Source organism: Collinsella sp. CLA-ER-H5 (assembly GCF_040092375.1).
In the GTDB taxonomy this organism is placed as follows: domain Bacteria; phylum Actinomycetota; class Coriobacteriia; order Coriobacteriales; family Coriobacteriaceae; genus Collinsella.
Genome location: NZ_JBBNLR010000019.1, coordinates 1 through 50318 on the forward strand (window position 1 = coordinate 1; position 50318 = coordinate 50318).

General features: G+C 58.4%; 44 protein-coding genes, 1 tRNA gene, 1 rRNA gene and 1 other RNA gene. 13 read left to right on the plus strand and 34 right to left on the minus strand.

Going from position 1 to position 50318, the window contains the following annotated elements; translation table 11 throughout:
- Window positions 1–242: 242 nt before the first annotated feature.
- Window positions 243–1256 (plus strand): hypothetical protein, encoded by a 1014-nt coding sequence (locus AAAX31_RS07535; protein ID WP_117877192.1) that lies wholly within the window; start codon window positions 243–245, stop codon window positions 1254–1256.
- 350 nt (window positions 1257–1606) lie between these two features.
- Here AAAX31_RS07535 and ffs read toward each other — a convergent pair.
- Window positions 1607–1702: signal recognition particle sRNA small type (gene ffs / locus AAAX31_RS07540), an RNA gene on the minus strand.
- 453 nt (window positions 1703–2155) lie between these two features.
- Window positions 2156–3937, minus strand: coding sequence for a tRNA adenosine(34) deaminase TadA (tadA, locus tag AAAX31_RS07545; protein ID WP_117848561.1), 1782 nt, complete (start codon window positions 3935–3937; stop codon window positions 2156–2158).
- Between the two features lie 51 nt (window positions 3938–3988).
- Between tadA and AAAX31_RS07550 the strand changes: the two genes are divergently transcribed.
- Window positions 3989–4078: transfer RNA gene (locus AAAX31_RS07550), tRNA-Ser, on the plus strand.
- A 3-nt stretch (window positions 4079–4081) separates the two neighbouring features.
- Here the strand turns inward: AAAX31_RS07550 and AAAX31_RS07555 are convergent.
- Entirely contained in the window at window positions 4082–4666 is a 585-nt protein-coding gene (locus AAAX31_RS07555; RefSeq protein ID WP_158557017.1) for a TetR/AcrR family transcriptional regulator, read from the minus strand.
- A 211-nt stretch (window positions 4667–4877) separates the two neighbouring features.
- Here AAAX31_RS07555 and AAAX31_RS07560 point away from each other — a divergent pair, with 211 nt between their 5' ends.
- Window positions 4878–5429 carry a LemA family protein gene (locus tag AAAX31_RS07560; protein ID WP_082421874.1) on the plus strand — a complete coding sequence of 184 codons (552 nt, stop codon included), beginning with the start codon at window positions 4878–4880 and terminating at the stop codon, window positions 5427–5429.
- Window positions 5430–5730: 301 nt separating this feature from the next.
- Here AAAX31_RS07560 and AAAX31_RS07565 read toward each other — a convergent pair whose 3' ends face one another.
- Together AAAX31_RS07565 and AAAX31_RS07570 are read right to left on the minus strand one after the other, a co-directional pair.
- Window positions 5731–6783: a branched-chain amino acid aminotransferase gene (locus tag AAAX31_RS07565; protein WP_035138743.1), complete on the minus strand. Its 1053-nt coding sequence runs from the start codon at window positions 6781–6783 to the stop codon at window positions 5731–5733.
- Between the two features lie 289 nt (window positions 6784–7072).
- Window positions 7073–7720 (minus strand): VTT domain-containing protein, encoded by a 648-nt coding sequence (locus AAAX31_RS07570; RefSeq protein ID WP_117848562.1) that lies wholly within the window; start codon window positions 7718–7720, stop codon window positions 7073–7075.
- Window positions 7721–7943: 223 nt separating this feature from the next.
- On the opposite strand from AAAX31_RS07570, the gene cysE reads away from it, so the two are divergent.
- Window positions 7944–8648 (plus strand): serine O-acetyltransferase, encoded by a 705-nt coding sequence (gene cysE / locus AAAX31_RS07575; RefSeq protein WP_349076750.1) that lies wholly within the window; start codon window positions 7944–7946, stop codon window positions 8646–8648.
- A 110-nt stretch (window positions 8649–8758) separates the two neighbouring features.
- Here the strand turns inward: cysE and AAAX31_RS07580 are convergent, their stop codons facing one another.
- The 4 genes from AAAX31_RS07580 to AAAX31_RS07595 all read right to left on the minus strand — a co-directional run bounded on the left by AAAX31_RS07580 (window position 8759) and on the right by AAAX31_RS07595 (window position 13471).
- Window positions 8759–10774, minus strand: coding sequence for an ABC transporter ATP-binding protein (locus tag AAAX31_RS07580; protein ID WP_117848563.1), 2016 nt, complete (start codon window positions 10772–10774; stop codon window positions 8759–8761).
- A gap of 1 nt (window position 10775) precedes the next feature.
- Window positions 10776–12500 (minus strand): ABC transporter ATP-binding protein, encoded by a 1725-nt coding sequence (locus tag AAAX31_RS07585; protein WP_117848564.1) that lies wholly within the window; start codon window positions 12498–12500, stop codon window positions 10776–10778.
- Window positions 12500–13000 (minus strand): MarR family winged helix-turn-helix transcriptional regulator, encoded by a 501-nt coding sequence (locus tag AAAX31_RS07590; RefSeq protein WP_117848565.1) that lies wholly within the window; start codon window positions 12998–13000, stop codon window positions 12500–12502. The genes AAAX31_RS07585 and AAAX31_RS07590 overlap by 1 nt, the downstream gene beginning before the upstream one ends.
- Before the next feature lie 180 nt (window positions 13001–13180).
- Complete coding sequence (locus AAAX31_RS07595; protein ID WP_006235631.1) at window positions 13181–13471, minus strand: hypothetical protein; 291 nt, start codon at window positions 13469–13471, stop codon at window positions 13181–13183.
- A 294-nt stretch (window positions 13472–13765) separates the two neighbouring features.
- Here AAAX31_RS07595 and AAAX31_RS07600 point away from each other — a divergent pair, with 294 nt between their 5' ends.
- Window positions 13766–14287 carry a nitroreductase family protein gene (locus AAAX31_RS07600; RefSeq protein WP_117848566.1) on the plus strand — a complete coding sequence of 174 codons (522 nt, stop codon included), beginning with the start codon at window positions 13766–13768 and terminating at the stop codon, window positions 14285–14287.
- Between the two features lie 64 nt (window positions 14288–14351).
- Here AAAX31_RS07600 and AAAX31_RS07605 read toward each other — a convergent pair whose 3' ends face one another.
- The 3 genes from AAAX31_RS07605 to AAAX31_RS07615 form a co-directional block, all read right to left on the minus strand.
- Window positions 14352–14927, minus strand: coding sequence for a hypothetical protein (locus tag AAAX31_RS07605; protein ID WP_147332641.1), 576 nt, complete (start codon window positions 14925–14927; stop codon window positions 14352–14354).
- Window positions 14928–15011: 84 nt separating this feature from the next.
- Window positions 15012–16229: a helix-turn-helix domain-containing protein gene (locus tag AAAX31_RS07610; RefSeq protein WP_117848568.1), complete on the minus strand. Its 1218-nt coding sequence runs from the start codon at window positions 16227–16229 to the stop codon at window positions 15012–15014.
- A 266-nt stretch (window positions 16230–16495) separates the two neighbouring features.
- Window positions 16496–17530, minus strand: coding sequence for a YeiH family protein (locus AAAX31_RS07615; protein WP_271738283.1), 1035 nt, complete (start codon window positions 17528–17530; stop codon window positions 16496–16498).
- 193 nt (window positions 17531–17723) lie between these two features.
- On the opposite strand from AAAX31_RS07615, the gene AAAX31_RS07620 reads away from it, so the two are divergent.
- Window positions 17724–18425: a GntR family transcriptional regulator gene (locus AAAX31_RS07620; RefSeq protein WP_050766156.1), complete on the plus strand. Its 702-nt coding sequence runs from the start codon at window positions 17724–17726 to the stop codon at window positions 18423–18425.
- A gap of 111 nt (window positions 18426–18536) precedes the next feature.
- Here the strand turns inward: AAAX31_RS07620 and glmS are convergent, their stop codons facing one another.
- Window positions 18537–20384: a glutamine--fructose-6-phosphate transaminase (isomerizing) gene (gene glmS, locus AAAX31_RS07625; protein WP_271738284.1), complete on the minus strand. Its 1848-nt coding sequence runs from the start codon at window positions 20382–20384 to the stop codon at window positions 18537–18539.
- A 312-nt stretch (window positions 20385–20696) separates the two neighbouring features.
- Between glmS and AAAX31_RS07630 the strand changes: the two genes are divergently transcribed.
- Window positions 20697–21809, plus strand: a complete 1113-nt coding sequence (locus tag AAAX31_RS07630) for a LacI family DNA-binding transcriptional regulator (RefSeq protein WP_349076753.1) — start codon at window positions 20697–20699, stop codon at window positions 21807–21809.
- Between the two features lie 113 nt (window positions 21810–21922).
- Here the strand turns inward: AAAX31_RS07630 and AAAX31_RS07635 are convergent, their stop codons facing one another.
- Entirely contained in the window at window positions 21923–22573 is a 651-nt protein-coding gene (locus AAAX31_RS07635) for an HAD family phosphatase (RefSeq protein ID WP_349076755.1), read from the minus strand.
- Between the two features lie 167 nt (window positions 22574–22740).
- On the opposite strand from AAAX31_RS07635, the gene AAAX31_RS07640 reads away from it, so the two are divergent.
- Window positions 22741–23619, plus strand: a complete 879-nt coding sequence (locus tag AAAX31_RS07640; RefSeq protein ID WP_271738287.1) for an ATP-dependent sacrificial sulfur transferase LarE — start codon at window positions 22741–22743, stop codon at window positions 23617–23619.
- Between the two features lie 119 nt (window positions 23620–23738).
- Here the strand turns inward: AAAX31_RS07640 and AAAX31_RS07645 are convergent, their stop codons facing one another.
- The gene (locus AAAX31_RS07645) at window positions 23739–25439 is read right to left on the minus strand and encodes an ATP-binding protein (RefSeq protein ID WP_117848574.1); all 1701 of its coding nucleotides are present in this window, start codon (window positions 25437–25439) and stop codon (window positions 23739–23741) included.
- A 470-nt stretch (window positions 25440–25909) separates the two neighbouring features.
- On the opposite strand from AAAX31_RS07645, the gene AAAX31_RS07650 reads away from it, so the two are divergent.
- Window positions 25910–26878 carry a DNA/RNA non-specific endonuclease gene (locus tag AAAX31_RS07650; protein WP_117848575.1) on the plus strand — a complete coding sequence of 323 codons (969 nt, stop codon included), beginning with the start codon at window positions 25910–25912 and terminating at the stop codon, window positions 26876–26878.
- 276 nt (window positions 26879–27154) lie between these two features.
- A complete protein-coding gene (locus tag AAAX31_RS07655) occupies window positions 27155–27913 on the plus strand; it encodes a GntR family transcriptional regulator (protein ID WP_199409608.1) in 759 nt (252 codons plus the stop codon).
- Between the two features lie 86 nt (window positions 27914–27999).
- Here AAAX31_RS07655 and AAAX31_RS07660 read toward each other — a convergent pair whose 3' ends face one another.
- From AAAX31_RS07660 to AAAX31_RS07715, 12 genes are all read right to left on the minus strand, one after another.
- A complete protein-coding gene (locus AAAX31_RS07660; RefSeq protein WP_349076758.1) occupies window positions 28000–28674 on the minus strand; it encodes a triose-phosphate isomerase in 675 nt (224 codons plus the stop codon).
- A gap of 48 nt (window positions 28675–28722) precedes the next feature.
- Window positions 28723–29076: a PTS glucitol/sorbitol transporter subunit IIA gene (locus AAAX31_RS07665; protein WP_117640461.1), complete on the minus strand. Its 354-nt coding sequence runs from the start codon at window positions 29074–29076 to the stop codon at window positions 28723–28725.
- 19 nt (window positions 29077–29095) lie between these two features.
- On the minus strand, window positions 29096–29479 hold the full coding sequence (locus AAAX31_RS07670; protein WP_117640462.1) for a transcriptional regulator GutM: 384 nt from the start codon (window positions 29477–29479) through the stop codon (window positions 29096–29098).
- A 29-nt stretch (window positions 29480–29508) separates the two neighbouring features.
- Window positions 29509–30528, minus strand: coding sequence for a PTS glucitol/sorbitol transporter subunit IIB (locus AAAX31_RS07675; RefSeq protein WP_117640463.1), 1020 nt, complete (start codon window positions 30526–30528; stop codon window positions 29509–29511).
- A 29-nt stretch (window positions 30529–30557) separates the two neighbouring features.
- Window positions 30558–31103, minus strand: a complete 546-nt coding sequence (locus tag AAAX31_RS07680; protein WP_117640464.1) for a PTS glucitol/sorbitol transporter subunit IIC — start codon at window positions 31101–31103, stop codon at window positions 30558–30560.
- 183 nt (window positions 31104–31286) lie between these two features.
- Window positions 31287–32777, minus strand: a complete 1491-nt coding sequence (locus AAAX31_RS07685; protein ID WP_117848576.1) for an FGGY family carbohydrate kinase — start codon at window positions 32775–32777, stop codon at window positions 31287–31289.
- Window positions 32778–32792: 15 nt separating this feature from the next.
- Entirely contained in the window at window positions 32793–33635 is an 843-nt protein-coding gene (locus tag AAAX31_RS07690) for a class II aldolase (RefSeq protein WP_117848577.1), read from the minus strand.
- A 184-nt stretch (window positions 33636–33819) separates the two neighbouring features.
- The gene (locus AAAX31_RS07695; protein WP_349076762.1) at window positions 33820–34476 is read right to left on the minus strand and encodes an HAD family phosphatase; all 657 of its coding nucleotides are present in this window, start codon (window positions 34474–34476) and stop codon (window positions 33820–33822) included.
- Between the two features lie 269 nt (window positions 34477–34745).
- Complete coding sequence (locus AAAX31_RS07700; protein ID WP_349076765.1) at window positions 34746–36821, minus strand: elongation factor G; 2076 nt, start codon at window positions 36819–36821, stop codon at window positions 34746–34748.
- 310 nt (window positions 36822–37131) lie between these two features.
- A complete protein-coding gene (locus tag AAAX31_RS07705; protein ID WP_117848579.1) occupies window positions 37132–37896 on the minus strand; it encodes an amino acid ABC transporter ATP-binding protein in 765 nt (254 codons plus the stop codon).
- Window positions 37889–38542, minus strand: a complete 654-nt coding sequence (locus AAAX31_RS07710; RefSeq protein WP_117848580.1) for an amino acid ABC transporter permease — start codon at window positions 38540–38542, stop codon at window positions 37889–37891. The genes AAAX31_RS07705 and AAAX31_RS07710 overlap by 8 nt, the downstream gene beginning before the upstream one ends.
- Window positions 38542–39390, minus strand: a complete 849-nt coding sequence (locus AAAX31_RS07715; RefSeq protein ID WP_349076768.1) for a transporter substrate-binding domain-containing protein — start codon at window positions 39388–39390, stop codon at window positions 38542–38544. Before AAAX31_RS07715 ends, AAAX31_RS07710 begins: the two co-directional genes overlap by 1 nt.
- A 338-nt stretch (window positions 39391–39728) precedes the next feature.
- Between AAAX31_RS07715 and rlmD the strand changes: the two genes are divergently transcribed.
- A complete protein-coding gene (rlmD, locus tag AAAX31_RS07720; protein ID WP_117848581.1) occupies window positions 39729–41177 on the plus strand; it encodes a 23S rRNA (uracil(1939)-C(5))-methyltransferase RlmD in 1449 nt (482 codons plus the stop codon).
- A 78-nt stretch (window positions 41178–41255) separates the two neighbouring features.
- Here the strand turns inward: rlmD and AAAX31_RS07725 are convergent, their stop codons facing one another.
- The 5 genes from AAAX31_RS07725 to tilS form a co-directional block, all read right to left on the minus strand.
- Window positions 41256–42077, minus strand: coding sequence for a phosphatase (locus AAAX31_RS07725; protein WP_117848582.1), 822 nt, complete (start codon window positions 42075–42077; stop codon window positions 41256–41258).
- Window positions 42078–42242: 165 nt separating this feature from the next.
- Window positions 42243–43427: a pyridoxal phosphate-dependent aminotransferase gene (locus AAAX31_RS07730; protein WP_117848583.1), complete on the minus strand. Its 1185-nt coding sequence runs from the start codon at window positions 43425–43427 to the stop codon at window positions 42243–42245.
- Window positions 43428–43616: 189 nt separating this feature from the next.
- Entirely contained in the window at window positions 43617–45689 is a 2073-nt protein-coding gene (ftsH, locus tag AAAX31_RS07735) for an ATP-dependent zinc metalloprotease FtsH (protein WP_349076771.1), read from the minus strand.
- A gap of 61 nt (window positions 45690–45750) precedes the next feature.
- The gene (gene hpt / locus AAAX31_RS07740) at window positions 45751–46299 is read right to left on the minus strand and encodes a hypoxanthine phosphoribosyltransferase (protein WP_022093938.1); all 549 of its coding nucleotides are present in this window, start codon (window positions 46297–46299) and stop codon (window positions 45751–45753) included.
- A 147-nt stretch (window positions 46300–46446) separates the two neighbouring features.
- On the minus strand, window positions 46447–47985 hold the full coding sequence (tilS, locus tag AAAX31_RS07745; protein ID WP_349076773.1) for a tRNA lysidine(34) synthetase TilS: 1539 nt from the start codon (window positions 47983–47985) through the stop codon (window positions 46447–46449).
- A gap of 48 nt (window positions 47986–48033) precedes the next feature.
- Here tilS and AAAX31_RS07750 point away from each other — a divergent pair, with 48 nt between their 5' ends.
- A complete protein-coding gene (locus tag AAAX31_RS07750) occupies window positions 48034–48843 on the plus strand; it encodes an MBL fold metallo-hydrolase (protein WP_118934493.1) in 810 nt (269 codons plus the stop codon).
- 82 nt (window positions 48844–48925) lie between these two features.
- Here AAAX31_RS07750 and AAAX31_RS07755 read toward each other — a convergent pair whose 3' ends face one another.
- Window positions 48926–49357 (minus strand): Hsp20 family protein, encoded by a 432-nt coding sequence (locus AAAX31_RS07755; protein ID WP_040359532.1) that lies wholly within the window; start codon window positions 49355–49357, stop codon window positions 48926–48928.
- A 276-nt stretch (window positions 49358–49633) separates the two neighbouring features.
- Here AAAX31_RS07755 and AAAX31_RS07760 point away from each other — a divergent pair, with 276 nt between their 5' ends.
- A complete protein-coding gene (locus AAAX31_RS07760; protein WP_147356410.1) occupies window positions 49634–50101 on the plus strand; it encodes a hypothetical protein in 468 nt (155 codons plus the stop codon).
- A 132-nt stretch (window positions 50102–50233) separates the two neighbouring features.
- On the opposite strand, the gene rrf is transcribed toward AAAX31_RS07760, so the two are convergent.
- A 5S ribosomal RNA gene (gene rrf, locus AAAX31_RS07765) occupies window positions 50234–50318 on the minus strand; the annotation flags it as partial.

Sequence of the window (50318 nt, forward strand, 5' to 3'; positions counted from 1 at the left end):
CTCCCTCCATCGCGGGCCGGGGGATTCCGGCCCCTCTGGGGTTGCCTACCCGGATTCGCGCCTCAGGACTCAGCGCAACGCGTTGCGCTGAGTCCTGAGGCTGTTGCAATGAAAATGAGAATCAAGGATGGCTGTTAATCAAGGGGTATACGCGCACGCCCGATCAATGGCGGGCAAACCGCCTGATATACTTACAGTAGTGCTACCAAGTTAGTCGCCGACCCTTGAAATGAGGTGCCGAGATGAACGACATTCTCGCAAGAAGAGCAAGACGAGCAACCGTGGGCATCGCCCTTTCCGCGGCACTTGTCGCGGGAATCGCCCCCGTAACGGCAATTGCGGCAGAAACCAGTTCCCCCACCGGTGCAGTTGCCTTGCAGACGGAAGATGCGGCCGCCGCAAAAGAAAAAGCGTATGCAGCCATGCAGGAAGCGCTCAAAACCCTCGAGGCCGCAAAAGTTGCCGCAAGTCCCGAGAAACTTGCGGCAATCGATGATGACATTGCCGCTTTTCAAGAGATCTACGACATGGTGGTGACGGAAGCCGCCAAACGGAGGGAACGCCTTCCCGCCATGCAAGCGAACGTCGATGCAGCCCAAGCCAAATACGATGAGGCCCACAGCCGGACAAGCGGCCTTCAGGCAGAATTAGATAAGGCACTTGAAGCACTCGGCGACGAGGAGCCCAGCACAGCTACTAAAGAGCATATTAAGCAGTTGCGACGTGAGATCATGTCGGCAGAAAGGCGAGAGAAATCTTGTGAAGATGATCTTCACTCCTACCGACGCCGGCTCGAAAGCCAGGAAAGACAGGTTCAGGATTCCGAAAGTGAGGCGGAGGAAGCTAAAGCCCACATCGATGAGGACATAGCCAAGCGAGATGCGCTCCTCGACGATTTGAAAAAGGCGCAAACGGCCTATGACGATGCCTGCAAGGCATACGAAGAGGCAAAAGCCGCAGCAGATAAGGCCGCCTCACCCGAGATAACAAAACCCACCGAGACAACACCTCCCTCCGGCTCAGCGCAACCGACCGAGACGACACAGCCCACCGGCTCGTCCGCGACCGGCAAAAATACCCCGCCAAGCTCCACCAAGCAGGCGAACTCGAGCAGCGGCAAGCAAGCAGATACGACCGCCGGCAAGCTCGCGAACACGGGCGATGCAGCGCCGAGCGCAATCGCACTCGCAGCAGTCGCCGCCGCAGGCCTCGGAATAACCGCCACAGCCACACGCCGCCTCAAGAACTCAAAATAGCCGCCAAAGCATACTACCTTCGCCAATCCACAAACCCAGAGACAAAAAGAGGCCCGTTTCCCCAACCCAGGGAAACGGGCCTCTTTAACTGTAAAAATTCAAGCAACAGCACCGCCGCCTCTTGAACCACATAGCCTTCAATGCCCAGACAACACCAGCAAGCCGCATTCCGCAAGGGATAGATTTAATTAGATAAACGCGCCTTTACGGGTGATTTTTGAACGACGGGGCCCGACCGGCGGCGAGGTGTTTGGTAGTCGAGCGATCCCGCAGGCGAAGCCGAGGACCAGCGAGACACCAAATACCTCGCCGCCGGCCGGGCCATGTCGCGGCACCAAAAAACGCCCGTGCGCTCGATGGATTCGGATGCCCGACAGAGGCTCCTTATGGCTGCTTCCTTCCGGACCTGACCAGATTCGGAACATGTCGTCATCCGAACCCATCGAACGCGCTAGGCGCTCGGTATATCTTACCTGCTCCCGCCCGCCAGAGCAAGGTAGCTAATTTGGGACGGAGCTTTTTTGACTACTTTTGCAGCCCGATTGCCAGAGCAGCCAATGAGTAGTCAAAATAGTCCCATCCCAAAATGACCGGCTTGGTGCCGCACCACAGAAAGGGCCCATCTACTACGTTTAGGCCACAGAGGTCAACCATAGCCGACTTTTTCGAAAATCGGCAAGCTTTCTACCTGCGGTTTTGTTTTGCAAATTCCGGAATGGTCGAGGGTGGCCGGTTTAACGTAGTAGATGGCCACGTTTCGTGGCAGGCGGTCCGACCCAAGGCACAAGGCAGCCAACCTCGAATGGACATTCTCGAAGTTGCGGTGGAATACGGACTGAATTGGCACCTTAAAGGCAAAAACACTCCGTATTTCACCGCAACTTATAGGGAGATAGGCCTTAGAGGCGAGCGAGGTCGTAGGATTGGGCGGCTGCCTCGCCGGCACAGATGAGGTTGGTTGTGGCTTCTTGCGAATCGAGTGCCCGTTCCAGGTCCATGGGCTTGCGGCAAATCGGCAAAACCAAGTCAATACCCTGCCCATATACCGCGTCCAGGTTGACGGCGCGACCGCCCACGACGGCGACCACCGGCTTGCCATATCGCTTCGCACGACGAGCCACACCCACCGGTGCCTTACCGGCGGCGGATTGCTCGTCCATATTGCCCTCGCCCGTTATGACCAGGTCGACATCGCGCACGCGCTCGTCAAACCCCACGAGGTCGAGCACCGTCTCCACACCCGAGCGTAGCTCCGCGCCGAGCGCCAGCAACGCCGCGCCCAAGCCACCGGCAGCGCCCGCGCCGGGTACACCGAGCACCGAGCCAAATGTCCGTGCGCCCTCGGGTGTGCGCAACAACCCCTGGGCTCGAGCTCTGGCAATCGCCGCATCGAGCAAGCGACCGTAGCCGACCATCCAGCCGTCGTATCTGCGCAGCACCTCGACATCATCCGCCGGCAGGCCCTTCTGCCCGCCAAACACCGCCAGTGCGCCTCGACGCCCCACGAGCGGATTCTCGACATCCGAAAGCACAACGATGCGAGCATCATCCAAAGCCTGCAGCGCGGGCGCCAAATCAACGCTCGCCACCTGCTCAAGGCCGGCAAGACCGGGGGCGACATCGCAGTCCTGATCATCGACCACACGCGCGCCCAGCGCCTGCAGCATGCCGGCGCCACCGTCGTTGGTGGCGCTGCCGCCCAGACCAATATAGAGTGTCTTTGCGCCCATGCGAACCGCGCGAAGCATGAGCTCGCCCACGCCATAGGTTGTGGCCGCCAACACCGCCGACTCCGTACAAGGCGAATACCCAATGCCGGCCGCCTCGGCCATCTCGATGACCGCGGACTTGTGCTCGACATCAACCAGCATCCGGGCAGACACGCGGTCGCCCAAGGGCCCTGCGACCTCGCAGGTTGAGAGCTCGCCACCGCAGGCGGCAACGGCATCGAGCGTTCCCTCGCCACCATCTGCCAGCGGCAATGCGCGCACCTCGGCATCGGGCCAAACGCGGCGCACGCCTTCGGCAACCGCCGCCTCCGCCTGCGCGCTCGAAACGCTGCCCTTAAAGGAGTCGATCGCCAACAGCACACGGCGGGGTCGGCGGCACGCAGGACCAAAGTCAACCGCCGTGCCAGCATCCTCACCGGCACCTGCAAGCGCTGCGGCGTGAGCGGCGTGTGCTTCAAGATCGGCCCCACAACCGCAATCAGCGCCGCCCGCTCCGCGCAGACCGCCAAAATAGCTACTCAGCAGCTCGCGGCATTCATCCGCCAGGACCCCAGCCGTCACGTTAAACCGATGATTCAGGCGCGAGTCGGCATTCAGGTCATACAGCGAACCCAGCGCGCCCGCCTTGGCATCACTCGCGCCATACACGCAGCGCCCCACGCGCGCGTTGACCATAAGGCCCGCGCACATGCAGCAGGGTTCCAACGTCACATAAACCGTACAGTCGAAAAGGCGCCAGCGGCCAAGCGCCTGGGCAGCGGCGCACACGGCCGCAAACTCGGCATGAGCCGAAGGGTCCTGGTCGAGTTCGCGCCGATTGTGCGCCCTCGCGACGATCTCACCGTCGCGCACCACTACGGCTCCGATGGGCACCTCGCCCACCGCAGCAGCGGCGCGCGCCTCCGCCAACGCCTCGCGCATGAACTTCTCGTCGATTTCGGTGATCGTCATCGTTCGCCTTCCCTGTTGCAAATTCAAAACGATGCTATCATTACGACTCACGGAGAGATGGCAGAGCGGTTGAATGCGGCGGTCTTGAAAACCGTTGAGCGCGAGAGCGTTCCGGGGGTTCGAATCCCCCTCTCTCCGCCACTCCTAGTGATGCACCGGTGTCATGGTCCGCTCAAACAACGCATCGACCACGTCGGCTATCTCAGGTCGACGCTCAAGATCGTGGCCCGATTCCCACCATATCGTGAAAAGTCGAATAATACCGCCGGCGACAAACTCAGACGTCGTCTCGAGTGACACGGGGGCCAGGGCATCCTCGGCAAGCACGTTCATCACACGCTCGCGGATGGAGCGGGCAATGCGGTCGCAAATAACGTTGGTCAACATGCCCGACATGCTGCTTGCCAAAATGTTATCCATGAGCCGCTCGTGCGTCAGAATCAAATCCATGGCATCGTCCAAAATCGCGTGCCGAAGCGCGCGCACGTCCTCGGCAGACACTGCGCCGGCCTCATCGGGCTGTTTTTGCGGCAAGCCCGACATGAGCTCATCGATATAAAAGGCAAAGTAATCGTTCTTGTCGCGAAAGTGCTTGTAGAACGTCGTGCGGCGAATCATGGCCCGGTCGCACAGCATGGCAACCGTCAGGTCCTCAAAACGATGCTCCTCGAGAAGCTCGGTGAAGGCATCGAAAAGGGCGCGGTAGGTTTTCTTAATGCGAAGGTCCACTGGTATCGCCATCCTCAGGGCAAAGACAACACTCGTCAATCTGTCGCATATCTTACACCTGTACCTCGCGCGCTTTGCCCCGGTGCCGGCCCCGCCGAAAACACAGCGCTTACCGGAAAGTTCGGCACGGCAAAACGTTGCGGGTATACTAGTAGCGTTATACCAACGGCAGCTGGCGCATGCCGCCGCGGCCATTCGAAACGGAGACATCATGATTACCGTCATCATCGGCATCGTTGTTGTCATTGTGATTGTCTGCGCCATCGCCGGCATCTACAACAACATGGTCACCAAGCGTAACCGCATCGATAACGCCTGGCAGAACATCGATACGCAGCTGCAGCGCCGCAACGACCTGATCCCCAACCTGGTCGAGACCGTCAAGGGCTACGCCAAGCACGAGCAGGAGACGCTCTCCGCCGTGATCAGCGCGCGTAACACCGCCGTCAAGGCCACCACGCCCGAGGCCAAGATGGAAGCCGACAACGTGCTGACCGGTGCGCTGCGCCAGCTCTTCGCCGTAGCCGAGGCCTATCCCGATCTTAAGGCAAACACCAACTTTACGCAGCTGCAGGCATCGCTCGAGGATACCGAGAACAAGATTAGCTATGCACGCCAGAGCTACAACGACTGCGTGCTCAGCTACAACAACGCCATTCAGACGTTCCCGGCTGTCATCTTTGCCGGCATCTTCCAGTTTAAGGAGCGCCAGGGCTTCGAGGCCGCCGAAGCAGCCCGCCAGGCCCCGACCGTCAAGTTCTAACAATCACGGCCGAGTCTTAAGCCAGTTCATCAACCCTTTAGGGTCCAAGGCACAAACCTTGGGCCCTTTTCTTATCCACGCACAACGCGCGGCCAATAGACCGCGCATCATCTTTTTTCAGATTAATCATTGCCCGTTGTGACATCGCCGAACCCGCAGGGCAGAGAGCAAGTCCCCCCCCCCGGCGCACTCCGCAGGACGCAAGAAGCCCTCGCCGCACGAAGTGCGCAGCGAGGGCTTCTTGCATGTCCGAGGACGCGCCGGGGGGGAACTTGCTCTCTGCCCGGATAGGTAAGACAGCTTACGCGACGGTGTAAACCCAGTTGTGCTTATCCTCGACAGCACCAGACTGGATACCAGTCAGGGTCTCGCGGAGCTTCTTCATCACAGGGCCAATCTCGGTGTAGCCAGCCGGGAAGGTCACAGTCTCGTCGGCGCCGTAAACCTTGTTGTCGATCTCGCCAACCGGGGAGATGACGGCAGCGGTGCCGCACAGGCCGCACTCCACAAAGGTGCCGGCCTTGACCTCGGCCCACTCGACGGGACGCTGGTCAACGGTCATGCCCAGGTCCTGAGCAACCTGAACGAGCGAACGACGGGTGATAGAGGGCAGGATGGAGTCAGTGTGCGACTGCGGAACGACGAGCGTGCCGTCCTCCTTCACGAACAGGACGTTGGCACCGCCGGTCTCCTCGACATAGGTGCGGGACTCGGAGTCGAGATACAGGTTCTCGGCATAGCCCTCGCGGTGAGCCTCCATCGTGGGCTTGAGGGACATGGCGTAGTTCAGGCCGGCCTTGATGTTGCCGGTGCCGTGCGGCGCGGCGCGGTCGTACTCGGAAACGCGCAGTTTAACGGGCTTGAGGCCACCCTTAAAGTACGGACCGACCGGGGTCACGAGAATGCGGAACGTGTACTCAGGAGCGGGAGCCACGCCGATCACGTCACCGGAGCCGATCATAAACGGACGCACGTACAGGGTCGCGCCGGAACCGAAGGGCGGAACCCAGGCGGCGTTGGCAGAAACGACCTGCTTGACGGCCTCAACGAACTTGTCCTTGGGGAACGGGGGCATCTCGAGGCGCTGCGCAGAGTTGTACATACGCTCGGCGTTCATATCGGGGCGGAAGCAGACGATGCTGCCGTCCTCGGCGGTGTAGGCCTTCAGGCCCTCAAAGACCTCCTGGCAGTAATGGAAGATGCCGCCGCACTCGGAGACATGCAGGGTGTGGTCGGTGGTCAGGCCGCCTTCGTCCCACTCGCCGTCCTTCCAATGGGCCTCGTAGCTGTAATCGGTCTTCATGTAGCCAAAGCCGAGGCTACCCCAATCGATATCCTTCTTCTCGACAGTCATATGTCGCTCCTTACATACACAGTTGCAAACTCGCGAACCCGCACGCAAGGACCGAGGCCGGCCGCGTCGCAACGTCGCACGCCCGGAGCGTAGAGCCGGACGGGACACGCGAACAGCGCCAAAGCCGATGGCACGTCGATTCGCATGCACGAGATTGTACTCCCCGTACGCGTCTGATAAAACGCTTTTCTTTAACTAAGTAAAGTATTTTCATTTGACCGAAGCTGAAGAGGCCCGCCACCGTAAACGGGGACGGGCCTCAACTGCACGGTTTGCGCGTTGGCTCGAGCTATGCGTTCTTTTTGCCCAGCTTAGCCTTGACCAGACCGACCACGGTCGGGATGATCGACACGGCAACGATGCCAACGATTAGCAGCTCAAAGTGCTCCTGTACAAAGGGAATGCCACCAAAGAAGTAGCCCAGCAGTGTAAAGAGCGTTGACCAGGTAATGCCACCCAGCACGTTAAAGATGACAAAGTTGCGCCAGTGCATGCCGCCCATACCGGCAATAAAGGGCACAAAGGTGCGGATAAACGGGAAGAAGCGACCCAGGAAGATGGCCAGGTGGCCCCACTTGTCCAAGAAATCCTCGGACTTTTTGATGCGCTCGGGCGTCATAGCCTTGACCTTGCCCGAAGCGATGATCTTTTTGCCAAAGAAGTGACCGATCATAAAGTTGCACTGATCGCCCAAAATGGCAGCGGCCCATGCGGTGGCCAGAAGCGCCACAATGTTAAAGCCGCCATTGTGGGCAAAGAAACCCGAGGCGAACAGCAGCGAATCACCGGGAAGGAACGGGAAGAACACCACGCCCGTCTCGATAAAGATGATCAGGAACACGCAGCCGTAGGCCATAAGCGGGCCGGCGGCGATCCAGCTGGCGATCGCGGTGCGCGGGTCCTTAAGCAGCTCGGCAATAAAATTGATGAAACCCATGAAGTAAAACCTCTCAGTTGTGGGCGCGGATACGTCCAAGTTGACCAGTATACGGTTGCGGTGCCCCCTCGTGCGCAACCCCACAAAAGCATGACTCCATTACCAGCAAGTTTGCATAACTGACACCTGTCGCGCAATGCCGCCAAGATTGTCCTTCCTAATCCCTAGCGAATCGCTATACTTTATTGAATCGCATTGCCATGGCGCTAAGGGAGGGCGGCCGGTGAGCTTTATCAATACCATTCGCGAGGACATCAAGACCGTCCAAGCGCAGGACCCCGCCGCGCAAAACGGTCTGGTCATCTTCCTTTCCTATCCTGGCCTGCACGCCAAGTGGAACCACGTGCCCGAGCACTGGCTGTGGGAGCATGGACATCGCTCGCTCGCCCGCGTGCTCTCGCAAATCACCCGCCACATCACCGGCGTCGAGATTCACCCCGCGGCACAGATCGGCAGGCATTTCTTTATCGACCACGCCATGGGCGTCGTCATCGGCGAGACCACCATTGTGGGCGACAACTGTGTGCTCTACCAGGGCGTCACGCTCGGCGGCACCGGCAACGAGACCGGCAAGCGTCACCCCACCCTGGGCAACAATGTCACGGTGGGCACGGGCGCCAAGGTGCTCGGCAACATCCGCATCGGCAACAACGTCAAGATCGGCGGCAACTCGGTCGTCGTTAAGGACGTCCCCGACAACTGCACCGTCGTGGGCGTGCCGGGACGCATCATCAAGCGCAACGGCTGCCGTGTGTTCGAGGAGAGTTTCGACGCCAAGCAGCATCGCGAGTACATGCCCGATGACGCCGCCGAGCAGTCCGCCCTCAACCGCCAGGGCATCACCGAGAATGCCCGCCGCGTCAAGGAACTCGAGCGAGAGGTGGCCGAGCTCAAGGCCCTCGTCGCCAAGCTCGTGGACGAACGCTAGGAACGCAAGCGGCACAAAACGACATCGGCATCAACGCAAAGGCGCGCCAGGGAATTCACCCCCGGCGCGCCTTATTTGTGATGTGGCAAAGAGACTGTCCCTTTGTCACATTATGCGAACTGGCTCAGATAGAGGTCGGCGTAGGCACCCTCGGCTGCGAGCAGCTCCTTATGCGTGCCCTGCTCGATGATGTTGCCGTGGTCCATGACCAAGATCAGGTCGGCGTCCACGATCGTCGACAGGCGATGCGCGATCACAAAGCTGGTGCGCCCGCGCATGAGCGCGTCCATGGCGCGGCCGATGGCAAGCTCGGTGCGCGTGTCCACGCTTGAGGTCGCCTCGTCCAGGATGAGAATCGCCGGGTTATTGAGCAGCACGCGTGCGATGGTCAGCAGCTGACGCTGGCCCTGGCTGATGCTCTCGGCATCGTTGGCCACGCGCGTGTCGTAGCCCTGCGGCATGGTGCGCACAAAGAAGTCGACCTGCGCGGCACGAGCGGCCGCGACAATCTCCTCGCGCGTCGCCTCGGGGCAGCCGTAGGCGATGTTTTCGGCAATCGTGCCATCGAACAGCCAGGCGTCCTGCAGCACCATGCCAAACTGCTGCCGTAGCTCGCCGCGGTCCATGCGGCTCGTATCCACGCCGTCGAGCGTAATACGCCCGCCGTCAATCTCGTAGAAGCGCATGAGCAGGTTGATGAGCGTCGTCTTGCCTGCGCCCGTGGTTCCCACCACGGCAATCTTCTGGCCCGGCTCGGCGGTAAACGACACGTCGCGCATGAGCGGCTTGTCGGGCGCGTAGCCAAAGCGCACATGCTCAAAGGCGACGTGGCCCTCCACCTTGCCCGGCAGCTTGGCGGCGACCGCCGGCAACGGATCGGCTTCCATCTCGGACTCGTCGAGCAGGTCGAACACGCGCTCCGCGCTTGCCAGCGCGCTCTGCAGCGAGTTAAAGGTAAACGACAGCTGCGTCATGGGCTCGGATGCCTCGTAGATAAACTGGAAGAACGCCTGGAACACGCCGACGGTCATATGTCCGGCAACCAACATGCTGCAGCCCACAAGCGCAATCACGATTTGCGCCAAACGGCCGATAAAGCGCACCGCAGGGCCGACGGCATTGATCATAAAGTCGGCCTTGGTGCTCACGCGCGCCAGCTCCTTCGAAGCCTCGTGCACCTCGGCAGAGCTCTGGCGCTCGCGGTTGAACGCACGGATTACCAGACGGCCCGAGTAGCCTTCCTCGACCGCGCTCGTAATCTTGGACACCCACTCCTGGCGCTCGCCCGTCACATCGTGCGTGCGGCGCGAAACGACCTTCGTCACCAGCAGCGAAAGCGCCGTAAAGAACAAAAAGACGAGCGTGAGCGGCACGCTAAACACGAACATCACGCTCACGGCACCCACCACGGTACCGATCGACACCAGAAGCTGCAGCAAGCCGCGCTGCATGCTCTCGGACATCTTGTCCAAGTCGTTGGTCGCACGGCTGACGACCTCACCGGGACGATGTGCGTCAAAAAAGGCAAGCGGCAGACGGTTGAGCTTTTGTGCGATGCGGTTGCGTAGGCGCAGGTTGAGGCGCTCGGCAACGCTCGACATCAAAAAGCTCTGGAGTGCGTAGAACGAGGCGGCGGCCGTCCAAATCATAAAGTAGATGAAGATGGTCCTGCCGCAGTTCTCCCAGGTGATGCTGAAGGTGGTATCGTTGGCAAACGCCACCTGAATGTGGCCCCACAGCTCATCGATCACACGGGCGCTATATGCCGGCGCAGCGGTGTTAAAGATGGCATAGAACACAATGCTCGCGAACACGATATAGAAGCGCCAATGGTCGCCGGCAGCCTCGCTCCACAGGCGGCGCACCGTCGCCCAGGTGTCGCGGGGTTTCTCGTCCTCGTCCTCGTCGTCCACATCGCGCATGCGCTCTGCCTCAGCGCGGGCGCGCTCGTCCTCGGCGCGCTCGTTTTCCTCGTAGAGCGCTTGGCGGCGAGCCTCGCGCTCGGCTGCAGCCTTGGCGGCGTCATCCAGCTCGGTCGACATGGCAGCCCGCTCGACCGCTTCCTCGGCAGCGTCCGCAGCGGCGGCATCGACAAGGCCGCCCTGCTTCTTGAGCTCCTCGGTCATGCTACTCACCTCCCTTCATCTGCGATTCCGCGATGGCGCGGTACACCTCGCAGGTTTCCATAAGCTCGCCATGCGTGCCCAAGCCCACAACCTCGCCATCCTTGAGCACGACAATCTGGTCGGCATGCAGAATCGTCGAGATGCGCTGCGCGATGATGAGCACCGCGGCATCGCGCGTCTCGTCTTGCAATGCATGGCGCAGGGCCGCATCGGTCTTAAAGTCCAGGGCCGAAAAACTGTCATCGAAGATGTACAAATCGGCCTGCTTCATGAGCGCGCGAGCAATGGCCAGGCGCTGGCGCTGGCCGCCCGAAAAGTTCGTACCGCCCTGGGCAACCGGGGTATCGAGCCCCTGCGGTTGGTCGAGTACAAAGGTGCTCTGGGCAACCTCAAGCGCGTGAAGCATGTCGCCCTCGGTCGCGCCTTCGTTACCAAAGCGAAGGTTGCTCGCTACCGTGCCCGAGAACAGCCACGCCTTCTGCGGCACATAGGCAATGCGCCCGCGGATTTCGTCTTGCGTAAGCTCGCGCAGGTCCACACCATTCAGGCGAATGGAGCCCTTGGTGGCATCGTGGAAGCGCAGCAGAAGCTTTGCCACCGTCGATTTGCCCGAGCCTGTCGAGCCAACGATCGCAGTCGTCTGACCGCGACGGCAGGCAAAGCTCAGGTCGCACAGGGTGTCCTCGTCGGCATCGTCAAAGCGAAACGACATGTGGTCGAACACGGCCACCGCATCGGCTTCGTCTTGGGGCTCGCGCGCCCCGTCATCCAGCGTGCGCTCGCCATCGACGATGCTCGGCTCAATCTCCAACACCTGCTGCGCACGGTTCAGGCACGCGGCAGCACGCGGAAGCGTCAGCACCACCATCTGGGCCATCATCACAAAGAACAGGATCAGAATTGCATACTCCAGCACCGCCGAGATACTCGCAATCTGCATGGCGTGGGCGCCTACGCGGTTGCCGCCCACCCACAGCACCGCCACCTCGGCGATGTTCATCAAAAAGAAGCTTGAGCTGTCGAGGCCCACAAACAGGTGGTTGACTTTGATGGCGTTGGCGGCGTATTCGCTAAACACCTCGTCCAGACGCCGTTCCTCGTGGCGCTCCTTGTTAAACGCACGGATGACGCGCACGCCCACAATATTCTCGCGCAGCACCACGTTCATGCGGTCGATAAAGCCCTGTAGGCGCATAAAAATCGGCGCCGCGTTGGCAACCGTAAAGACCGCCGCCACCAGCACAATCGCAACGACTACGCCCAGAAGCGTGCCCATGGCGGGATCGATAAACCAGGCGAAGATGATGCCCGCCACAGCCAAAAACGGCACGGGCAGCACCAGCTGAATCGTCTGCAGAATCGCCTGCTGAATCACGTTGATGTCGTTGAGCGAGCGCGTGATCATCGATCCGGTGCCAAAGCGCTCAAAATCGCTGGCCGCGAGCTCGAGCGATTTGTCGTACACGGCATTGCGAATATCGCAAGCCACGTTGGCGGCCAGGCGCGCCGAAAGATAGCAGCCCAGCACCGTGCCGCCGCTAGCCATGCTGGTTGCGATAAACATGTATAGGCCGTTGCGTAAAATGTAGTCGACATCGCCCGTGGTAATACCGGTGTTGACCATGTTCGCCAGCATCGTGGGAACCAACAGCGTACCGACGTTATCCACCAGCAGCACCAGCAGCGTCACTGCGACAAGCCCTCGATATGGCTTTAGAAACCTCATTAACAGTCGCACGACTCCCCCTCACCTTGATTCTCGGCTTGGCTCTCGGCAGCGATATGCTGCTTAAAGGCATCGCACTCATCGCCGAGCACCTGAGAGAATTTGCCGATCAAGCGCATAATCTCGCGCTGCTCACATGGCTCAAGCGCGCCAAAGGCTCGCTGTTCGGCCTTGAGTGCCGGCAACGCATAACGCTCGGCAAATCGCCTGCCCTCTTCGGTCAGGCTCACAACCTTGCTCTTACGACTGCCTTCGGCAAACTCCAACGTTGCGAAGCCCCGCGCCGTCAAGGTTTTAATTGCCGAGTTGATGGTCTGCTTGCTGTAGAACCATTCGCTTGTCAGACGGCTTACGGCAATACTGCCGCCCGCCGTGCTGGTGTCGACGAGCATCCAATAGGCGCAGTCCGAAAGGCCGCAGGCGCGCGAGAACTCCGAATAGATATGGTCGAGTCCATTGAGCAACCGATCGAAGTCGACCAGCGTAACCGCACTATTCATCTATCCCACCATTCGATTGTCCGATTTTTGACCAATTTTGTGTCTCTAGATTAGTCCGAGTTTTGACTATCGTCAACAGGCTCTCCGCAAATGCGCGCATTTTATGGCCTATCGGCAGAAAAAGACCGCCGGCGCGGGGGCGGCGCCAGCGGTCACGTGAAAATCGGGTTTTATTGCCTGTTAAGCGGCGACGGCCTCATAGACCGTAGCGCCCGAGAAGCTGTCATGCAGGCTCTTGCCGGCAATCCACGGCAGCTCGACGACCTCGCAGACCGTGTTGACCAACTCAGAGCAGTCAGTAAAGTGGCCCTTGTCGTTGAGGGCCTCGCAATCCTGAACACGCCAATAGCCATCGGTGTGCGTGATGTAGTACTCGTGATCGTTGATCGACACGAAAGCGCGCGTCTTGGAACGCAGCAGCTTCAGAAATCCTTCGAAATCGGTCTCGACGACATCTCCAGCCTGGAACATGATGTTACCTCCTGGCCCGGCGCCACCACGGCGCATTGATAAACGTTGGTACTCCTTTAGTAAAACCTTTATCAGAGGTTATGCGTTCGTCATTTAGGCAAGTGGTAAAAAACCGCAGGGTAGACGGGATAAAACGTTTAACCATCCCATTTGTTTGTCACATTCTGAAGGTACTTTTATGCAAACCTACTTTCCCAATTGGAATCTATCCTTTTGGCCGGGCAATTGACCGTCTATCGTTTAAGCCCGACGGGTATGAACGGGGCATCTGCAACGCCACCGCAAGGAGACACCATGGAGACTATCGAAGCACTCATTCACCGCCGCAGCTGCCGCAACTACAGCGATCGTCCCGTCGAGGCCGAAAAGCTTGCACGTATTATTGAAGCCGGCCAATATGCACCGAGCGGCATGGGCCGCCAGCCGGTGACGTTTGTCGCCGTCACCGACCCCGCGACCGTCAAGCGTCTCTCACAGCTCAACGCCCAGGTCATGGACAGCAACAGCGACCCCTTCTATGGCGCCAAGACCGTTGTGGTGGTGCTGGTTGACCGCAGCGTGCCCACACATCTGGAAGACGGCTCGCTCGCCATGGGCAACTTGCTCAACGCCGCCTATGCACTGGGTGTCGATTCGTGCTGGATTCACCGCGCGCATGAGGTCTTTGACTCGCCCGAGGGCTTGGAGCTGCTGGCCAGCTGGGGCCTGCCCGCCGACGGCAGCCTGCGCGGTGTCGGTAACTGCATTCTTGGCTACGCCGAGGACGCGCTACCCGAGGCAAAGCCGCGCCGCGACAACGTGGTGTACGTAAGGTAACCCAGGAGCGTCAGCGGGGGTAGCTAATTTTGGACGGGGCTATTTTAGCTACCCCACTCGCAACTTATATTGACGTCGCCGTTGTCGTCGTTTCGTTCGTGTGAGTCGTTTCGGCTTCGCTGCCTTGTTCGCCCTCGTCCTTTTGAGCATCGGCGATGGTGGAGGCCGCCGCAACGATGCCGCGCTGGGGTGCGACGCCCGTCTGGGTCTGAGCGCCCTCGACAACTTCTGTGCCTGCATGCGCGAGCTCGGGCGATTTAAACACTGCGTCCAAGTTGGCGCCACCGCCGGCGTAGCCAAGCGCAGCGAGTGCGATGACGATCACCGCAACGACGACCGCGATCGGAACATAACGATGCCAACCAGCCGGATTGAGTCCGCTGCGGCGAGCCGCCCCTCGGCTGATGTAACCGAGCGTTCCGTCGTGCTTGAGCTTTGAGCCCACCACGCGTTTGCGGCCCCACAGCGAGGACTCTGCCTGCATGGCCAAGCGGGCGCTTGCCGAAGGATAGCCATATTTAGTGCGCTTGAACGAGCCATCAAACCCCGAGGCGTGTTTGCCCCACGTCACCGATGTCGTGCGTCGGTTGACCGGCGCGGCGCTCCGCCTTCTGCGGCTCGGTTTTGAAGTCTCAGCCATATGCCCTCGCACGCCGTAACCAAATCGAAACAATAACGCTTTGGACTGTAGCACACGCGTCGCGCGCGGTCACGGACGCCTCGCTCAACGGTCATCGTCCTTCAGCAAGCGCCACAGCGTTGTACGGCTTATGCCCAGCACCTCCGCCGCACGGGTTCGATTGCCGTGGAGATGATCTACAACCAGATGCGCGATATCTCGCTCGGTATCGGCCAGCGGTCGCAGGATATACAGGTCGCTTTCGAGTGTCGGGGCGCCAAAGGTTGCGGTCTTAATCACGTCCTCTTGGGCGAGCACTTCCTCCGCCACAGCGCGGTCCACCGTGCCCGCCCCCACCAATATATACAGTCGTTCCGAGACCTCGCGGAGCTGCAGATAATTGCGCGGCCAGCGGTAAGCATCGAGCGTCTTCGTCGCCGCGGCAGACAGCGTGGGCGCTGCCGTCCCAAATGCGTCAGCGAGATATTCCAAATAGCGCGCAACCTTCGTCGACGCGGCTCCCTGCTCGGCGATTGCCGGCGCCACGCTCACCGCACAGGCGAAGCGCTCGGTCACAAAGGCGGCTTGATCACTTTCGCTGCCGCCCGGCATGTCATTCGCCGTCAGCACCACATGGCAGCGCGTCGCCAACGCGGTGTCGGCCATCGTGGAGACCAGCTCGCGGAGGCGCTGGGGGCCAACCGCGTTCCAGCCCTCAATGCAAAGGGTCAGCTCCGTTTGGAACAACGGCGATTCGGCGCTTTTGAGCACATGGCGCCAACCGCGCTCGGTGAGCTCATCGAGCGCGACGGAAACAAAGGGCTGATCGGCAAAAGGACCGTCCAGATAGAGGCGCTTGGCAATCTCGACCTGACCTGCGCCAAGCTCGCCCTCGAGCATAAGGGGCACGCCGCGCGCATAGCTCTCGGCAACCGGTGCAGCTACCGCAGCGGCGCCTTCAACGATGCCGTACGCGCTCGATTCGTAGCGGGCCTCAACTTCGTCGGCGTTGAGCCATTCGATGCCCGCATGCGCCGCGGCGCCGCGCACCTCGCGGACCACGACGACCCAAAGGCCCCCGCCCTCTTTGTCGGTGGGGCGAACGGCCAGGCTCAGGCGCGTACCCGCACGCCCCATAACCAGACGCGCGCCGTCTCCTATACGGTCGAGGCGCTCAGCAACAAAAGCCGCCACATCCCGCTCAAGCGCCGCGTCATTCATGGTCGAGATCGCGACGTCCCCACGCGCATCGATTGCCAATGCCGAGGCCCCGGCAGCAGCCAGGGCCTCGGTCAAGATGTTCAGCTTGGCATCGCTATCCATGATTTGCCCCTGTCCGCGGCGACATGCAGCCGCCGACGGTCGCACGACCGAGTGTTTCAAAATTGAACGATATTGCTCACCAAACACTATAGGGCAGAAAGCGCCGTCCTGCGAGTATAGGTGTTGCCCCGCATCGCCATCCTGGCGGGGCGATAAGAGCTCTTCGGGACTTATAAACCTGCGGACAAGCCATACCCGCAAGAGCTCCTATCGCTCCACCGTGAGAATGCGCTCACCAGCACGCAGCACGCAAATAAGCTACTTCTCTACCAGATTCCCAGCACGTGCTGCATTCCCAAACTCATGCACGCAATGCCAATCCAGCAGCAAAAGCCCAGCGCGATGGGCTTGCCGCCCTTTTTGACCAGCTCGACGATATCGGTATTAAAACCAATAGCCGCCATGGCCATCACAATAAAGAACTTCGACAGCTCCTTGATGGGCGCCGTAATGGATGCAGGAAGCTGAAGCACCGTAGTGATCACGCTCGCCAGCACAAAAAACAGCACAAACATGGGAAACGCGCGTTTAAGCGAGAACGTGCTTTTGGCGTCGCCGCCGGCCTTGCGCGCCAGATGCATCTGCCAGCATGCGAGGACCAACGTGATGGGGATAATGACCAGCGTCCTGGTGAGCTTGACCACCGTGGCGCTCTCGAGCACATTGGCGCCGGGATGCATGCTGTCCCAAGCGCTCGCCGCAGCCGTTACGGACGAGGTGTCGTTGATGGCGGTACCGGCAAACAGGCCAAAGCCCTCGTTGGTCAGCCCGAGCATGCCGCCGAGCGTCGGAAACACGAGCGCCGCGATAACGTTAAACAGGAAGATGACCGAAATAGCCTGGGCAATCTCGCGATCGTCGGCATCGATGACGGGTGCGGTCGCGGCGATGGCAGAACCGCCACAAATCGACGAACCCACACCCACAAGCGTCGCGATCTTACCCGGCACGTTCATAACGCGGCAGAGCACAAAGGCGATGACAAGCGAGGTCGAGATTGTCGCCACGATAATCGGCAGCGACTGGGCGCCCTTGGACAGAATCTGGGAGAGGTTCATGCCAAAGCCAAGCAGGATTACCGCGTACTGCAAGACTTTTTTGGACGTATAGGTGACGCCGGCGGCGAGCTGTTCGCGACGATTCTTGGGAAAGACGAGCGCCAGGACCATGCCAAAGAGGATGGCAAATACCGGCCCGCCGACCACCTCAATCTGTTTGCCGAGCAACGTCGCGGGGATAGCGATGACCAGGCAGAACAAGACGCCTTTCCAGCGCTCGCGTACGATATTTGCCAGTTGCATATGGGATTCCTTCTTTCTATTTCACGTTTGCGACGGCTTATGATACGGCAACATTGAGCGCAGCCTTGCGCAAACACAGACTAAGATGCCGCAATAGTTCTCAGGCAACAGCCGAATTACCCACCGCGGAGAGCTGATTCGCGGCATAATTAACAACTGACATATGAGTTTGATAGAACAGTTGCGAGGCGCTATGGAAGAATCGATGCACGTCGGCGAGCAGGAAACGAGCCTACAGGACCAGTCCTACCACACCATTCGACGCAAAATCGTCTACCTGGACTACAAGCCGGGCGAAAAGCTGGGCGTCAAGCAACTTTGCGACGACCTAGATATGGGGCGCACCCCTGTGCGCGAGGCTTTGGTTCGTTTGGCGCAGGAAGGCCTGGTGCGCACCGTGCCCCAGAGCGGTACCTACGTCTCGCCCATCAACCTCACCCTTGCCGAGAGTGCCTGTTACATCCGCGAGCATCTGGAAAAGCAGGTGATCGTGGAGTGCTGCGCGCGCGCCACGTCGGCTGGCATCGAGCAGCTCGACCGCGCCATCGTGCTGCAGGAAAAGGCCATGGCCGAAGAGGATCGCATCGGCTTCTTTTTGAGCGACAACCTCATGCATCACATGATTTTTAGCATCGCATGTCGCAGCACCGTGTGGTCGTGGCTCGAAGAGACCAATGCCGACCTTGAGCGCTTTCGCTGGCTGCGCGCTGCCACGCAGGTTCTCGACAATCAGGACATCGTGAACGAGCACAAGCAGATTCGCCGCGCTATCGCCGGTCGCGACCCCATCGAAGCGAGCTTTTTGGTCAGCAAGCACCTGCACATGATGTTCCGCAACCAAACCGAGGTTCTGGACCAGTTCCCCGAGTACTTCGAGACCAGCAAGCTCCGCTAACCTGCCAAAAAGGGACAGGTTCATTTTGCAGATTTTATCTGGGCAAATGCAACAAGGCCCGGCTCCGCTGCAACGGAGCCGGGCCTTAGTTGTTAGGATGACGGAACTCGATTACTCGACAGTAACGCTTTTCGCCAGGTTACGGGGCTGGTCGACGTCGCAGCCGCGCAGGATGGCAACCTCGCGGGCGAGTAGCTGCAGCGGAACGCTCGCCGTGATGGGGCTGAACACGTCGCGGACGGCCGGCACGCGAATGATGCAGTCAGCGATCTTGTTGATTTCCTCGTCGCCCTTGGTTGCAACGACGATAACCTTGGCGCCGCGCGCCTTGCACTCCATAAGGTTCGACACCGTCTTATCGTACGTTGCGCTCTTGGTGGCCACAGCGATGACAGGGAAGCCCGGGTCAATCAGCGCGATGGGGCCGTGCTTCATCTCACCGGCGGCGTAGGCCTCGGCGTGCAGGTAGCTGACCTCTTTGAGCTTGAGCGCGCCCTCGTAGGAAATAGCGGCACCCATGCCACGGCCCACGAACAGCGCCGACTGCGCGTCCTTGCACAGCAGGGCGGCCTCATGCACGGCCTCGGTTTGGGTATCCAAAATCCACTGGATCTGCTCGGCCGTATCGGAAAGCTCGCGGAACAGCATGCGCGCCTGCTTGGTGGTCAAGCGGTACTTGACCTGCGCCAGCAGCAGAGCCAAAAGCGTAAGGCTCACGACCTGGCCGATGAAGCTCTTGGTCGAGGCGACCGCGATCTCCTTGTTGGCCTTGGTGTAGATGACGCCGTCGCTCTCACGCGCCACGGGGCTGCCCACCACGTTGGTGATGCCGAAGACCTTGGCACCCTTGATGCGCGCATCGCGAATGGCGGCAAGGGTATCGGCCGTCTCGCCCGACTGGGACACGGCAACGACAAGCGTCGTCGGCGTAATGATGGGGTTGCGATAACGGAACTCGCTGGCCGCCTCCACCTCGGTGGGGATGCGAGCCCAGCCCTCAATGAGATTCTTGGCAATGAGGCCAGCGTGATAGCTGGTGCCGCAAGCGATCACGTAGACGCGGTCGATGTCGTTGAGCTCCTCGAGCGAAAGGCCCAGCTCGTCGATGTCGAGCTCGCCGGCCGGCGTCATACGACCGACCAGCGTGTCGCGCACGACGCGCGGCTGCTCGTGGATTTCCTTGAGCATAAAGTCGGGATAACCGCCCTTTTCTGCCATGTCCAGGTCCCAGTCGATGTGGGTGACCTTGGGCTCGATAACGTTGCCAGCCTCGTCGGTGTACTCGACGCCTGCGGGCGTGAGCTTGGCAAACTGACCGTCCTCGAGCACCACGACGTCGCGGGTTGCGTCGATGAGCGCGATGACGTCGGAGGCGACATAGGCGCCGGTCTCGCCCGCGCCGACCACGATCGGGGAATCCTTGCGGGCCACGGCGATCACGCCGGGCTCGTCAGCGCACACGGCGGCCAGACCATAGGCACCGACCACGTGGGTGCAAGCCTCGCGCACGGAGGCCATCAGGTCGTGCGTCTCGGCATAAGCCTCTTCGATCAGATGCGCGAAGACCTCGGTATCGGTCTCGCTCTTAAAGTGGTGGCCGCGACCCTCCAGCTCTTCGCGCAGCTCGGCGAAGTTCTCGATGATGCCGTTGTGGACGATGGCGATACGACCGTCGCAGCTGGTGTGGGGGTGAGCGTTAACGACGGAGGGCTTGCCGTGGGTGGCCCAACGGGTGTGACCGATACCGCAGGTAGCGTCGCTATCGATGTTGGAAAGCTCGCTCTCCAGGCCCGCGACCTTGCCCACGCGGCGGATGACGTCGAGGTGCGCCGCGGCGCCCTCGCCCACCTCGAGCGCGACGCCCGAGGAGTCATAGCCGCGATACTCCATACGCTTGAGGCCCGTGACCAGGATATTCTTTGCAATATCAGAGCCGGTGTAGCCGACGATTCCGCACATAAGATAAATCCCTTCGTTCGCGTGACTGCAAGACGTCCACGCACAAGGGGCGCTGAGACGTATAACGTTCGAGTATTGTACTCACGCAAACGCAAGCTGATATACCAGAAGTGGTATCTCAACTTAGATACCACTCGATGCACACACGTTCAGCCGGTCCGAACCACCACAATGGGGACAGGCACCTTCGTGGTGGCCGCGTTGGCAACAGCGTTTCCCCAGATAAAACCTGCCAAAATAAACCTGTCCCTTTTTGGAAGGTTTGGGATGCTACAATCTGGCTTGTACTTGAAACGCATCAAAGGGGCCGCTATGGCAAAGGTAAAAATCAGCGACGTCGCGCGCGAGGCCGGGGTTTCGCTGGGCACGGTTTCCAACGCGCTCAACCACCCCGAAAAGCTGCGCCCCGAGACCCTCAAGCTCATCAACGAGACCATCAATCGCCTTGGCTACCTGCCCAACCAAAGCGCTCGTCAGCTCGCGGGCGGCGCCACCAAGTCCTTTGGCCTGGTGCTCCCCCGTCTCGACCACGGCTTTTCACTCCAAATCGCCAGCGGCGCCCACAACGAGGCCCGCAAGCACGGCTACGACCTGCTCATCGCCAACGCCGATAACGACGATATTCTCGAGGACCATTACCTGCGCTACTTTATGGGCACCCAGATGTCCGGCGTCATGGTTCAGCCCATGGCATCCCCCGACTGGCACCCCGCCATGACCAAGATGCCCGTGCCGATCGTCCATCTGGACATCCATTGCTCCGAGCCCGGCTACTACGTAGCGGCTGACAACGAGGCCCAGGGTCGCATCATTGCCGAACTTGCCATCGCCCGCGGCGCGCACCATATTGTCGTCGTCGGCCGAGCAGCATTTATGCAACTCACCCTGCGCGTCCTTGGCATTCATAAAGCGCTCGCTCTACACCCCGATATCAAGATCGAAGTCATCGACGCCGGCGAATGGAATACCGCTGCCGACGGCTACGGCATCGGTGCCCAAATCGCCGAGCGCCCCGCGGACGAACGTCCCGATTTTGTCGTCGGTCTGACCGACGTGCTGGCCTCGGGCGTCATCTCGGCGCTGGTCGACAAAGGCATCGCCGTCCCCGGGCAAGTACGCGTAGCAGGTTGCGATGGCAACCCACTCGCTTGGAGCGGATCGGTCCCGCTCACTACGGTAGCGCCCCCGGGCTACGAGATTGGCCGCAAGGGCGTTCAATTGCTCATGGAGCAAATTGAGAACAAGGCCCCGGCAAAGACCAAGCACGTCCACATCGGCTCTGCCGCGCGCACCGTCACCGCGGTCACGGCCATCGAGGACATCAACCGCCAAGAACTCGTGCGGCCGTTCCTGCTGGAACGCGCCAGCACCCAGGCAAGCAGCCAGACCGACGCCACGGCCATCAACCTCGGTGCGTATCTATAGCACGCCCGCAAGTATGCTAAGTCGCCGCTCAAGCAAAAGGGGCCCGACCATTGCCGGACCCCTTTTGCTTGAGCGCAAACGTGGGCAATTGCTCGTTTCAACACCGCAATTGTCTAGCGCACGGCCTTGACCGCCGCCGCCAGATCGAACAGCGTATCGAGCACGGCCTCGCAGCCATCCACCACGTCCTGCGGCAGCGGCACGATATCGGGGACGGCGAAGACATGGCATCCGGCCGTGATGCCCGAGACGCAGCCGTTGCGCGAATCCTCGACCACGGCACATTCCTCGGGAGCAAAGCCCGCGCGCTCGCAGGCGAGCAGATACATCTCGGGGTCGGGCTTGCCGTGCACGACGTCCTCGCCACACGTTACCGTTTCAAACTTGTCAAAAAGACCGACCATCTTAAGGTTGCGCTCGGCCGTAACGAGGCGCGACGACGTCGCTAGGCCCACGTGATAGCCCGCAGCTAGCAGCTCGTCTAGGCACTCGGCGGCGCCGGCCTTAAGTTCCAGTTCGGTCTTGACCATCTCGTCGCGAATCTCCTTGTGGCGACGATAGATCGCCTCGGTGGTTTCGTGGCTGCCATAATGCTTATCGAGGATGTCCATAACATCGGGCAGCGTGCGGCCGATAAACTGATGGATCAGCGCATCATCAATCGCGAGCCACAGCTCAGCGGCGCCTGCCTTCCAGGCCTTAATCCCCAAACGCTCGGTGTCGACCAGCGTTCCGTCCATGTCAAAAATAACAGCCTTGATCATATCGGCCCCCTCACCGGATTGTGTTACTGTCACTCTACCGCACTTTACAAACTTGTATATAACGTATATAGCATATTGCACTTTCGTTACATAGATAGAAGACTTATGGCAAGTAACGCATTAGGATTATAGTTTTCGACCGAGTACTCAACGATAAGGATCGTTTCATGATTTTAGACACCACGGCACCCGCAGAGGAGCTTCAAGACAAGCTATCGGCGCTCGAACAGCTGCTTTTGGCATACGGGCGCGTGGCTATCGGGTTTTCCGGTGGCGTCGACAGCAGCTTTTTGGCCGCCGTATGCGCCCGCATCATGCCTACCGATACCCTCCTCGTCCATCTCACTACGCCGCTCATCGGTACGCCCGAGCAGGCTTCGTTTGAGCAGTCCGTTGATGGGCAGGCCAATGAGGGGCCGCATTTTAAGCTCCCCGTGCTCAATCTTTCGGTGGATCAGCTGCAACTCCCCCAAGTAGCCTGCAACGATGCTAATCGCTGCTACCACTGCAAGCACGCCGGCTTTACCGCCATCGTCAACCACGCCAAGTCGCTCGGCTTTCCCACCGTCATCGATGGCAGCAATGCAAGCGATCGCGGTGACTACCGCCCCGGCATGCGTGCGGCAGAAGAGCTCGGCGTACGCTCACCCCTTATGGAGGTCGGCTTTACCAAGGACGAAGAGCGCGAGCTGCTGCGCGCATGGGGCTATCCCGTTTGGAACCTGCCGGCGGGAGCATGTCTTGCCACCCGCGTCCCCACGGGCGAGGAGCTTACGCGCGAGAAGGTCGATTTAATCCGCGCCTGCGAGGATTACCTGCACGATCTTGATCTGGCACAGGTACGCGCGCGCTTGGTCGGCGGCTGCATGCATATCGAGGCCGCACCCGCAGATGTCGCCAAGATTGCCACCCTCGGCGGTGCCGCCGTCGACGACAAGGGCAAGACCCCGCTGCCCGCCGTTATCGAGTCCGCGCTGCGCGAGCTGGGCTGCGACCATATCTCCCCCGAGGTCACCCCCTACATCCACGGCAACATGAATCAGTAACCTGCCAAAAAGGGACAGGTTTATTTTGGCAGGTTTTATCTGGGGAAATATCGCGAGGCAGTCGCCCCTCTAGCGCCCATCTAACTTCGAGAGACACTAGAGGGGCGGTCCGGCTGCATCTACTTCTTCCGATATCGGCGATTGTGGCTCGTCGATGAACCCATTACCTCAATGAGTCCTTTATCTGCCATTTTTGGCAGATGGTAACGGACAGACGAAATTCTGACCCCCGATGCAACCGCTATTTCTCGCGCCGTCATATCCACTTCGGCGCTGAGAGCCTCCAGGATCCTATCCGCCGTCGAAGCTGACGATTCTCTGTTCATATCGATAATTTCATACGTGTCTTTGCCGCATTTTGACAGGACATGTTTATCCACAAGGTCCCCGCAGATCAGGCGAATGTCATCCGAATCCCACTTCAGGGCCTCTCGTATTTTTTGAACATCGCATACGCACCCATGCTCCCGCATAAACATGAGCAGTGTTTCCTCGCGATCCGTCAGCTCGGTGCCCACATGGCTCTGAATCCACGTGCGGTTTTCAGCAAGCTCCGCCCCGTGCCGGGAAAGCAGCACCGTAAACGAATCGGCCTTAACGATAAATTTCGGCCTGCCAAGCGAACGAGACTCCATCTCGCGAATCATAGCCGGGATACCAGATCCCTGGCTTTCCGCAACGGCCCCCTCGGCATGCTCTAACGGCGTCGCCCCCATTAGGCTCATGAGCTTTGAGTTTCGGCAGCGCGATTCCCCGTCTGCAAGATTGTCCACCGTCTTTCCGCCCCAAAGCCCGCCAGGGTTTTTGATCTCTATTCTGTCTGGATAGATATCGACACTCACGGCCTGCCCCACAAACATGGGCGAATATTCTCGATGGATGCAGGCATTTGCCAAGGCCTCGCGCAAAACCTCCTGGGGAACTTCCCAATCATCCCTTCTGCCAGCGCCTTGCACTATCGCCGCTTTGCGCAAGTTTCGTCCAATCGCGGCAAGGGCATCTTCGATGCAAGCCGGAATCGGGCCATCGCACAACTGGCGGTCAATAAACCGGGGTTGCCCGGGTGCAGATTTTTCCACATCGGAATGAACGGCGACATCGATCATCAGTTTGGGATAGAACTGCTGGGGGTAAATTCCCGCCGACAGAAGCCCCGCGAGCTTCACGGCACCATCCTTTGTAGTGATATTGAGTCTGACCAGCTGCTTTTCCAGCGTATCGGCCCCGCGCAAAACGCGCGGGGTCTGCAGCCGGCGATTTGCGATAATAGACCGCACGACATCTGGATCCAAATCCTCGACCGTTGCCTCCGAAACCACCGTGTCGTCTGCATCGCTCGGAAGCAACGCACTCTGCAGCTCATATAGCTCAGCGGGTGACATCTTGATATCTTTATCATCCACGCGCTTGTAGCTACCGTTCTGCACGCCGCGCGCGCCGATATAGCAAGGCTTCGCTTTAAGCTCAAGTTCAAAGATGCGCACCAGAAGCACCTGGAGCCCGTCGACCTCGCCTCGATCAAGCTCGTACCGCGGCGCATGGGTCACCACTGCCGCTGAGCCTCCGTCTCCGATACCCGAAACAAACTGATCGCGCACCCTATCGATAGCAAAGTTAGCCGAAGGAACAAATCCTTCGGCTTCGTTCAGGCCCAAAATAATGAGCCCACCCGCAGTGTTCGCAAAAGCGCTCACTGTCTCCCATACGTCTGCGCTCAATTTATTCGTGCAGGCTTTAACTTCTACCGATGCGTCATCAGTCCCTCGCCTGCGAAGGCGCTCAACGATAAGGCCAAGGGGTTCATCCAGCAGCATTGACATTCCGTCTCTCTAAAACGATAGATTTATCTCTCTAAAGTATAGTATATCTCTCTAACTTTAGAGAGATAAGCACCTTATTTTAGAGAGACATTTAGAGAGATGTATCGAATTCACTGTTAGATTGCCCAATGTTATCTCTTTAACTGACTTTCTCTTTATAGAGACATTTAGAGAGACGAGCGCGACCTCTCTAATCATGGGTTCTTCTTTTTAAAGTGCACACATCCTAACCGTGCCCTAAGTTGCGGTGAAATAGCTCACGATTAACCTACCAAAAAGGGACAGGCTTATTTTGGCAGGTTTTATCTGGAGAAACGCCGACTGATTCCATGTACACAACCGCCGCAGCTCCATATGAGGCAAATGAATCAGTAACGTCTATCCCAAATCTTGAGTATTTGTTCGACAGAACGGCCCCTGCCGGCTCCTGCTAGACTGGTAGATTCCCAACCGTCCATCCAGGAGCCGCAATGTCGCGCAAGTCCGCCTACAAGCAAGTACTTTCCATCGGCACCGCCGTGGTGCTGGGGTTTGCGTTGTTCACAGGGTCGCTCGACGGAGCACCCAAGTTGTTGTCGCCGCAAAGCGATGAGCAGGCGACGGCTCTGGCCGAAAAACAAAACGAGAGTCCCAGCCGCACCGACGACGAGGCAGACCTGGTTGCCCGGCTCGAATCGGGAACAGCAAGCTCCGAGGACTCCGGCGATGGCTCCGAATCCACCGCGACCAACACCAACGGCAACGTTGCCTCCGCGGACAGTGCCGCCACCCCCATCGACGAAGTGGAAAACCCAGATCTCAACCGCGCCCGCGGCGTATATCTCAGCAGCATTCCAGACTACGCCGGCAATCCCTACGTCGCCCTTCGCGCCGACAGCACGCACCCGCTCGGCATGCCGTCATTCACACTCGATGAATACGAACGCGCTGCAGAAGAGGGCTGCTTTAAGAAATTCTCCAAGCTCGACAGTATGGGCCGCACTCGCAAAGCGCTCGCCTGCGTGGGCCCCGACTCGCTCGGTCAAGGCAAGCGCGGCGATATCTCGCGCATCCATCCCGCCGGATGGCATCAGCAGCGCTACGACTTTATTCCGGGCCAGAGCCTCTACAACCGCTGCCACCTCATCGCCTGGTCGCTCTGCGGCGAAAACGCCAATCGCAAGGATCTCCTCACCGGCACGCGCTATCTCAACGAGACGGGCATGCTACCGTTTGAGGAGCAGATTCTCGACTACATCCGCGAAACGGGCAACCACGTGCTCTACCGCGTCACGCCTATGTATAACGAAGAGGAACTTGTCTGCCGCGGCGTGCGCCTTGAGGCGCAATCGGTCGAGGACCACGGCAAGACGCTGTGCTTCCACGTATACTGCTACAACCTGCAGCCGCATGTGCAGATCGACTACGCCACCGGCCGCAACCAGGCCGCCGGAGAGTAGGTTCAACCGGGGCCACGCCCGCATCGTTTGTCACCGACGCGCACGGGAGGCTAATTCTTGCCTCCTACGGCGCATTTCAGTGACATGGGGCCATCTCTTCAAGATACCCGTATTGTCGATAAGAGTAGAAGGCAAACGCCAGACAGGCAGCCAAAGCAGCAGAAGCCCTACATTAAATACGTGATTTATTCTTTGCAATCACAATCTCGATAAGTTAATCGAAGCAAAACAACGTAAAATGAAGGTAATTTTGCTTCAAAGTAATCAGGAGAAACTGTGACCAATCGCGTCAACAATTCACATATTAAAAAGGATTGTCCCACCCCCATCTATATGCAGGTGGTCGACTATCTGCGCGAGAACATCGCCTCAGGAGCTTGGGAGCAAGCATCCAAAATCCCGTCGGAAGTCGAGCTCATGAGTACGCTCGGCGTCAGCCGCGGCAGCATCAAAAAGGCCATTTCCAAGCTTGTTGATGAGGGCCTGCTTGAGCAAATTCAGGGAAAGGGAACTTACGTTAAGTCAAAAGACATCTCTTTCCCCCTTACAGAGGGTCTTATCTCTTTCTCCGAATCTCTAATCGAGCAAGGCCTTTCTTTCGAAACAAACATTCTCGATTGCGAAATTCGTAAGTCGGACGAAGATATTTCCAGACATCTCGGTATTGTCGAAGGTTCTGACTACCTTCATCTCGAGCGAGTGCGCAGCGTTGAGGGTGAACCTGTGATGTTCATCGAAAACAACATCAATATGGCGCTTGTCCCAGGTATTGAAACAGCCGACTTTGTTAACGAAGGTCTCTTTGCAATAATCGAGCGGCTCTCAGGCCACCAGATCGAATACTCAAAGACCTCCTTTGTGGCAAAGCTCGCGGACACCCAACGCGCGGATGCGCTCGGTCTCTCTACGCAGTCCCCGCTTCTTCAGCAGCTTCAAACAGTCTACTTGGACAATGACTCTGCAATTGAATATGCGCGCGTATGGCTTAAATCCAGCAGGTTCCAGCTTGGCACCGTTTTTCAGCGTCGTCATTAAAGCTCTTGAGAGCGGCGGCATTACGCCAAATATAATTCCAAAACGCAAAAAGGCGAACCCGTGGGTTCGCCTTTTTGTAGACGGTTTTAGTCCAGCGCGTCAAACAGCTCCGTAAGCAACGCTGCCCTGTCATCCGTAATCGCCAGGGCACTCGAAATGCCGGTGCCTTGCGCGCCAAGTCCAATCAAGCGACGAACATCGCCTCCACACCTGATTCCCGCTCCCTCCATGATAACGATGTCGGGATTGATGGACCGTACGGCAGCGATGGTCTCTGCGATGTAATCATCGCCGCTTGTATGGCCGGTTCCCACAAGGCTGCTCGGCTCGCAAAGAATCACGTCCGGATCCATCGCCACAACCGCTTTGGACTCAGTCACGCTATCGGCTGCAACAATGGTTAGAATCTCAAGCTCACGAGCGCGATCGATCGTTGCCGCCAACTTATCAACGGTCAGGGGGTGTGCCGTGTGATTTAGAAAGACAGCTTGAACTCCCGCGCTCTTAAGCGACTCAAGAGGTGTCAGTCCCATTCCTTTTCCGTCACCGATAAGATCGGCATGCTGCGCTGTGGGAATTGCAAATTTCAAATCCTTCGCAACTGCGCAGAGCTCGGGAACGGGAGCAGTCCAAAAAATCGAATGATCTCGATCTTTTGCGATTTCATCCGTAAGATGAGCCGCTGCAATTGAATCGTCCGCAAGCAAATAGGTCTTAGGACTGACCGTGAAAAGTGGCAGTTTTAAATCGGAACGTTTCATGAGAACACGTCCTTTCCGACTAATACATGGCCTGCCATACCGAGCGATTTAGCCGTTGAAGCTAATCTCGATGCCGGTTTCCAGCTTGGGAAGCACGCTTGGTGTCACGAGAACCGTTCCAGGAAGCAGCTCTCGCTCGTCATCGAACGCAATGGTTAGATGACCGAGCCCTCCCATGTTCTCGTTCGCAGCTTCACCAAACTCCTTAATCGTGTAGACCTGATCGCCGATGGAAATGGTGCCGCCCTCAGCAAGCACGTTATCCTCCGTGGGAGTTCCATCGTGAACGACGCAGATGTCGCGCAACTCTGCAGGAGCGGTCGGGCCAAACAGGACCACCATCTTCTCGTTGAGAAGTTCCTCAACAAACGAGCCGATCTCAGTGACCTTAACCTTGTACATTTGATTTCTCCTATCTTTGTTACGCCGCAGGCGCAGTCATTGACCTGTCGATAACACGAATAGCCTGGGCAAAAGCATCGTGATAGCTTTCGTTGGCCAGATGGTCTAGGGCGGTCTCGATATTCAGCCCCAGCATCTCGCTCATCTCCGAAAACTCTGGTTTGAGGGAAAGCCCTTTGAGCTCATAGCAACCGTTAATCACGCCATCATGATCAGTCAGAATCATCACAAACGCCTTTCGGCTAAAACTCACCTTGCACATACCCGTGCCCAAGTATCCCTCATGATCGCGAGCGCGCTCATGGATAAGAATGCGCACCCTCTTCCAGTAGCGATACTGGGTGAATGTTCCTGCAAGCCATACGAGAATAAAGAAGGCTATTGTAATGAGCGCGTTGAGCATAGTGGGCCTTTCCCTCTTAAAGCTTCAGTTTACAGGCCAAAGGACAGTACGTAGGCAAGAATAATCTGAATCGGGGTGGTAATCAGCTTGCCAAACAGGAATGCAGGGTAACCGATTTCGATCGTCTCGGGCTTTGCCTCCATGAGAGTCATGCCAACGGGAGCAAAGTCGGAACCAACCTGGCAGTTGACGGCAAAGAAGCCGGGAAGGGCAAAGTTGGCGGGAATCGTGCCGTTGGCGATTTGGTTGCCAACAAGGACAGAAAGCACAGAAGCGATGATTGCGCCCGGGCAGATCAAAGGCGAAAGGAACGGGATTGAGCAGAACATGCCAATTGCCAGCATACCGGGCAGCGAGCCCGCAAGCGGAGTGAGAACGCCGGCGAGAACGTTCGCGAAACCCGTGTAGTTAATAATGCCGATCAACACCGAGACAAACGCCATAAAGGGGATGATGTTGCGGATAACATCGTTCACGGTATCGCGCGCAGCCTGGTAGATGATGCTGATAACGCGGCCGACACCGGTGCCGATCTTGGAGACAACGTCCATGAAGCCGTTAGACTCCTTGGATGCGAGCTCGGCACGTCCCTCAGCGATCTTGGCGTGGACGTTTTCCTTCGTCGTCTCCTCGTGTGCCTTCTCGGCCTTTACCGGCTCAGCGGGAACATCGGCCGCATCGGCAAGGACGATGCAATCGGGATTGACGTCAGATGCAAAGAGATCCTCGGTGATGAACTGGGCCAGAGGACCAGACGGAGAACCGGGCTTGATGTTCAGCGTCTTAAGGCCCATCTTGGGATAGGTGCCGCAGCGAGCCACGCCGGCGCAGTCGATGACAACGGCGCATGCCTGATCGGTCTCGATCGGGTCCTTAAACTGGTCGTGCGCCTCGGCGCCGGTAAGCTCCGCAATGCGAAGGGCGACCGGGCTGATGCCACCCAGGGTCACGCTCAGAACATAAGGCTTCTCGGCCGTGGGGGTAATGATGAGGGGACCGCCCCAACCGTTGCCGCCGTGGGACGCCTTTACGCTTTTGAATTCACTCATGATTTAGACTCTCCTTTTGCGCTGAACTACTAGGCGGCAAGCTTAGCTTCGTTGCGCTTCTTCATGATGAGGTACAGCTTCTCGGTGACAATGCCCTTGATCAGGCAGACGATTAGACCAACAATGAGGAAGCGGATAGCAAGCTCGGAGGAGTTCTTTCCCAGTGCCTCGTAGCCGGCCGAGATACCAAGCCAAACAAAGAGCTCGGAAGAGTTAGCGTGCGGGAAAAGGCCAACGATGGGGTGCATCATGGACACGACCGCATCGTAGAATGCGGGCTTGTAGTCCTCCTCGACAAACACACCAAAGGTGTATGCCATCGGATTGCAGAGGAAGAAAGTGCAAAGGAACGGGATGAGGGTATAGCGGAGAACTGCATACTTGGTGCACTTCTTCATGAACCCATAGACACGCTCCTCGCCGATCAGCTGGATGACTGCCTTGATCGTAAGGATCAGACAGATCAGCATTGGGATCATGCCCGTAATAAACGAGGCAAACTGATCACCAGCCGCATTAAACAGGCCGGTAAAGCCCTCCGCAAGGAAGATAAGGAAATCGTTTACTGCTCCCATTTTCATTCTCCTTAGTTAATGTTCGCTACTTCTATCGTTCTACCTGAGCGCCCCCTCCTCCTTTTCAATCAGCCATATACGCTCATGGTTGTCTACGGTTGTCTATATCTTACAAAGGGACCGCTCTTCGAGTTACCTTCTCGCATTCCTTTCGGTGAACGGTAGATTTTACAAGACAAACGGCTACGCGCTATTTAGCTCATAGATAATTTGGAGTGCCTCAAATATACGCATATACCTGCTAAAACGCGCGTCGTAGAGCTCATGGGCCCTGTCGTTTTTTTCAATGGAATCGAGTTTTCTGCAGACCCCTGCGGCAACCGCCGTCAAGTCTTGGCCGCAAGAAGCCGAGAGGGCCAGCAGCGCCGTGCCCTGACCGGCGCCGGAGGATTCCATCCGCACCATATCGACCCCCAACACGTTGGAGAGCGTTTGCGCCCAAAAATCGTTCTTGGCCCCTCCTCCAACGAGCCTGATGCTGCGCCACTCTTCCGAATGGTCCACGGACTCCTTGAGCTCCCTTAAGGCATACGCCGTGCCCTCCATCAGAGCCCTTTCGAGCTCGGAACGAGTCGTGTCAAGATCAAGCCCCAGAAAGGCACCGCGTACCGACGGGCAACCGTGCAGGACTTTTTCTCCCGATAGATGGGGGTAGAACATGAGATCCCTCATGTCGTAGAAGGGGTCCTCGACGGCCTTGTCCTCCAAATCGTAGGACTCACTGCTTAGAATCTGCCCGTACCACCATTCCTTGGCACCGCCGCACGATCTGATACTCAGCTGAATTTGGGTCTTAAGGGTATTTCCCCACTTGAACAACACGGGCTTGCCAACAGCCGGAAGGTCAACTCCCTCAGATGAATACATCAGCACGCCGCTTGTTCCAAGTGAGATGGTGGGGACGCCCTCCAAAAGGCATCCCGTGCAGATCGCTGCCGCGGGATTGTCGCCCGTTCCCCTCACGATCATGGCACCTGCGGGAATTCCCGTCTCGCTTGAAGCTCTCTCAACCACGGTCCCAATTACGGCATCAGAAGGCTCGACAACGGGAAGCAACGACTCGGGGATTCCGAAATGCTCGCAGACCTCACCGATCCAAGCTTGCCTCTCGTTATCGTAGAGCCCTGTTGTCGAAGCCCCGCAATAGTCCGTACCAGCACGCCCGCCAAACTTGAGAGCAATCCAATCTGAAACCGAAAGAAACACTTCGCTCTTTGAAAGGCCCTCAGGATTATTCTTAGCTATCCATGCAAGGTTAATCGCCGGAACCCCAGTCGAAAGAAAGCTGGCGACCCTAGGATAGCCCGCAGACAGCGCCCACTGCTTCTCGGTAAAGACGGCGTCAATCGTGCGCTGGTCGTTCCACATTATGGCGGGACACGTTGGCACCCCATCGGCATCGATCAAGACCGTCGTGTGCATCTGCCCGGTAGCGCCAACGCCTTTTATTAGAGACAGGTCAACTTTCTCTCCAAGCAGGGAGCATGCAGAGCAAATGGCGATCCACCATGTCTCGGGATTGATTTCCCGCCAACCGGGATGAGGCTCAGAGCACTCGTAAGCCTCGCTCGCAGTCGCGACAACTTTTCCGCCTTCATCAATGCACGTGAGCTTCACCGATGACGTGCCCACATCGACACCAAGGTAGAGCGCACCCATTATCGCCTCATCCATGTTCGTAATTCCGCGCTACTCAGCGATGCCGTTGATGGCGCGCGTCGTCTTGTAAGCAACGTCCGCAACTGCCTTACGTGTATCAATCAGTACCTTGGCGAGATTATGCTCGTTGTTGTTTGCCTCGTACGCCTTGCCAACCGTCGTGATGTAGGCCTTGCGCAGGTCGCTTGCGATGTTGATCTTGGACATCTTGTGTGGCTGCATAGCGTGGATGGTCTCATAGGGAATGCCCGAGCCACCATGAAGAACGAGGGGACACGGAGACACCTCGGCAAGCTTCTCAAGCAGCGGCAAATCGATGCGCGGCGTATCCTCAAGGCCGTGAACGTTGCCGATAGACACGGCCAACAGGTCGCAGCCCGTGCGCTCCACAAACTCGCAAACCTGATCGGGGTCGGTCTTAAGATCCGCCTCGGAAACATGATCGTCTTCTTTGCCCTTGATGGCACCGAGCTCAGCCTCAACGGGCACGCCGTAGCAATGGCAGTAGTCAACTGCCTGGCGCGAGAAGCGAATGTTCTCCTCAAAGGGCAACGCGGCACCGTCGATCATAACGGAGGTAAAGCCGGCCTGAACCGCCTGTCGAACATCCTCGAGCGTCTTGCCGTGGTCAAGATGCAGACACGTGGGAACGATATAGTCCTCCGCCGCGCGTTTAACGATAGAGGCGATCATGCCGTAATCGGAAAGCTTAACGTTGGTAGGGGCGATCTGGAGGATGCCCGGCATGCCGGCCCTCTGCAATCCATCCAGGATACCTAAGGTCATCTCCATGTTCGTCGTGTTATATGCGGGAAGGAGCCATCCATTCTTGCGTGCAATCTGGATCAGCTCAGTCGAAGTTACAACTGCCATGATTCCTCCAACCGGGTTACGGCAATTCGAGTTGAGTTTTCGTTCCAGATACTTATATAGACGTCTATGTACCTGTTTATAGACGACTATATACCTTTTTGATTTACGCGCAAAGCACTAAATGCCTCGAATCGAAAAAAGGGGCTGCCGAGAAGCACTCGACAGCCCCTTTCATTTGGCATGCTTACCCCAACGCCCCATTTGCCAGCATATCGGTAACGTCGTTTAGGCTCGAAACTATTGCCGTGGCCAATCTTTCCATCTCATCTGTTGGCTCAGAGAGATCGGGGACCATGACAGTGCAAAATCCTCCTGCAAATCCCGCGCGCACCCCGTTATAGGAATCCTCTAAAACGAGGGATTTCTGCGGTGAAGCTCCTAGCTCATCCGCCGCTTTCAAAAAGACGTCTGGGTAAGGCTTGGCGTGTTCGACCTCAACACCAGAGACGATCGAATCGAAATAAGGGAGTATTCCTCCCCTTATCAAATTTGCCTCGATCATTTTTCTGCTCGATGATGAAGCAACTGCCATCGGAATTCCCTCAGCCTGAAGATAGTCGAGAAGCCGATCTAATCCGAGTTTCTTCTCTGCGCCCTGAGCCAGCGCTTCATGCGCTATTTCGTAAAAACGGTCAACAAACGCTTGAGAATCGACCTCATCGCCATACCACTCGCGAATAATGGACACCGCTTCCGATCCATTGGTGCCACGCATGGCGTCCGCAAGGCCCTCTTTGCATTCAACCTCAAACTCAATTGCGGTTTTGGGCCAGCAGGAAGACCAAATCGGCTCAGTATCGAACATGAGCCCGTCCATATCGAAGATAACCGCCTCGAACATATTGCCTCCTTGTTCAAGTAGACGTCTATATACGTATATTCTATCAAAGGAGGTCTTTTTTTCTTTCACGGCAGCATGAAAAGGAGTCCGTCCCAATAAAAGCCGACAGGCGCCTCGTCTGCCAAAAAACACCACGATGGAGGCTGTCCCCATCGTGGTGGTTGCCTTACGTCGATTTACTTAGCGCGGCCCCGGGGATCAAAAAGGGCCGCCCCGGTTACCCAGGGCGGCCTTTTCGTCAGCACCTACATTGCAGGCAAAATCACACGCTACTTGGCGCGACCCTCCTCATAGCGCTCGACCAGCTTGGCCTGAACGTCATAGGGCACCTGCTCGTAGCCGGCGGGCTTCATGGTAAAGTCACCCGTGCCGCGCGTGATAGAGCGCAGGCGCGTCGAGTAATCCGTCAGCTCGGCGAGAGGTGCCTGCGCGATAACCACGGTGTCTCCGCGCTCATCGGTCTCCATGCCTGTCACGCGACCGCGCGAGGCCGAGATGTCGCCCATCACGGCGCCGGCGTAGCTCTCGGGAATAGTCACCGTGATTTCCTCGATGGGCTCCAGCACCACCGGGTCGGCATCGGCACATGCCTTGCGCAGGCCGATGCGAGCCGCCACGCGGAACGCCATCTCGTTGGAGTCGACGCTGTGATACGAGCCGTCGTACACAGCCACGCGAATGCCCGTGAGCGGATAGCCGGCAATGATGCCGTCCTTCATGGTCTCCTGGACGCCCTTGTCCACGGCGGGGATCAGCGAGCGCGGAATGCGGCCGCCCACGACCTCGTCCACAAACTCATAGCCATCACTCGTGCCGTCGGGCCCAATGAGCGGCTCCACGCGCAGCCAGCAGTCGCCGTACTGACCGGCGCCGCCGGTCTGCTTCTTATGGCGGCCCTGGGCACTTGCCGTACGGCGAATGGTCTCGCGATACGGAATGCGGATCGGCACGCTCTTGGCTACGACCTTGGTGCGATCCTCCAAACGATTGAGCAGCACCGAAACCTGCGCCTCACCAACGGCGGAGATAATGGTCTGGCCGGTCTCCTCGTCGCGGTCGATGCTCATGGTCGGATCGGCCTTGCAGGCCTTCTCGATAAACGTGTAGAGCTTCTCTTCGTCGCCGCGATTCTCGGCCTCGATGGCAATGCGGTACTGCGAGTTGGGGAACTTAAACGCCGCAGCCTCGACCTTGCCGGTAATCGAGAGCGTATCGCCCGTCTCGGCCGCCAGCTTGGGTGCCACGATAATGTCGCCGGCATAGGCGTGACCGACCTCGGTCATGTCGCGGCCGCACATCACATACAGGTGAGCCAGACGGTCGCCCTTGCGGGTACGCGCGTTGATCAGCTCAAGACCCGGCTCAAGCGTACCCGTCAGCACCTTGATAAAGCTGATGCGACCCTGCTGCGGATCGGCCAGGGTCTTAAACACAAACGCCACCGGACGGTCATCGTCGCTCGAAATCTTGAGCGAATCGCCGTCGATAAGCGGCATCTCGCCGTAGTCGGTCGGCGCCGGGAAGTACGTCGCGATGTCGTCCATCAGCGAGTTGACGCCCTGCTCCTTAATGCAATCGCCCGCAAAGACCGGCACAAAGATGCGCTCGGCAATCGCCTTCGACAGCAAGCCCTCAAGCTCCTCCTGCGTCAGTGTCTCCTCGCCTTCCAGGTACTTCATCATCAGCTCATCGTCGGCCTCGGCCACCAACTCGCACAGATGGTCATGGGCCTCCTCGGCCTGGGCACGATACTCCTCGGGAATCTCCGACTCAACGGCTTCGGTGCCGTTGCAATGGCGCGCCTTCATGCGCACCAGGTCGATGATGCCGTCAAAGTCCTCGCCCTCGCCCCAGGGAAGGGTCACGGCGCCCAGGCGCGTGCCAAAGCGCTCCTGCAGCAGGTCCATCGTGGTCGCAAAGCTGGCCTCGGAGCGCGACAGGCGGTTTACGAACACCGCACGCGCCAGGCGCAGGTCCTCGGCGGCATACCAGAGCTTAACCGTCGTAGGCTGCGGGCCGGCCTCGGCGTCGACCACAAACAGAGCCGTCTCGCAGACGCTCATCGCGGCAAAGGCGTCGCCGATAAAATCGGGGTAGCACGGGGCATCGAGCACATTGATGCGCGCGCCCTTCCAGTCGATTGGCGCAATGGTCGTCGAGATGGAGAATGAACGCTTGACCTCTTCAGGGTCATAGTCGAGCGTAGGCTTGGTGCCGTCGTGGCCGCCCAGGCGGGCGGTCTTGCCGGAAAGGTGGAGCATGGCTTCGGCGAGTGAAGTCTTGCCCACCCCGCCTTGGCCTACGAGCACCACGTTCCTTACGTTACCGGTCTTGGGAGCACCCATGATGACCTCCTTGCAGGGCCGCGCGCAATGCGCGACGCCAACGGGGAGAGTTCGCGGTCGGTGCCATCCCGGGAGCAGCATGGTCGGCAGCCGAGCCGACTCACCCTCCAAATGTCCTATGCCACCACCCTACCCTCACGGGCGGCTGTCCATGCATACCTTTCGGCGCACGTATGAATACAGGCGGCGAGAGGAAGAGACAAGCTTGTGAGGCGATTATTGAACCCCGTCGATGCAAACAAAAAGCCGCCACAGACCGTAAGACCTGCGGCGGCTTCGCCTCAATTAATAGTTGAGTAAATACCTGAGCCTATCCCTCGATACGGCTCAAGAACTCACGCGTGCGCTGCTCGCGCGGATGGTCGATAACCTGCTCGGCAGGACCCTCCTCGACAATACGACCGCCATCCATAAAGACCACGCGGTCGGCAACATCGCGCGCAAACTGCATTGCGTGGGTCACGATCACCATCGTCATATTCTGCGCAGCGAGGTCCTTAATGACACGCAGCACCTCGGCCGTCAGCTCGGGGTCGAGCGCCGAGGTCGGCTCGTCAAAGAACAGGATCTCCGGGTCGAGCGCTAGGGCGCGGGCAATACTCACGCGCTGCTGCTGACCGCCCGAAAGCTCACACGGCACCTTGTTCTCGTTGCCCGTCAGCCCCATTTGCGTAATCAGCTCGTGGGCGCGGGCTTCCGCCTGCTCGCGCGGACGCTTGAGCACGCGAATCGGCGCATCGGTGATGTTTTTCATCACGGTATAGTGCGGAAACAGATTGTAGTTCTGAAACACCAGGCCAAATCGCGAGCGCGCCTGTTTGGGCACGTCGCCTTTCGCATATACCGCACCCAGCCCCGCATCCGTCGCAACGGCAAGGTCTCCAAACGAGAGCGAGCCTCCGTCGAGTGTCTCGAGCAGCGTGGCACACCGCAGCAGCGTGGACTTGCCGCCACCCGAAGGTCCGATAATCGCCACGACCTCGCCACGCTTCACCTCAAGCGAGATATCCTTGAGCACCTCATTGCCGCCAAACGCCTTACGCGCGTTCGATATATTCATTACCGAATTAATCATGGTAGTAATCCAATTTTTTCTCGGCAGCGCCCAGCAGCATCTCGACGACGAAGTTAAAGACCCAGTAGATCAGCGCCGCGATTGCAAACGGCACCATGCTCACCTGCGAGGCGACCAGCGCCTTGGCCGTCGAGAACATCTCACCCACGCCAATGGCAAACGCCAGCGACGTGTCCTTGACCAGTGTGATGATCTCGTTGCCCATCGCCGGCAGAATACGCTTGGTGACCTGCGGCATCACGATATACAGAAACGTCTGCATGCGCGAGTAGCCCAGCACCTCGGCGGCCTCATATTGACCGCGCGGAATGGACTGCAGGCCCGATCGATAGATCTCGGCAAAATAGCCGGCGTAGTTGATGATGAACGCCACGACGCACGCCGTCCACTTGGAATCGGGCGTGAGCGAAATGCCAAACACGTAGTACGGGGCAAAGTAGATGGCAAACATCTGCAGCATGAGCGGCGTGCCGCGCATGACCGAGATATAGATGCGCGCGATCCAGCGAAGCGGCGCGATTTTGCTCATGCGCATAAACGCCACGGGGATTCCCAGCGGAATCGACCCCAACAGCGTCAGCACAAACAACTGCAAACTGACCAAGAAACCCTGGCCAAGCATCTGTATCATGACCTGAATAGACATTACTTGAGCACCCAATTATCGAAAGATAGACCATAGCTTGAATACTTGTCGCACAGGTCCTTAACCGTGCCGTCCTCGTAGAGCGCCTTGAGCGACTCGGTCACGGCGTCGGCCGACTTGGTGTCGCCCTTCTTAAAGCCGACGGCGTAGTGCTCGCTGGACAGCGGCTCATCAAGCTGCGTATAGGCATCGGGCTTGGCGGCAAGCTGATACTGGGCAATCGAAAGGTCGCAAGCCACGGCATCGACCGCGCCGCTCTCGAGCTGCATAAAGGCCGTGTTGTACTCGCCGATCGTGTCGAGCGTGGCAAACGTCGCCGCCAGATCCTTCTGGTCACCCTCAAGCACGTCCTGCGCAGCGGAATCAGTCTGGGTAATCACAGTCTTGCCGGCAAGATCGTCCCAGCCCTTGATGCCCGCATCTTTCTTTACCACCAGCACCTGCTCGTTGAGCATGTACGGCTCGGAGAACGTGTAGTCGTCCTCACGGCCCTCCATGGTAAAGCCGTTCCAGATGCAGTTGATGGCGCCCGAGTTAAGCGGCGTATCCTTGGCGTCCCAGTCGATGGCCTCGTATTTGACCTCCCAGCCCTGCTTATCGGCAACAGCCTTGGCCAGATCGAGATCAAAGCCGGTGTACTCGCCATCGTCGCCCACAAAGCCGTACGGAGGATAGGACTTATCAAAGCCCACCACGAGCTTCTTGGACTCCGCAGCGCCCTTCACGTCCTTGGCTGCAGCGGAACCCTTATCGGCACCACCGCCGCAACCGACAAGACCAAGGCCAAGCACCATGGCGAGCGAGCCGGCTAGACCAACAAACTGACGACGAGACATATCGGTATTCATGGTGTTCCCCCTTGGTGGCACTTTAGTTAGGTAAAGTGAGTCATGTAACGTTCAGAATCATACACTTTAGCGTGATAGAGCACAAGGCGAGTTTGCCCGCCGCGTGAGGGGTGTGGGGGTTAAGTTTCCTGCTCTACAGTCCTGCTCACGACGGAGGCCACATTAAGTGGCCTCCTGTTCGTGCGGAACTCGCGATAAACTTAACCCCCACACCCCTCACGCGGCGGGCAACCGTCGTTGGGCTTATCACTGACACGAATAAACCGCTTGCATATCGTCTGCTGGCTTGGCACGGTACAATACTTGCAGCTTTAATTCATGAATAAGTGGAGTTATTGATGGCAGAATCTCGTGCGGAGCGTAGGGCTCGTCGTGCTTTGGTGGAGGCGGTTGAGGGGTCGAAGGAGGAGAAATCTTCTTCGAAATCCAAGTCTTCTAAAGCTGCAAAAAGCAAATCGACCAAGAACAGGGCTAAGGCCAAGCGTCCCGGCTCTCGTCGGAGCGAGGATAAGGCTTCTCAGACTCGCTCCAAGCGCCCGTATAAGAATCCGGCTCCGTCTGCGCGCAAGACCGTTGATTCCAAGTCTCCTTGTTCCATCATGAAAGATTGCGGTGGGTGTACGGCGCTCAATCGTCCTTATAAGAAGCAGCTCGCCGCCAAGCAGGCCGCCATGGAGGAGCTTTTTGCTGCTCTTTGCGAGCGCGAGGGTATCAGCGTCGACCCCATTCGCGGTATGGGAGTCACCCTGGGCGACCCGGGCAAATATCCTGCGCCGCGTGGCTTTCGTCATAAGGCTGCCACTCCCTTTGCTCCCGGTAAGGAGGACGCCGTCCGTTGCGGTTTCTTTGAGCGCGGCACGCACAAGATCGTTGCCGTACCCGAATGCCCCGTCGAGGCACCGGGCGCCCGTCAGATTCTCAACGGCATCGCACGCGAAGCTGAGCGGCTGCATATTCCCGCCTTTAATGAGGACAAGCATCTGGGCTTGCTCCGCTATGCCGTCGTCCGCTGCGGTTGGCGTACCGACCAGGTCATGGTTACGCTCGTGACCGCCCAGCGTGACTTACCGCATGCGCAGGAGTTCTTTGAGGCTGTCGCCGCGCTCAATCCGCACATCGTCACCGTCGCCCAAAACATCAACGGACGTCCCGGCAACGCCATCCTCGGCGAGGAAACCCGCATTGTATATGGCGCCGAGTGCATGCGCGACCAGCTGCTCGGTTGCGAATTCGATATCTCCCCCACCGCGTTTTATCAGACCAACCCGCAACAGACCGAGCTGCTCTATCAGCTCGCTATCGACGGCATGGATTTGCACCAGGGCGATGTGCTCATGGACGCCTACTGTGGCAGCGGTACCATCGGTCTTTGCGCAGCTAAAGATGCCCAGAACAAGGGTATCGGCATTATGCTGCTCGGCGTTGAGCGCAACCCGGCGGGCATTGCCGACGCACGTCGCAATGCCGAGCTCAACGGCCTCACCCGCAGCGCTTGGTTTATGGCCGACGACGCCACCGACTACATCCTGGATGCCGCCGACAACAACGAACGCGTCGACGTTCTTTCCATCGACCCGCCGCGCGCCGGCTCCACGCCCGAGTTCCTCGAAGCTGCCTGCGCACTTAAGCCGCGCCGCATCACCTATATCAGCTGCAACCCCGTGACCCAAGAGCGCGACCTGCACCAGCTCCTCGACGGAGGCTATCGCCTGCTCAAGATCACGCCCGTCGACATGTTCCCTCACACCGACCACACCGAAACCGTAGCGGTCCTCGAACGCCGCTAACCAACCTCAGTAGATTTTTGGGACAAGAAAGGGGGCGACCCGTCTGGGCCGCCCCCTTCGCTTGGTTTATAAACTCCGCTACATCCCATTGCGCAGATCGCACACGCCGGCTGCCGCCATCTCGCGCAGCAGCGTCTCGCGGTCGCGCGTCACGATCAAATCCAGCGGGAAGTGAATCTCGTCGAGCATCTTGCGCGCGTGATCGAGCTTGCCAATGGCCATGCCAATGTGGGCATCGGTTGACACGCCAATGCCCACGCCCAGCTCGGCGCAGCGCTCGGCGATCTTGCGGCATACGGCCCAATGCTCAGTGTCGACACCGTGTTCAAGACTATGGTTGTTGATCTCGATAATCTTGTGCTTGGCCTTAGCTGCCAACAGCACCTCGTCGATATCGAACGGCACGCCCGAACGCCCCGTGTGACCCAGCATGAACACCTTGGGGTGCTCCAGGGCATTGATATACATCTCGGTCGTCTGGGCCAGCGTCGCGCCTTCAGCAATCTGCGAATTATGCACGCTCGCAACCAAATAATCCAAATTACGCGTAACCAAATCGAACAGCGAATGCTGACGGCTGTACGAATCGCCGGCAATATCGAGCGTGACAGGAGTGTCCTCGCCAAACAGGCTTCCGTCCAGCGAAACGATATCGGCCTCGGCACCACGCAGCACCAGCACGCCGCTCCAAATGCGCGGCCAGATATCCTGGTTGATAAAGAACTGGTAACTGCGCAGGTCATTGGGGCAAGCCGTAACCATAGAGCTCAAATGGTCGGCAGATCCGAGCACCTGCAGACCACGCTCTGCCGCCCAGTACACATTCTCCTCAATGGTCGAATATGCATGCGCAGAGAACATCGTATGGGTATGAATGTCACAAGAAAGCAGGTAGGGCATCAGGTCTCCTTATCTGGCACGGCCGTCGCTTATATTCATTGTACGCATAGCCTTCGATAGTCGTAAAACCACTCCATCCCAAAGACACAACGTCCATGACAACGGGGTCCGGCTTAACACCAAACCCCGTTTCACGTAAAACATTGTAGGCAGATCGCTTTGCTTTTAACGATACTCGTCCGCCAACTGTTTCCAAGCGGGTAGCGAATTGACAATCGTTTCGTAACTCACGCAATAGCCCAGGCGGAACCAACCCGGCATACCAAAGCTGTCCGAGGGAACCGCAAGCAACTCATACTTCTTTGCGCGCTCGCAAAACGCATTCGCATCGGGCTCCAACGCTTTCACCCATAGGTAGAACGCGCCATCCGGCTCAACATAGGTGTAGCCATACTCCGCTAGTGCGTCGGTAAGCGCGGTGCGGTTGCGTGCATAGGCCTCAACGTCACTCGGCTCATCGATGCAGTCGATAATTACGCGCTGGAAGAGTGCCGGTGCGCATACAAAACCCAGCGTACGGGCAGCACCCGCAACAGCCGGCATCAGACGGGCGGCCTGCGGATTGGTGTTGGGAACCAAGATCCACCCCACGCGCTCACCCGGCAGCGACAGCGACTTGGAATACGAGTAGCACACGATGGTGTGCTCGTAAATCGAGGGCACCCAAGGCACCTCGGCACCGTACACGATTTCGCGGTACGGCTCATCCGAGATGAGCATAATCGGATTCTCGGGATCGCGCTGAGCGTTGGCCTCGCGCAGAACGTTGGCCAGTCGCGTCAGCGTGTCGCATGTATATACGGCACCGGTCGGATTGTTGGGAGAGTCGATGATGACGGCCGCCGTCTTATCGCTGATCGCCTTGAGCACGTTGTCCACGCTCAGCTGGAACGTATCTTCATCGGCGAGCGCCTCAACACACGTACAGCCGGCCTTCTCAATCCAAACGCGATACTCCGGAAAGTACGGGGCGATAACAATAACCTCGTCGCCCGGGTTCGTAACGGCGTTGAGCGTGCAGGTGAGCGAAGCCGCGGCACCCACCGTCATAAAGACGTCTTTGCCCTCATAGCTCGTGCCAAAGCGGCGGTTGAGCGATTCGGCCACAGCGGCACGACATTGCGGCAGGCCCGGTGCGGGCGTGTAGCCGTGCAGCTGGTCGCTCGGCAGCTCCAGGGCCTTCTTAATCGACTCAGCCACGGCAGCGGGCGCCGGAACACTCGGGTTGCCCAGCGAAAAATCGAATACGTTTTCCGCACCGATCTGCGCCTTGCGCTCAAGGCCATAGCTAAAAATCTCACGGATGATGGAGCTTTCCGCACCGCGAGCATACATAGTTTCGTTGATCATCTGTTCCCCTTTCACATAGGCGCTATTGTACGCTTTAGCCGAGCAAAGTGCCGCAGCAATGTTGATTGGGGACAGACTTAAATGCGTGAAAACGCTCATTTAAGTCTGTCCCCAATCAACAGACGGCCCCATATCGCTCAAAAGAAAAAGCCCCCGCAGGTTTCCCCGCAGAGGCTTTCGCCACAAAGACTATTTGTCGGCGTCGGTGTCGGCATCGGCATCGACGACGGCATGGTCATCGTCAGCATCATCGGATGCGGCTTCGGCATCCTCCTGCATGGCCGCCTGCGCAAAGGCCGCGGCATCAGCCGCCAGCTCCTCCTCGCTCATGCGAGGCGCGCGCTTCTTGGTCGGCATGCCGGCCGCCTTGGCATTGCGCTCCTCCTTGGCCGCCAGGATATCGCCCTCGCGCTCAAGGTACGCATCCCACTCGTTGTCGAGCAGGGCGTTCACGGCGTCGCCTTCGACGGTCTCGCGCTCAAGCAGCACCTTCGCCATCAGATCGAGCTGATCGCGACGGGCATCCAAAATCTCGACCGCACGACGATGGGCTTCGCGCATGATGCGCTGAACCTCGATATCGATGCGGCGTGCCGTCTCCTCGGAGTAATCCTGGTGATCGGCGTAATCGCGACCAAGGAACACCTGATGCTGCGCCTCGCCAAACACTTGCGTGCCCAGCTCCTCGCTCATACCCAGGCGCGTGACCATCTCGCGCGCCATCTTGGTCGCGCGCTCCAGGTCGTTGCTCGCGCCCGACGTGATGTCGTCGCACATGAGCTCCTCGGCAACGCGACCGCCCAAGAACACGGCAAGCTCGTCGAGCATCTCGTTCTTGGTCTTGAGGAAGTGATCCTCCTGCGGAAGCTGCAGCGTGTAACCCAGAGCCTGGCCGCGGCTGACAATCGAAATCTTGTGAACCGGATCGGAGTGCTCCAGGATGTGGCCCACCAGGGCATGGCCGCTCTCGTGGTAGGCAATCGTAGTGCGCTCGGCTTCGGTCATCACGCGACCCTTGCGCTGCGGTCCGGCAATCACGCGCTCCATCGACTCCTCGACCTCGTCCATCGAGATCACGGAACGATGGCGGCGAGCAGCCAGCAGCGCAGACTCGTTGAGCAGATTTGCCAGATCGGCACCGGTAAAGCCAACGGTCATCTGGGCGAGCTTCTCAAACTTAACGTCCTCGTCCATCGGCTTGTTCTCGGCATGCACGCGCAAGATCTGCTCGCGGCCCTTCACATCCGGACGGTCGACCGTAACCTGACGGTCAAAACGGCCGGGACGCAGCAATGCCGGATCCAGGATGTCAGGACGGTTGGTCGCAGCGATCAGGATGACCGACTCGCTCTCCTCAAAACCGTCCATCTCGACCAACAGCTGGTTGAGCGTCTGCTCGCGCTCGTCGTGACCGCCGCCCAAGCCGGCTCCGCGCTGACGTCCCACGGCGTCGATCTCATCGATGAAGATGATCGACGGGGCCTGGGACTTGGCCTCCTTAAAGAGGTCACGCACACGGCTGGCGCCGACACCTACGAACATCTCGACAAAGTCGGAACCCGAGATGCTAAAGAACGGCACGCCCGCCTCGCCGGCAACAGCCTTGGCCAGCAGCGTTTTACCGGTGCCCGGAGGGCCAACCAGCAACACGCCACGCGGGATCTTGGCGCCCAGCTTGCGATAGCGATCCGGATCGCTCAAAAAGTCACGGATCTCCTCGACTGCCTCGTCCACGCCGGCAACGTCTTCAAACTTGACCTTGGGGCGTGTGGCCTCGTTGGTCTTGGCGTTGGTCTTGCCAAACTGCATGTTCCTGTTGTTGGCGCCCATCATCTGGCGCATAAAGTAGAACATGATGGCGATAAGGGCGATCGTCGGAAGCACACTCATCGCCAAGTCGCCCCAAAAATCGGGATCGTTGGTGTTGACGATGTACTTGGTATCGGGGTGCTCCGCCATGAGCTCGGCAAGCGAATCGGAGCCGACATAGGTCGAAGAGAAGCTCTTGAGCTCGCTCGTATCGCCCTTGTCCTTCTTCGTCTTCCAGTAATGACCCGTCACGCTTCCGTCTTGAACCGTATAGGTCAGATCTTCGACGCGATCCTGCTTGATGGCGCTCACCATCTCGCTCGTCGCGAGCTTAACGGTATTGCTGGAATTGGCAAAGCCGGAGCCCATGTTAAAGAAGGCGTAGCCCAGAAGCGCGCAAGCCAAAATAAAATACAGCCAGCCCGTACGCGTGGGCTTCTTGCCTCCGGGCATCCCCGGGATCTTTGGGTCCCGGGGAGTCTGGGAATTGTTATCGTTACGGTCGTCGGGCATCTTACGAATAAACCTCCGGTTTCAAAATGCCCAGATACGGAAGGTTACGATAGCGCTCGGCATAGTCGAGGCCGTAGCCCACCACAAAGGCATCGGGGCAATGGGTTCCAACATACTTGGGCGTGATGGCCGAGACGCGGTCCTCAACGTCCTTCCACAGGAAGGCGGCGACCTCCAGAGAAGCGGGCTTGCGGCTCTCGAGGTTCTTCATCAGATACTTGAGCGTCAGGCCCGAGTCCAGAATGTCCTCGACGATCAGCACGTCGCGACCGCGGATGTCGATATCCAGGTCCTTAATGATACGCACGATACCCGAGGACTTCACACCGTCGCCATAGCTCGAAACAGCCATGAAATCGATGTTGGTCGGCAGCTCGATCTTACGCATCAGGTCGCCCATAAAGACCACGGCGCCGCGCAGGACCGCAATCAGCACCAGATCCTTACCCGCGTAGTCGCGAGTAATCTCCTCGCCCAGGCGAGAGACGATACCGTCGATATCCTCCTGCGTGAACAGAACCTTCTCGATATCCGGATGTTGAGAAGCCATGACAACCCTTTCTTGTGCTTATCGCCCACACACCGCCGTATGGACGCGAACTTCACATTTTAGCAGCGCACGGGGTATATTTTCCAGCCCGTACGCCATCAGCGCGGGAATACCGTCAACGTCGCACAGAATAGCTGGCGTGGGACGCTATTCCGCATCGACCACGCGGAGCAGATATGCCACGCGCGTTGCGGCCGTGCACTTAAAACGCTCGTCCGCGCGAACTCCGGCGACCCACACCACGGCGCCCCCCGGCGCCGTCCTCACCATGGGCACGCCGGCGCGCTCGGAAACGGGAATGCGAGCCTCACCTAGCAAGTCGGATACTTTCTTGCTTCGACCACTCATCCCTAACGGGCACATCACGTCTCCCGGTGCGGGACCGTCCACCCACAGGCGCGCCAATCGCGCCTCGGCAGGGATCTCGCCACGCGAGCCCGCCAGGATCCGCTCACTATCGCTGTCGGCAAAACCCAGAGCAGCCGCGTCTACCAAAGCTGTCACTTCCCCGGCAGCTGCAAGCTCACGGGCGCGGGGCACGATATCGCATCCCGGCTCAACGGCCATCGGTTCTGTGACCAGCATACGTCCCCCGCCCAACGGCAAACGACCGGGTACGGTAACCCAGTCCGCGACCAGGCCCTCGCGAGCCGCCGGCGCCTTGAACGCCAGCATGCCAAACTCAATGCGTGCGTCAATCCCCGCCGGAAGCGTGACCGAGCCGGCGCCCTCGGCAACGCAGGAAAGGACTCGCTCCACATGTCGCATCTCTGGACGAGCGTCCGGATCGATGCGCTTAATCGCCAGTCGCACGATGCGCCGCGCGATTACCACCTCGGCCGCAGCAAGGCGCCTGGCATCGAGCACCAGCGCGCCCGCCGCCTCCTTACGCAGGCAGCTTCGAAACGCCTGTGCCGAAAGCTGAGACAAAAACGCGTCCTCATCGCCTAAGATCTCGCAGGCGGCGCCAATCGTCTTGCAGACGCTCGCGTTGCGCTGCGCCACCACCGGCATCACTCGATGGCGCACGTAGTTTCGCAGATACGAGATATCCTCATTGCTCTCGTCTTCACGCCACGGCTGACCATGTACCTGTAGATAGCCCACGAGCTCGCCATGAGTTAGGTCGAGCAAGGGACGCACCACGATATTCCTCCGGCGAGGAATGCTCGATAGGCCAGCGGGCCCCGAACCCTTAATCGCGTTCATCAAAAACGTTTCCGCGCGATCCGAAGACGTGTGCGCGGTGCAGATACGAGCCGCCGTTCGCGGTGCCCCCGTCTGGGCGCAGAGCTCGCGAACATACCTCCGCGCCGCGGCATAGCGCACCTCGCGGGCCGCGGCCTCAATATTGCCCGACTCCCCATCAAAATAAGCGTGCTCCACGCACAGCGGTAAACCATATTTCGCGCAGAGCTCACGCACAAAGGCCTCGTCGCCATCGGACGCCTTGCCGCGCAGATGATGGTTTACATGCAGCACATGCAGGCGCTCGCGAGCAATGGGGGCAACACCGCGCCCGTCTTGGATATCCAGCTTTGATGTGCACGCCATAAGAAGCAGTGCCGTCGAGTCCGCGCCGCCTGATACCATGAGCACGACAGGAGCAGCCTGCTGCCTCGTCCGGGTCTCATCGACTGCCCCAGGCACGGCATGGTGTCCATAATGCTGAGATACCGTAGGCATTTGCTTCCTCCTCTATTCGTCCGCACCCATTGTATCCTTTGGAATCTTATGTCTCGTCTGCACCTTCATATCCTCGGCAGTGGCTCTAAAGGCAACTGCGCACTCATCGAGGGCCCGCAGGGGCTCATTATGGTCGATGACGGACTGTCTCGCCGCGAGACATTAAAGCGCATGGCAGAACTGGGGCTCTCGACAGACAACGTCTCGGCTCTTCTCATTACTCATGAGCATAGCGATCACATCAAGGGCCTCGATGTCTGGTGCAAGCACTGGCACGGCCCCCTCTTTGCCAGCAGGGGCACTCTTTCGAACAAAGAAAATCTTTCGCATCTGCCTGTCGAGGAATTCGATCCCGGCGACGCCCTATCCATTGCCGGCATCCACGTGCAAACCTACTCAACATCACACGATGTCATCAATCCAGTCGGTTATCGATTCGACGCCCTCGATGATTCCATCGGCTTTGCCACCGACACCGGAGAGCTATCGAGCCAAGCCATGAACACCCTCAAAGATTGTCGAGTCCTCGCGCTCGAAAGCAACCATGATGTGACCATGCTGCGCGAGGGAGAATATCCCCGCTTTCTTCAGGAGCGCATCCTGTCTGCAAGGGGACACCTCTCCAATGGCCAAGCCGCCGAAGCCGCGCGCGCACTTGTTACCGATCGCACCGAACAGCTCATTGCCATGCATATCAGCCAAGATAACAATCGTCCGAGCCTTACCGTCAAAAGCTATGCCAAAGCTCTGGCCGCAACCCTGGATGACGAGGTCGGCAGCTCCGCAACCCTTCTCCAAGGATCGCGAAAACTCTCGATACGCCCTGCGAGTCAGTATCAGCCGGCAACCATTCAATAGACTGTCCTAGACAGCAAAAGGGGCCGAGAATCGCTTCCCAGCCCCTTTTGCTGTCTTTTAATAGCGCAGAACACCAACGAAGTTAGTCGATGGAGATCTTCGTAACGTTCTTCTTCTCGACGATCTTGGGAACCGTAACGGTCAGGATGCCGTCAGCGTACTTAGCCGAGAGGCCCTCGCTCGAAGCGTCCTTTAGATACACGCCACGCGTCGCGCTGTACGAGCTGAACTCCTTCTGCAGGAAGTTCTTGCCCTCGTTCTCCTCGTCTTCCTCGACATTCACGCTAATGGACAGACGGCCCTCATTGAGCTCGACATCGATATCGTCCTTGGCGACACCGGTCAGATAGGCCTTGACCTCATAGCCGTCGCCCTTATCCTCAACGTCAACGGGAAACGCCTTGGAAGCAATCGAGTTGTTTGCAAGGTCGGTCATATCATCAAACAGATCGAACAGCGAGCTAGCAGAAGGACGAACGCCAAAAACCGAACGATAAGGAACCATGCTTGCCATGTTTACCACTCCTTTTAGGACTGCCGAGCCATCTTCTAGGTGACTGGGACTTCTTTTGACGCTCTTATATATGCCCACACAGTGCTTATATATACATCGACTATAAAGTTTTTTGAGTCCAGTACTATAAGCATATCTAAGTGTGTATGACTAAGGTTTTAGTAAGGTTAAGGTTCTTTGAACCAGAGCCTAAATAACAAGTATGTTCGCAGCTACAAATAGCAAGGGGCTTACAATGAGCGCGTACACGTTGTTGGTAACGAGCTAAAGGGCATCATGGACGACCAAAACCAGAACAAAATGTTTATGCCGACGCAGGGGGAAGATACTTCCACGCAGCCGCCACGGTTCCATCGCCCCCACATCTCGCAAGAGCCCATTAATGATCCTGAGCCCGAGTATGTGACGAGAAATCGATATCAAACACTCGAGGATGCCCAAACGGGACGTAAACATATGGGCGTGGCCTCGGGAGACCCTGTATATCTGAAAGACGCACCATTATCTAAAAACAGCGCAGCTAGTGAGGAGCCACTGAAAGCATCCGCCGCCAATCAACATAGAGGTCCTCGACCAAAGCAAACCTTGACGCATTCGGCTCGCTATCTCGAAACGCCAAAACAGGGAAAATCAATCTTCGTTTCGTCAAGTAAACGACGCAAGCAGCATCGACTGACAATCCTGCTTTTGATCATTGTGGCCATAGCAGTTGCCCTTGTTATTCGATTTATTGTCTTAAAATAAAAGTTCATTACCCATAAGCCCAACCGGGTTACAGGTGAACTGCAACGACATTGTGAAGCGTAAACGCAAAAAAAGGGGGAGGCCGCGAGGCCTCCCCCTTCCAAGTTCGATGACGGCTCGGTGCCGTCCACCGGTCAGCGGCGCCCTGGCCTCCCACGGGCTGACCCCGCAGTACTCTCGGCGCGATGGGGCTTAGCTTCCGGGTTCGGAACGGGAC

Bases quoted from the DNA above. Each gene is read 5' to 3' on its own strand.
- AAAX31_RS07535 (WP_117877192.1), top strand. From the start codon at position 243: ATGAACGACATTCTCGCAAGAAGAGCAAGACGAGCAACCGTGGGCATC.
- tadA (WP_117848561.1), bottom strand. From the start codon at position 3,937: ATGACGATCACCGAAATCGACGAGAAGTTCATGCGCGAGGCGTTGGCG.
- AAAX31_RS07560 (WP_082421874.1), top strand. From the start codon at position 4,878: ATGATTACCGTCATCATCGGCATCGTTGTTGTCATTGTGATTGTCTGC.
- AAAX31_RS07565 (WP_035138743.1), bottom strand. From the start codon at position 6,783: ATGACTGTCGAGAAGAAGGATATCGATTGGGGTAGCCTCGGCTTTGGC.
- AAAX31_RS07570 (WP_117848562.1), bottom strand. From the start codon at position 7,720: ATGGGTTTCATCAATTTTATTGCCGAGCTGCTTAAGGACCCGCGCACC.
- AAAX31_RS07580 (WP_117848563.1), bottom strand. From the start codon at position 10,774: ATGACCGAGGAGCTCAAGAAGCAGGGCGGCCTTGTCGATGCCGCCGCT.
- AAAX31_RS07585 (WP_117848564.1), bottom strand. From the start codon at position 12,500: ATGAGGTTTCTAAAGCCATATCGAGGGCTTGTCGCAGTGACGCTGCTG.
- AAAX31_RS07590 (WP_117848565.1), bottom strand. From the start codon at position 13,000: ATGAATAGTGCGGTTACGCTGGTCGACTTCGATCGGTTGCTCAATGGA.
- AAAX31_RS07595 (WP_006235631.1), bottom strand. From the start codon at position 13,471: ATGTTCCAGGCTGGAGATGTCGTCGAGACCGATTTCGAAGGATTTCTG.
- AAAX31_RS07600 (WP_117848566.1), top strand. From the start codon at position 13,766: ATGGAGACTATCGAAGCACTCATTCACCGCCGCAGCTGCCGCAACTAC.
- AAAX31_RS07605 (WP_147332641.1), bottom strand. From the start codon at position 14,927: ATGGCTGAGACTTCAAAACCGAGCCGCAGAAGGCGGAGCGCCGCGCCG.
- AAAX31_RS07610 (WP_117848568.1), bottom strand. From the start codon at position 16,229: ATGGATAGCGATGCCAAGCTGAACATCTTGACCGAGGCCCTGGCTGCT.
- AAAX31_RS07615 (WP_271738283.1), bottom strand. From the start codon at position 17,530: ATGCAACTGGCAAATATCGTACGCGAGCGCTGGAAAGGCGTCTTGTTC.
- AAAX31_RS07620 (WP_050766156.1), top strand. From the start codon at position 17,724: ATGGAAGAATCGATGCACGTCGGCGAGCAGGAAACGAGCCTACAGGAC.
- glmS (WP_271738284.1), bottom strand. From the start codon at position 20,384: ATGTGCGGAATCGTCGGCTACACCGGCTCTGATATTGCAAAGAATATC.
- AAAX31_RS07630 (WP_349076753.1), top strand. From the start codon at position 20,697: ATGGCAAAGGTAAAAATCAGCGACGTCGCGCGCGAGGCCGGGGTTTCG.
- AAAX31_RS07635 (WP_349076755.1), bottom strand. From the start codon at position 22,573: ATGATCAAGGCTGTTATTTTTGACATGGACGGAACGCTGGTCGACACC.
- AAAX31_RS07640 (WP_271738287.1), top strand. From the start codon at position 22,741: ATGATTTTAGACACCACGGCACCCGCAGAGGAGCTTCAAGACAAGCTA.
- AAAX31_RS07645 (WP_117848574.1), bottom strand. From the start codon at position 25,439: ATGTCAATGCTGCTGGATGAACCCCTTGGCCTTATCGTTGAGCGCCTT.
- AAAX31_RS07650 (WP_117848575.1), top strand. From the start codon at position 25,910: ATGTCGCGCAAGTCCGCCTACAAGCAAGTACTTTCCATCGGCACCGCC.
- AAAX31_RS07660 (WP_349076758.1), bottom strand. From the start codon at position 28,674: ATGAAACGTTCCGATTTAAAACTGCCACTTTTCACGGTCAGTCCTAAG.
- AAAX31_RS07665 (WP_117640461.1), bottom strand. From the start codon at position 29,076: ATGTACAAGGTTAAGGTCACTGAGATCGGCTCGTTTGTTGAGGAACTT.
- AAAX31_RS07670 (WP_117640462.1), bottom strand. From the start codon at position 29,479: ATGCTCAACGCGCTCATTACAATAGCCTTCTTTATTCTCGTATGGCTT.
- AAAX31_RS07675 (WP_117640463.1), bottom strand. From the start codon at position 30,528: ATGAGTGAATTCAAAAGCGTAAAGGCGTCCCACGGCGGCAACGGTTGG.
- AAAX31_RS07680 (WP_117640464.1), bottom strand. From the start codon at position 31,103: ATGGGAGCAGTAAACGATTTCCTTATCTTCCTTGCGGAGGGCTTTACC.
- AAAX31_RS07685 (WP_117848576.1), bottom strand. From the start codon at position 32,777: ATGGATGAGGCGATAATGGGTGCGCTCTACCTTGGTGTCGATGTGGGC.
- AAAX31_RS07690 (WP_117848577.1), bottom strand. From the start codon at position 33,635: ATGGCAGTTGTAACTTCGACTGAGCTGATCCAGATTGCACGCAAGAAT.
- AAAX31_RS07695 (WP_349076762.1), bottom strand. From the start codon at position 34,476: ATGTTCGAGGCGGTTATCTTCGATATGGACGGGCTCATGTTCGATACT.
- AAAX31_RS07700 (WP_349076765.1), bottom strand. From the start codon at position 36,821: ATGGGTGCTCCCAAGACCGGTAACGTAAGGAACGTGGTGCTCGTAGGC.
- AAAX31_RS07705 (WP_117848579.1), bottom strand. From the start codon at position 37,896: ATGATTAATTCGGTAATGAATATATCGAACGCGCGTAAGGCGTTTGGC.
- AAAX31_RS07710 (WP_117848580.1), bottom strand. From the start codon at position 38,542: ATGTCTATTCAGGTCATGATACAGATGCTTGGCCAGGGTTTCTTGGTC.
- AAAX31_RS07715 (WP_349076768.1), bottom strand. From the start codon at position 39,390: ATGAATACCGATATGTCTCGTCGTCAGTTTGTTGGTCTAGCCGGCTCG.
- rlmD (WP_117848581.1), top strand. From the start codon at position 39,729: ATGGCAGAATCTCGTGCGGAGCGTAGGGCTCGTCGTGCTTTGGTGGAG.
- AAAX31_RS07725 (WP_117848582.1), bottom strand. From the start codon at position 42,077: ATGCCCTACCTGCTTTCTTGTGACATTCATACCCATACGATGTTCTCT.
- AAAX31_RS07730 (WP_117848583.1), bottom strand. From the start codon at position 43,427: ATGATCAACGAAACTATGTATGCTCGCGGTGCGGAAAGCTCCATCATC.
- ftsH (WP_349076771.1), bottom strand. From the start codon at position 45,689: ATGCCCGGAGGCAAGAAGCCCACGCGTACGGGCTGGCTGTATTTTATT.
- hpt (WP_022093938.1), bottom strand. From the start codon at position 46,299: ATGGCTTCTCAACATCCGGATATCGAGAAGGTTCTGTTCACGCAGGAG.
- tilS (WP_349076773.1), bottom strand. From the start codon at position 47,985: ATGCCTACGGTATCTCAGCATTATGGACACCATGCCGTGCCTGGGGCA.
- AAAX31_RS07750 (WP_118934493.1), top strand. From the start codon at position 48,034: ATGTCTCGTCTGCACCTTCATATCCTCGGCAGTGGCTCTAAAGGCAAC.
- AAAX31_RS07755 (WP_040359532.1), bottom strand. From the start codon at position 49,357: ATGGCAAGCATGGTTCCTTATCGTTCGGTTTTTGGCGTTCGTCCTTCT.
- AAAX31_RS07760 (WP_147356410.1), top strand. From the start codon at position 49,634: ATGGACGACCAAAACCAGAACAAAATGTTTATGCCGACGCAGGGGGAA.